Source organism: Brevundimonas sp. AVps5 (genome assembly GCF_058681515.1).
On the sequence record NZ_CM178740.1, the window covers coordinates 3,083,857 to 3,139,778 of the forward strand.

Here is a 55,922-nt window from a genome sequence, read left to right on the forward strand (position 1 = left end):
CGCGTGCGGCAAGGCCCCCCGCTGTCAGCGCGACTATCAGAATCGCATCTCCGGCCCGATGTTCGACCGCATCGACCTGACGGTGGAGACCCCGCCCGTGACCGCCGCCGACATGGCCCTGCCCTCGCCCGCCGAGGGCACGGCCGAGGCCGCCGCCCGCGTCGCCGTCGCCCGCGCCATGCAGGAGGAGCGGGTGCGGGAGGCGGGGCTCGATCCGCTGCAGGCGCTCAACGCCCGTTCGTCCGGCGACGTTCTGGAACGGTTCGCCACCCCGGACGAGGCGGGACGCGCCCTGCTGATGCGGGCCGGGGAGGCGGGCGGTCTGACCGCGCGCGGCTGGACCCGGACCCTGCGTCTGGCCCGAACCATCGCCGATCTCGAAGGCTCGACCGGCGTCCTGCGCCGTCATATCGCCGAGGCCCTGATCTATCGCCGCACGACCGTCGGCGCCCAGGACCATTTCGAACGCCGGCAGGACACGCGAACCAGCCTGCCTGCGTGGTGAAAAGGTTAACACCTCATCCGGCAGACTGACGTCCGTGACCCCTTTGGACCCAGGTGGCGGCGGGCATGACACGGCGGATGAAGACGACCGGCGACAGTGAAACCGGACAGGCCGAACGCGCGGGCGGCGCCGATCCCTTCCTGCGGCTGATGAGCCACGAGATGCGGACGCCCCTGAACGGCGTCATCGGCATGATCGGCCTGCTGACCCGCACCCGGTTGGACGGCGCCCAGCGCGCCTATGCCGAGGCCGCGCGCGACTCCGCCGAACATCTGCTGGGCCTGGTCAACGACCTGCTCGACTACGCCCGGCTCGAGGCCGGCAAGCTGGAGATCGATCCGGCCCCGGTCGAACTCGAAGGCCTGGTGCGGGGCGTCGCAGAACTGCTGAGCCCCCGCGCCCACGACAAGGGTCTGGAGATCGTCTGGTCGGTCTCGGCCGACGCCCCTGACATCCTCGCCGATGAAGGTCGCCTGCGCCAGGTCCTGTTCAACCTCGCCGGCAACGCCGTGAAGTTTACGGACACGGGCGGCGTCTGCATCGCTGTCGACCGCGTCGGCGGCCCCGACGACCGTCCGCTCCTGGCCTTCGTCATCGACGACACCGGCCCCGGCGTCCCGGTCGAGGCGCGCGCCCGCATCTTCGAGGAGTTCGGTCACGCCGACGCCTCCGACGCCACCCGTTACGGCGGCGCGGGGCTCGGCCTCGCCGTAGTCCAGAAACTGGCTGCGGCCATGAACGGGACCGTCCGGGTCGAGGATCGCCCCGGGCCCAAGGGCGCGCGCGGCTCCCGCTTCGTCTTCGAGGCCGCCTTCGACGCGACGCCTGACGCCGCACCGAGGACCCGCCCCCTGACCGATCGGGCCTTCGCCGTCCGCAGCCCCGATCCCTTCGTCCGCGACGCGGCAGAGGCCCAGATCATCGCGTCCGGCGGCTCGTTGTGGCCCGTCGGCGGCCTCGCCTGCGTCACGCTCGTCGATCATGCCGGAGCCGCCGTGGCCGGTCTGACCCTGGCCCCCCTGCCCGAGGGCGGGCGCAGCGTCGTCCTGCTGAAGCCGTCCGAGCGCGAATTGATCGCCCGGTACAAGTCGGCCGGCTTCCACGGCTATCTGATCAAGCCGCTGCGGCGCGCCTCCCTGGTCGAACGGGTTCTGGCCGCTGCGACCGCGGGCGAGGTCCAGGGCGCGCCGCGCGGACTGCCGCCCGAGGACGACCGCGTCCTGCCCGTCCGCTTCGCCGGAACCCGTATCCTGCTGGTCGAGGACAATCCGGTCGGCGCCCTGCTGGCCCGGACCCTGCTGCGCCGCGAGGGTTGCGTGGTCGAGACCGCCGCGACCGGCGACGAAGCCATCGCGGCCATGAAGCGGGCCCGCTACGACCTCGTCTTCATGGACATGCGCATGCCGGGCATGGACGGACCGGCCGCGACGCGCGTCATCCGCGCCGGCGGCGACCGCACCCCCATCGTCGCCCTGACCGCCAACGCCTTCGCCGAGGACCGCCAGGCCTGCCTCGAGGCCGGCATGAACGACCATCTGGTCAAGCCGCTGGAACCCGAGGCCCTGCGCTCCGCCCTGGCCCGCTGGACGGCAGGCGACTTCCGCGCCAAGGTCGCCGTCGCATAGGGCGAACCGGCGATCAGATCGGGGACCCTTCGAGACAGAGGCTCCTCCCCATGACCGCTCCCGCCGCGCCGCCCACCGCTCCGACAGAGGTCGACCTTAAACCCAAGGGCCTTGCCGTCCTGAAGGTCGCCTTCCGCGAGCGGCGCACCCTGGCCATGCTGCTGCTCGGCTTCTCGGCCGGCCTGCCGTTCGCCATGTTGATCGGCACATTGAACGCCTGGCTGACCGAGGAGGAGATCCCGGTCGCCACCATCGGCATCCTCTCCTGGATCGGCCTGTTCGGCGCCTTCCGCTTCCTCTGGTCCCCGGCCGTCAGCTGGACCCCGCCTGTCATCGGCAAGATGTTCGGGCGCCGTCGCAGCTGGCTCCTGTGCCTGCAGGTCGTCATCGCCATCGCCCTGGGCCTCGTCGCCCTGTCGCATCCGGGCGCGGGTGTTCTGGGACCGCTGGCGCTCGGCGCGGCGCTCGGGGCCTTCGCCTTCGCCACCCAGGACATCGTCATCGACGCCTGGCGGATCGAGGTGGCCGACGAGAAGGCGCCGATCGACCTGCTCTCGACCATCTATCAACTGGGCTACCGCACGGCCGCCCTGGCCGGGGGCGCCGGATCGCTGCTGCTGGCGACCGCCATCGGCTGGCCCGGCGTCTTCTTCATCGCGGCCCTGCTGATGGGTCTGGGCATCATCGGCACCTTGATCGCGCCGGAACCGGCCCCGACCTCCCAGGCGGCTGTCGCCAGGGAGCGGCGCGGTTCGCCGCACCTGCGACTGTTCGTTCTCGTGGCGACGCTGGCGGCCTGGGGCTGGGCCGCGTGGATGTTGATCAGTTTCATGGTGACCGCCCTGACGACCTCACCGGCGCCGAGTGCAGGTGAGTTCACCGCCGCCTGGGGACCGTGGATCGTCGCGGCGACGGTCGTCCTGCCTGCCGCTCTCGCTGGTCTGATCGTGTGGAAGGGGCGGGTCGCCACCGCCGCCGAAAGCGCGGCGACGCCCAAACTGGCCGACACCTTCTATGACGCCATCCTCGCCCCCCTGGTCGAGCTGATGGGACGTCTGGGCTGGGGGGCGATCGTCGTGCTGGGGCTGATCCTGACCTATCGGATCACCGACGGCGTCTGGGGTCCGTTCGCCTTCCCCTTCTATATGGGGGACACGGGTGGGGCGCTGGGCCACACCAAGGCCGAGGTGGCGCTCGCGTCGAAGACCTTCGGCGTCATCATGACCATCGTCGGCATCGCGCTGGGCGGCTGGGCCCTGCTGGTCATCGGCCGGATGTGGAGCCTGCTGCTGGGCGCAATCCTGTCGGCGGCGACCAACCTCCTGATGATGGATCTGGCCCTCGGGGCCCCCAATCTAGGGCCTTTCATGTCGGTGACCGGCCTCTATTCGGTGTTCGGTTCGATCGGGGTGGGCGAGCCCCTGTCGCGCCTGATGCTGGCCATCGCGGGCGAGAACATCGCCGGCGGCTTCGCGGGCGCGGCCTTCGTCGCCTATCTGTCGGCCCTGTCGAACCGGACCTTCGGCGCGGTCCAGTTCGCCGTCTTCATCTCGCTGGCCCTGCTGATCGGCACCCTCGGGCGCGGCGCGCTCGGCGAGCTGATCGACGCCCAGGGCTATGCGCCGATGTTCGTCATCGCCGCCTGGATGGGGGTGATCGCCATCGTCTTCGTCGTGATCGAATGGGTCCGCCTGGGGTTCGAGGCCCGCAAGCTGGCCCGGACCGGAGCCCCGGCGGTCTGATCAGACCGTCGGCGGCACCGCCGTCATCGACCGTTCCACCGTCGCGCTCGGGTGCGGCGTGGCGTCCTCGTCCTCGGGCTCGAACTCGACGCTGACGCCCTCCTCGTAGGCGGCGAAGGTGGCGGCGGTGATGATCTCGGACACCTGGGCCCCCAGGGACACGATCTGCACGGACTTCTCCAGACCGACCAGCAGGGGGCCGATCACGGTCGCCCCGCCCAGGGCCTGGACCAGCTGGGTCGAGATGGCGGCCGAATGCAGGGCCGGCATGACCAGCACATTGGCCTCGCGGCTCAGGCGCATGAACGGATAGTTGGTGCGCAGGGCCGGATCGAGCGCCAGCTCCGGCGGAATCTCGCCCTCGTATTCGAAGTCGACGCCCTTCTGGTCGAGGATCCGGATGGCCTCGCGCACCTTCTCGCCGCGCTCTCCGGGCGGGTTGCCGAAGGTGGAGTAGCTGAGGAAGGCCACGCGCGGCGTGCGACCCAGTTTCTTCACCGTCGCGGCGGCCTGGATGGCGATGTCGGCCAGTTCCTCCGCCGAGGGCAGTTCGTGGATCGAGGTGTCGGCGACGAAGATGGTGCGGCCCTTGGCCAGGACGATCGACAGGCCGATCAGGCTGTCTCCCTCGACGTCCAGCACACGCCGGACCTCCTTCAGCACCATGTTGAAATTGCGGGTCGTGCCCGTGACCATGGCGTCGGCCTGACCGCGCGCCAGCATGACGGCCGCGAAATAGTTGCGGTCCTGGTTGATCATCCGCTGGACGTCGCGGCGCAGGTAGCCGCGCCGCTGCAGCTTGTCGTACAGGAAGTCGGTGTATTCGAGGTTCCGCTCGGACACCCGGGCGTTGACGATCTCGATGCCCATGGCGTCGAAGTCGAGCCCGGCTTCGGCGGCGTTCTTGCGGATCAGATCCTCGCGGCCCAGCAGGATCGGCGTGCCCAGCTCGGCCTGTTTGAAGGCCCAGGCGGCGCGGATGACGGTCGATTCCTCGCCCTCGGCGAACACCACCCGCTTGTTCGGCGCGGCGCGCACGGCGGACGAGATCTTCTGCATCAGGGCGGCTGACGGATCGACCCGTTCGCGGAGCTGGGCACGATAGGCATCCATGTCGTCGATACGCACGCGGGCGACGCCGGTGTCCATCGCCGCCTGGGCCACGAAGGGCGGGATGTACCAGATCAGGCGCGGATCGAAAGGCGACGGAATGATGTAGTCTGGCCCGAACTTCAGCTTGCGGCCGCGATAAGCCACGGCGACCTCGTCCGGCACGTCCTCGCGGGCCAGCTGGGCCAGGGCGTGGGCGCAGGCGATCTTCATCTCGTGGTTTACGCGCCGGGCCCGCACGTCCAGCGCCCCCCGGAAGATATAGGGAAAGCCCAGCACGTTGTTGACCTGGTTCACATAGTCGGACCGGCCGGTGGCGATGATGGCGTCGGAGCGCACAGACAGAACGTCTTCGGGCGTGATCTCCGGGTCCGGATTGGCCATGGCGAAGATGATCGGATTGGGGGCCATGGAGGCCACCATCTCCTTGGTGATTGCGCCCTTGGCCGACAGACCCAGAACCACATCGGCCCCGACCATGGCCTCGGCCAGGGTCCGCAGGTGGGTATCGGTGGCGTGGGCGGCCTTCCACTGGTCCATGCCGTTCGGGCGGCCCTTGTAGACCACGCCGTCGCGGTCGCAGATGACGGTGTTTTCTGGCCGAACACCGACCGCCTTCATCAAGCCGATGGACGACAGACCGGCGGCCCCGGCACCTGCCAGCACAACCTTGATCTCGTCCATCTTCTTGCCGGTGATGTGGACAGCGTTGATCAGGCCGGCGGTCGAGATGATCGCCGTGCCGTGCTGGTCGTCGTGGAAGACGGGGATGTCCAGCAGATCCTGCAGCTCGCTCTCGATGACGAAACATTCCGGAGACTTGATGTCCTCCAGGTTGATGCCGCCCCAGGTGTCGCCGATGTTCTTGACGACGGTGATGAACTCGTCGGGATCGGTGGTCTTGACCTCGACGTCGAAGCTGTCGACGTCGGCGAAGCGTTTGAACAGGACGGCCTTGCCCTCCATCACCGGCTTGGACGCCATGTGACCGAGGTTGCCGAGGCCCAGGATGGCTGTGCCGTTCGAGATCACGGCAACCAGATTGCCCTTGGATGTATAGTCGTAGGCCTTGTCCGGGTCGGCGGCGATAGCCAGCACCGGCACAGCGACGCCCGGCGAATAGGCCAGGGACAGGTCGCGCTGGGTCGCCATGGGCTTGATCGGCGCCATGGAGATCTTGCCCGGATGCGGCAGCCGGTGGAAATCGAGGGCTTCTTCGTCGGAGAAGGTCTGTTTGTCGGTCTGATCGGGCATTTGGGTCTCTGACGGTGCGGGCCTGCCCGGTCTAGCGGCGCCCTTCCGTCGGGACAACCGCCGACGCCCGACGGGCGAGGATCAGATGTCCAGAGTTCCCGTGCGCTCGACCTCGACCGGGCCGGTCATGAAGACGTGACCGGTGGCCCCATTCTCATCGGGGGCCCAGTCGATCACCAGTTCGCCGCCGTCGACGACGACCGTGGCCTTCCGGCCGGTCAGCCCGCGTCGGGCGCAGGCGACCAGGGCCGCGCAGGCGCCGGTCCCGCAGGCCCGGGTCAGGCCGGCACCCCGCTCGAACACCCTCAAACGGATGCGGTCGGGGGCCAGGACATGGGCGAACCCGACATTGACCCCCTCCGGGAACAGCGGGTGATATTCGATCAGCGACCCGGTGCCGATGACGAAGCCGTCGTCCTGGCGGTCGGTAAAGAAGACGACGTGTGGATTGCCCATGGAGACGGCGCCGGGCGTGTGCACCACCGGGTCATCAATGGGGCCGACCTGCAGTTCGATGCCGCGGGTGTCCATCTCCTCGGCCAGCGGGATCTCCCGCCAGTCCAGCCGGGGCGGGCCCATGTCGACGGTGATCCGGTCGACCCCGGCCCGCCGCGCGATCGTCGGACCGCCCAGGGTGTCGATGGTCACCTGATCCGCGCCGTTGGCCTGCATCAGCATCCAGCCGACGCAGCGCAGGGCGTTGCCGCAGGTCTCGACCGACCCGCCGTCGGCGTTCCACACCCGCATGAAGGCGTCGGCAGTCTCTGAAGGCTCTATGGCGATCAGCTGGTCGAAGCCCTCGCCGGTCTTGCGGTCGCCGAGGGCGCGCACGGCCTCTGGGCCCGGCGTGAAGGGCCGGTCCAGCGCGTTGACGACGACGAAGTCGTTGCCGGCACCGTTCATCTTGACGAAGGGTCTGGAGGTCGCGCCGGTCATGGCCGTCATATAGTCACGTGGGGCGGCGGCTCCAAAGTGGCAGTCACACAAAGCCTAAGGCCCCGACACCGGCCGACCCATACGCATGTGACAAAACGGTAAGGTTCGCCGCCTTGCCGCCGGGCCCCTCGCGACTAAGGTGCCCAGTCCTGTTTTCCGGAGCGCCCCCGCATGCGTCGTTCGCTGAGCCTCACGGCCGTTCTTCTTGCCTCCTCCATTCTTGGAACCTCCGCCCTGGCCCAGACCGCGCACACCCCGCCCAACCCGCCGCTCGTGGAGGGCGGGTTCGCCACGTCCGACGCGACCGACCCCTATCTGTGGCTTGAAGAGGTCGAGGGCGAACGCGCCATGGCCTGGGTGAATGAGCACAACACCCGTTCGCTCGGCGTGCTCCAGGGCGACCCCCGCTATGAAGGCCTGCACGAACAGGCCCTGGCCCTGGTCCAGGCCCGCGACCGCATCCCGGCCCCCGGCTTCACCCACGACGGCCATATCGACAATTTCTGGCAGGACGCGACCCATGTGCGCGGCATCTGGCGGCGCACGACGGTCGAGTCCTATCGCACCGATGCGCCGGAGTGGGAGACCATCCTCGACCTCGACGCCCTGTCCACGGCCGAGGGCAAGAACTGGGTCTACAAGGGCTCGTCCTGCCTGCCGCCGCAAGAGCGTCTGTGCCTGATTTCCCTGTCCGACGGCGGCAAGGACGCCGTCGTGGTGCGCGAGTTCGACTCCGTGTCCCGCACCTTCGTCGACGGCGGTTTCGAACTGCCGGAATCCAAGGGCGGCGCGTCCTGGATCGACGCTGACACGCTTCTGGTCTCGCGCGACTTCGGTCCGGGCACCCTGACCTCCTCGGGCTATCCGATGATCGTCAAGCGGTTGAAGCGCGGCCAGTCGATCGACCAGGCCGAGACCGTCTTTACCGGCCAGCCGTCGGACGTCTCCGTCAGCGGCGGCGCGCTTCGTGACGCCGACGGCGCGATCAAGGCGATCCTGATCAACCGCGGCGTCAGCTTCTACGAGGCCGAGACCCATCTGCTGAACGCAGACGGGACGACGACCCGACTGCAGCTGCCGGCCAAGTCCGACATCGACGCCCTGGTCCAGGGCCAGTTGGTCGTGACGATCAAACAGGACTGGACTGCGCCGTCCGGGCAAGCGTTCGAGACCGGCGACGTCATCGCCTGGACCCTCGACGCCTGGCTGGCCGATCAGGCCGCGCCTGCCCGGCTGATCATCCGCCCAAACGCCCGTGAGTCGGTCGAATCCGTCACCGCCACCCGCAACAGGCTGGTCGTCGCCCTGTACGAGAACGTGCGCGGCGCGGCCTATGTCTATACGCCCAACCCGTCAGGCGAATGGGCGCGCACCCGGCTGGACCTGCCCGCCAACTCGACGGTCGGTCTGGGGTCGGCCTCGGAACAGGACGACCGCATCTTCGTCAGCGTCGCCGGCTACCTGTCGCCCTCGACCCTGTCGCTGGTCGACGCGGCCACTGGGCAGATGGCCCAGGTCAAGTCGATCCCGGCCAAGTTCGACGCCTCGGGCATGACCGTGGAACAGTTCGAAGCCCGCTCGGCCGACGGCACCATGATCCCCTATTTCGTGGTGCATAAGACCGACATGCCGCTGGACGGCACGAACGCCACGCTTCTCTACGGCTACGGCGGCTTCCAGTCGTCGATGCTGCCCGGCTATTCGCCCACGGTCGGCAAACTCTGGCTGGAGCGCGGCGGCGTCTATGTCGTCGCCAACACGCGCGGCGGCGGTGAGTTCGGCCCCAACTGGCACGAGGCCGCCCTGCAGCAAAACCGCCAGCGCGCCCATGAGGACTTCCAGGCCGTCGCCCTCGACCTGATCGCGCGTGACATCACCTCCCGGCCCCACCTCGGCGTCATGGGCGGGTCCCAGGGCGGCCTGTTCATGGGGGCGATGCTGACCCAGCGTCCGGACCTGATCAACGCGGCGGTCATCCAGGTGCCGCTGTTCGACATGTTCCGTTTCCACCGCCTGCTCGCCGGCGCCTCGTGGCGGGCGGAATACGGCGACCCGGACATTCCGGAACAGCGGGCCTGGATCGGCGAATATTCGCCCTACCAGAACCTGCGCGCGGGCCAGCCCTACCCCGAGGTCTTCATCCATACCTCGACCAAGGACGACCGCGTCCACCCGGGCCACGCCCGCAAGGCGGCGGCCCGTCTCGAGGAACTGGGCTATCCGGTCCTGTTCTACGAGAACACCGACGGCGGCCACGCGGCCGGCGCCAACCTGCGCGAAACGGCCCGCCGCATCGCGCTGGAATACACCTATCTGACCCGCCGCCTCATGGACGGGCCGGCCCAGGAATAGGGTTTCTTCCGCTCATCCCCGCGGAAGCGGGGACCCAGTGCTTTCGCAAGGCATCGGCGGCTGGGACTGAGTTCTTCCTCCCATGGGGCGGCGCCGATCGCCCACAGGACTGGGTCCCCGCTTCCGCGGGGATGAGCGGAGAGTGACATGCGTATCCAATCCCTGATGGCGGCCACCGCCCTGATGGTCTTCGCCGCACCCGCGATGGCCCAGACCGCGCCGCCGCCGCACTTCCCCGCCGACCTGTCGCCGGCCGGGGTGCGCGCCGCCGACGATCATCTGGCGCTGGAGGAGGTCGAGGGGACCGAGGCCATGGCCTTCGTCCGCGCCGCCAACGAGCGCTCGCTGGCCGCCCTGACCGGCGACCGCCGCTACGAGACCTTCCGCGCCGAGGCCTTCGACATCCTGTCCTCCACCGCCCGCATCCCGGGACCGGGCTTCCTGGGCGACGGCATCGGCAATTTCTGGCAGGACGCGACCAATCCCAAGGGCCTGTGGCGCCGCACCACGCTGGACAGCTATCGCACCGACAGCCCCGGGTGGGAGACCCTGATCGATGTCGACGCCCTGTCCCGCGCCGAGGGTGTGGACTGGGTCTGGAAGGGCGCACGCTGTCTGGCCCCCGACGAGACCCGCTGCCTGGTCTCCCTGTCCGAAGGCGGCAAGGACGCCGTCGTCGTCCGCGAGTTCGACACCCGCGCCAAACGGTGGATCGAGGACGGATTCATCCTGCCGGAGGGCAAGCACCGGCTGGAATGGTCCGACATCGACACCCTTCTGGTCGCTTCGGACTTCGGACCCGGCACCCTGACCGAGAGCGGCTATCCCTTCATCGTCAAGCGGTTGAAGCGCGGCCAAACCCTCGCCGACGGGATCGAAATCTATCGCGGCGACATCTCCGACGGCGGCTACGGCGTCAGCCCCTCGGTCTATCGGAACGGCGCAGGCGAGGTTCAGGCGATCCTGATCAGCCGCCCGCTCGATACCTATCGGTCCGAGACCTGGCGTCTGAACGGCGGCGTCGCCATCCGCCTGAACCTGCCGGAGCGGGTCGCCATCCACGGGGTCCAGAACAACCGGTTGATCGTCGGTCTCGACGAAGCCTGGGATCGCGGCGGCTTCCCCGCGGCCGAGGGGACCTTGTTGTCCCTGTCGCTCGACAACCTCGCCCAGCCCACCATGCCGCCGCCGTCGCCGGACAGCGACCCGGAGACGATCTTCAAACCGACCGCTCGCCAGTCGGTGCAGGACGTGGCCGTTCTCGATGACGACATCGTCGTCGGCATCGCCGACAACGTCGTCGGCACGCTGCGCCGCTTCGCCTTCGGTCAGGGCGGCCGGGCGGCCTGGAGTTCGGCCCCCATCGCCGCCCCCGCCAACAGCGCCGTCGGTATCGGTGACGTATCGCGCGGCTCGGGGCGGATGTTCGTCTCGACCCAGGGCTTCCTGACACCCCCGACCCTCAGCCTGCTGGCGGCCGACGCAGAAGAACTGACACCGCTCAAGGCCGGGCCGGCCCTGTTCGACGCCTCCACCCATGTGGTCGAACAGTTCGAGGCGACCTCCTCGGACGGGACGAAGATCCCCTGGTTCCTCATCCGTCCGAAGGACGCCCCGATGGACGGCTCCACCCCGACCATCATGTTCGGCTACGGCGGCTTCCAGGTCTCCTTCCCGCCCGCCTACAAGCCGGAGCTGGGCAAGCTGTGGCTCGAGAACGGCGGCGCCTACGTGGTCGCCAACATCCGGGGCGGCGGCGAGTTCGGCCCGGCCTGGCACCAGGCCGCCCTGCGTGAACACCGCCAGCTGGCCTTCGATGACTTCGCCGCCGTGGCCCGCGACCTGGAGACGCGCGGCGTGACCTCGGCCCGTCGCCTCGGCATCTACGGCCGGTCGAACGGCGGCGTCCTGACCTCGGTCTCGATCACCCAGCATCCGGAGCTCTACAACGCCGCCGTGATCGAAAGCCCCCTGATCGACATGCTGCGCTATCAGGACCTCCCGGCCGGCGCGTCCTGGATCGGCGAATACGGCGACCCGCGCATCCCGGGCGACGCCGCCTTCATCTCGCAGTACTCGGCCTATCAGCAGCTGCGGCCCGAGACGGACTATCCGCGTCTCTACATCACCACCAACACGCGCGACGACCGCGTCCACCCCGGCCATGCGCGCAAATTCGCCGCCCGCCTGGCCGACCAGGGCCACGACCACCTCTATTACGAGGAGACCTCGGGCGGGCATTCCAACGACGCCGACCCGGTGGCCAACGCGCGGCGCTGGGCGAGGCACTACGTCTACCTCAGTCAGCAGTTGATGGATTAGCGATCCTCCCCCATCGGGGGAGGGGGACCGCGAAGCGGTGGAGGGGGCCCAGGCCAGACACGGTGTGTGCGGCTGGCCCCCTCCGTCACGGCGCGAAGCCGCGCCGCGCCACCTCCCCCGGCGGGGGAGGAATGAGGTTCACGCGAAAATGAGGCGCGCGCCGTCGCCGACCCCGCTAGGACTCCCACCCATGAAGGCAAGGAGCATCATCGTCGCGGGCATCGCCGCCCTGGGGCTTCTGGGCGCGGTCGGTTCGACCGCCCAGCCGGCCGGCGCGCGGTCCGTTCGCCGCGATGCCCCGCCTCCCGAGCCGGTGGTGGTCGAGCTGTTCACCGCCCAGGGCTGTTCGGGCTGTCCCGCCGCCAACCAGGTGGTTGAGGGCCTGGCCGAGGAGCCGGGTGTCATCGCCCTGACCTACGCCGTCGACTACTGGGACTACCTCGGCTGGCCCGATACCTTCGCCAGGCCCGAGTTCGCCCAGCGCCAGCGCGCCTATCAGACCGCCATGCGTCTGCGGAACGTCTATACCCCCCAGGTCGTCATCGACGGACGCCGTCAGGTCTCCGGCGCCGAGGGGCCGGCGGTCCAGGACGCCGTCGACGAGGAGGCCGCCCGCCGTGTCTTCCCGCCCCAGGTCCAGTTCCGCGAGAGCGGTGACCAGGTCGGGGTCGGCTCCGGTCGGGCACCTCCGGGCGGGGCCGACGTCTGGGCCGTCGCCTACCGGCCCGGAACCCAGACCGTGACCGTGGCCGGCGGCGACAACCGGGGCCGCGCCGTGCGTCACGTCAATGTGGTCCAGAGCCTGACCCGGCTCGGCGAATGGACCGGCCGTCCGATCCTGCTCGACCTGCCTGAGGCCGCCGATCCCCAGGACAAGGTGGTGGTGATGGTCCAGTCCCGCGGAGACCGCCGCATTCTCAGCGCCGCAGCACGTTGACGCGCCTCATGGTTTGGAACGCCCAAACCCTTGGCGCCCCTATCAGTTTCGGTCACTGTCCGCAGAGACTTGATCGTCGCTAATGGCGATCCGCCGCCATCCCATGGCGGCGCTATCGGGGGAGTAAAGATGGTTGAGCGCGCGGGTCGGGTCGTCGGGGGACAGGCCCCCATCGCCGCCGCGTTCGCCATCGCCGTCTCGGTCCTAGGCCTGACGGCGGTGCCGGCCGGATCCCAGGTCCAATGGCCGCCTTCCGCCCCCGACCCCGATCTTGAAGCCCGCGCCATCACCCAGATGGTGACCGCCGCCGAGGTCGCCGCCTGGGCCCGCGGGCGCCGCGACGCATCGGCCATGATCGTCGCCGCCCGCATCCTGGGGGACATCCCCACCCGCCGCGAGAACGGCGACGAGCCCTTTCTGACCCATCTGGTCCTGCTGGAGGAGGCCGAGACCTTCGCCGGGGGCGACCGGTTCCTGCTGGACCAGATTTCGCGTGTCAGGTCTCCGGAGAAGGGGGTCCGCGCCTCGCCGTTCGGCGCCGGCCCCATCGTCGTCGTGCGTCGCCTGCGCGCTCGCGAGACCTACAGCTTCACCATCGAGGCGCGGCGCAACGAGGTTCTGCGCGTGGCCGCCATCGGCGACGGCGATACCAATATCGATCTCATCTTGAGGGACCAGAACGGCACCGTCATCTGCTCCGACGGTTCGCGCGACCATTATCCGGTCTGCACCGTCGCTCGCCCCCAGGCCGGCCCGATCCGTATCGAGATCGTCAACCGCGGCGAGGTCTGGTCGCGGGTGCAGATCCTGACGAACTAGGCCCCCGCCTTCACCGCGAAGCTCCACGCGGCCCTGGCCAGCGGGGTCACCTGTTTCGCCGTCTCGATCGCATGCGCCGAGGAGGCCGTGCCGTCGCGCACCCGTCCGGCGATGCCCTGACAGATCGCCGCCAGCCGGAACAGGTTGTAGGCCATCAGCCAGTCGATGTTCTGCGGCGCGCCCAGACCGCTGCGCGCTGTATAGCGTTCGATCGTCTCCTCGATCGTGGGAATGCCGAGCGAAGGCAGGTCCAGCCCGCCCAGGCCGTTCCGCACCGTCGGCGGCAGGACCCAGCCGATCAGCAGATAGGAGAGATCCGCCATCGGATCGCCGAGCGTCGACAGTTCCCAGTCCAGGACGGCCCGGACCTCGGGCGCGTCCGGGGCCATCATCAGATTGTCGAGACGGAAGTCTCCGTGGACAATCCGGGCCGGCCCCTCGGGCGGCAGCCCCTGCGGGAGCCAGTCGATCAACCGGTCCATCTCCGGGATCGGATCAATCTCGGAGGCGCGATACTGTTTGGTCCAGCGTCCGACCTGACGCGCGAAATAGTTTCCCGGCTTGCCGTAGTCGGCCAGTCCGATCCCGGCCGGATCGAATCTGTGCAGGTCGGCCAGGGCGTCGGTCTGGGCCTCGAAGATGGCGCGGCGCTCGGCGGGCTCCATGCCGGGCAGTTTCAGGTCCCACAGGACCCGCCCCTCGACCTTGCTCATGACGTAGAACATCGAGCCGATCACAGCCTCGTCCGTGCACAGGGCGTAGGGTCGCGCGACCGGGTAGCCCTGCCTGTAAAGAGCGGACGTCACGGCGAACTCGCGGTCCACGGCATGGGCCGAGGGCAACAGAACCCCCGGCGGCTTTCGACGCAGCACATAGGCCGCGCCCGGCGTGGTCAGTTCATAGGTCGGGTTCGATTGGCCGCCCTTGAACTGGCGGATCGTCAGCGGCCCGGCATAGCCCTCGACCCTGGCGGTCATCCAGGCGTCCAGCGCGGCCTCGTCGAGCCGGTAGCGGGGATCGACCTCCCGTGTTCCGGAAAAGGCGGCCTGGGGATCTGTGGCGATATCAGTCATTGCGCGGCGACAATGGCGGCCTTGATCGCGCGATGCCAGCCCCCCAGCAAGGCTTCGCGCTGCTCGGCCGACATGCGCGGTGTCCACACAGCCGGAGCCTCCCCGTTCCTCGGCTCCAGGTCCTCGATCAGCCCCACGCCGAGCGCCGCCAGCCGCGCGGCCCCCAGCGCCGTCATCTCCTGGAAGGCGGGCCGTTCGACCGTGACCTCGCAGATGTCGGCGACGAACTGCATGGCGAAGGCATTGGCCGTCACCCCGCCGTCGACCTTCAGCACGCTGAACGGCGGCGCCCCGTCCCTGGCCAGGGCGTCCAGCAGGTCGCGCGTCTGATAGGCCAGGGCCTCCAGCGCCGCCCGCACGAAATGGGCGGGCCTGGTATCCCGGGTCAGGCCGATCACCGCGCCCCGCGCATCCGGCTCCCACCAGGGCGCGCCGAGGCCCGTGAACCCCGGCACCAGATAGACCCCACCATTGTCCTTCAGCCCCTGCGCCACGGCCTCGGACTGGCGGCTGTCCGGGATCATCCCGACCCCGTCTCTCAGCCACTGGATCGCTGAACCCGCCGAGAAGATTGACCCCTCCAGCGCCCAGGCGACGGTGTCTCCGACCTGATAGCCGAGTGTGCCCAGCAGACGGCTCGACGACGCCACCGGTTCGGCCCCGACATTGGCCACCAGGAAGGCACCGGTACCATAGGTGATCTTGGCGTCGCCGGGCTTCAGCGCCCCGTGCCCGACCAGGGCCGCCTGCTGATCGCCCGCCGAGCCCGTGATCGGCAGGGTATGCCCGAACAGCGCCGCATCACTCTCCCCTGCCCGGTCCGCGCAGCCGACGATGCGGGGCAGGGCGACCTTGGGAACCTTGAACAGGTCACACAGGTCGTCGCGCCATTCCCGCGTCTTCAGGTCCATCAGGGAGGTGCGGCTGGCATTGGTCGCATCGGTGACGTGGCTGGCGCCGTTCGTCAGCTTCCACACCAGCCACGAGTCGACCGTCCCCAGCTTCACCTCGCCCCTGGCCGCCCGTTCCCTTGCGCCGGGCACGGCGTCCAGCAGCCAGGCGAACTTCGTCGCGGAGAAATAGGGATCGAGGATCAGCCCGGTCGTCGCCTGCACCATGGCCTCATGCCCCTCGGCCGCCATCCGCGCGGAGACGTCGGCGGTCCGCCGGTCCTGCCAGACGATGGCCCTGTGCAGCGGCTCCCCGGTCGCGGCGTCCCACAGCACCGAGGTCTCCCTCTGGTTGGTGATGCCGATGGCGGCGAACCGGCCGACGCCGCCGGCCTTCCTGATCACCTCGCGACAGGTCTGCAGCGTGGCGGACCAGATCTCGGCCGCGTCATGCTCGACCCAGCCGGAGTGGGGGAAATGCTGCTCCAGCGCAATCTGGCTGACCGCCACCGGATGTAGCCCCCTGTCCTCCCGCAGTTCGAAGGCGATGGCCCGGGTCGAGGTCGTGCCCTGGTCGATGGCGAGGATACAGGTCGTCATGGCTTGAAGCGTTTCCATCTTTTCGCCACCTTACGCGGACGAACGGGATCGGGTTAAGTGGGTCCCATGTCCGACCGCACCGCTTCCTATGAAGGCGTCCTCGACGCCGCCCGCCAGATCGCCCCGGCGGCGGTCCGCACCCCCCTGATTGAAAACCCGGCGCTCAACGAACGGATGGGCGGCCGCGTCCTGCTGAAGGCCGAGACGATGCAGGTCGCCGGGGCGTTCAAGTTCCGGGGCGCCTACAACCGGATCAGCCGTTTCAGCCCCGCCGAGCTGGCCGCCGGCGTCGTCGCCTTCTCGTCGGGCAACCATGCCCAGGGCGTGGCGGCGGCGGCCAGGCTCATGGGGACCAGAGCGGTCATCGTGATGCCGGCCGATAGCCCGGCCATCAAGATCGCCGGTGTGAAGTCGTTCGGCGGTGAGGTCCGCCTCTATGACCGCTGGAAAGAAAGCCGCGAGGAGATCGGTGCCCAGGTGGCGAAGGAGCGCGGCTCCGTCCTCGTCCCTCCGTTTGACGATCCGGATGTGATCGAAGGTCAGGGCACGACGGCTCTGGAGCTGCTGGACCAGGCCGACGGCCCGGTCGACCAGCTGCTGTGCTGCTGCTCCGGCGGCGGACTGATGGCCGGCATCAATCTGGTCATGGAGGCCCGCAGTCCGCAGACCAGGACCTGGGCCGTCGAGCCGGAGGCCTATGACGACACCGCCCGCTCCCTCGCTGCCGGCGAACGGATGAGCCACCCGCAGGGCCCGCCCTCGATCTGCGACTCGCTCCAGACCCCGATCCCCGGCGTCCTGACCTTCCCGATCAACCAGCGCGTCCTCTCGGGCGCTCTCGCGATCAGTGATCTGGAGGCGGCGGAGGCCGTCGCCTACGCCTTCCGTACCCTGAAACTGGTGGTCGAGCCCGGCGGGGCCGCGGCCCTGGCCGCCGTCCTTGCCGGCAAGATCGAGACGAAGGGGCGCACCACCGCCGTCATCCTGTCCGGGGGCAATATCGACCCCGGCCTGTTCGCCGACATCATCGAAGGCCGGTTCCAACCGGCCATAGCCAGCACTTCACAATCGGGAGCCACCGCATGACCAGGACCTCAGACCTTCAGTCGCTCATCGGGACCGAGATCGGCGTCTCGGATTGGATTCTGGTCGATCAGGCCCGGATCGACGCCTTCGCCGAGATCACCGAGGACCGCCAGTTCATCCACATCGATCCGGTGGCGGCGAAACAGACCCCGTTCGGCGGCACGATCGCCCACGGCTTCCTGACCCTCAGCCTCGCCTCGGCCATGTCCTATGACGCTGTGGAAAAGCTGGAAGGCGTGGTGATGGGCGTCAACTACGGCTTCGACAAACTGCGCTTCCTCGCCCCGGTCCCCGCCGGATCCAACGTCCGCGGCCGTTTCAAACTGCTCTCGGCCGAGGACAAGGGCGGCGGCCGCTGGCTGTTGAAGCACGAACTGACCGTCGAGATCGAAGGCGCGGAAAAGCCCGCCCTGATCGCCGAGTGGCTCAGCATGCAGATGGTCGGCGGCTAGGCGAAACCCGCCAGCCGTTCGTCCAGTTTCGCCCGCACCGCCGGCCATTCTTCCGCCAGGATGGAGAAGATCACCGAGCTGCGCACCCGGCCGGTCCAGGTGATCTTGTCGTTGCGCATCACCCCTTCGCGCACGGCGCCCAGTTTCGCCATCGCCGCCTGGCTGCGCAGGTTGATCTGGTCGACCTGGAAGGAGACGCGAGCCGCCCCGCAGGCGAAGGCGTGCTCCAGCAACAGCCGCTTCGTCGCCGGGTTCACCACACCGCCACGCGACGACGGCTGGTAGTAGGTGGTGCCGATCTCGACCGCGCGATTGGCCGGGTCGATGTTGATGAAGGTCGACAGGCCGACGACCTCGGCTTCGTGGATCACGGCGAACGGAACCCGCCTCTCCTTCGCCTGCTGCTCCCGCATCGCCTGCCAACCGCTGTCGAATTGGTCGCCGCCCAGCGAGGTGTAGTAGAAATTGGGCCACAGCTCCGGATCGGCGTCGCACGCCAGCCTCAGCGGTTCCTTGTGCCGGTCCTCGAATGGCTCCAGCCGGACGAAGTCGTTCTCGAGGACCGCCGGCTGAAGCTTCATTCCCCCAGACATCTCAGCGCCACTTCCAGGTTCCGCATCCCGTCCTCGCCGGTCACCGCAGGCGTCTCGCCGGTGCGGATGGCGTGGGCGAAGGCTTCCAGCTCCTTCTTCAGCGGCTCGTTGGGCCAGCTCATCACGCCGCGCGTGGAGTAACTGCCGTCCGGCTGCTGGCCGAAATATTCGGTGACCTGACGCGTCATCAGGTCGGCGACGACGAATTTCGACTGGGTCGCGACCTGCAGGGTGCGCGTCTTGTAGGGGGTGACCCAGTTGGTCGTGATGTGGGCGATCACGCCATTCTCCAGCCGGAACTGGAGCAACGCCGTGTCCTCGCGGTCGGCGCGGGTGCGGGACAGCTGTGGCTGGACCTCGGCGATCTCCGAGCCGGTCAGATGGCGGATGATGTCGATGTCGTGCACGGCCAGGTCGATAACCACTCCGACCTCGCCCATGCGCGGCGGGAAGGGACCCACGCGGGTGATCTGGATGGAGATGACGTCCTCGCCCTCGATGGCGCGTTTGACCGCCTCCACCGCCGGGTTGAACCGCTCGACCTGACCGACCATCAGCACACGGTTGTTGGCCTTGGCGGCGTCGATCATCCGCTGGGCGTCGGCCACGGTCGCGGCGATCGGCTTTTCGACCAGCACATGGACCCCGGCTTCCAGCAGGGCGACGCCGAGGTCGGCGTGGTGATGGTTCGGGGTGGCGATGACGGCGGCATCCAGCCCGCCCGCGACGAACTCGGCGGCGGTCGTGACCGGTTGGGCACCATAGGCGGCGGCGACGCCCTCGGCGACCACGGCGTCGGGATCGAACACCAGGGCCAGGTCGATGTCGCGCATCTCCGACAGGACGCGGGCATGGTTTCGTCCCATGACGCCGGCACCGGCGACGCCGGTCCGGATCGGTGCGAGCAGGTGGGTCGGGTTCATGGCGATCAGCCCCTGTAGGATGCGACGGCGGCGACGATCCGGTCCTGGGTCGCCTCGTCCAGATCGGAGTGCATCGGCAGGCTGATGACCGCCTTCATCTTGGCCTCGGTCACCGGCAGCCCCTGCGGTCCGCGCGGGTGCATGTCATAGGCCGGCTGCAGGTGCAGCGGGATCGGATAATAGACCGCCGACGGCACGCCCTGGTCGCGCAGGTGTGCCGCCAGACCGTCCCGGTCCGGATGCTCGATCGTGTACTGGGCCCAGTTGGAGACATTGCCGTCGGGCAGATACGGCACGGCCGCGACGTGCGGGGCCAGCAGTTCATTGTAGCGGGCGGCGATCCGCGTGCGCCACTCGATCTCCTGGGGGAAGACCTTCAGCTTCTCGATCAGGACAGCGGCCTGCACCGTGTCCAGACGCGAGTTCATCCCGACCCGCATGTTCAGATATTTGGTGTCGTGCTCGAACGTCCGACCCACCAGATCCTTGGCCACCGCCTTGCCGTGCACGCGGTAGCTGTCGATCTCCTCGGCCAGATCATCCTCGTCGGTCAGAACCGCCCCGCCGTCGCCATAGCAACCCAGGGGCTTGGCCGGGAAGAAGCTGGTCGTCGTCACATCGGCCCATTTCAGGGGATGGTCTCCGTCGATGGTGCAGCCGAACCCCTGGGCCGAATCCGCGATCAGCTTCAGACCGTATTTGTCGCAGATGGCCTTGATGGCCGGATAGTCGGCGGGCTGGCCGAACAGGTCGACGGCGATCACTACGCGGGGCCTCAGCCTGCCCTCGGCGATGGTGGCCTCGATGGCCGCCTCCAGGTGGCCGGGGTCGATGTTGTAGGTGCGGGGGTCGATGTCGATAAAGACGGGCGTCGCGCCCAGCCACGGCACGACCTCGGCGGTGGCGCAGAAGGTGAAGCTGGGGACGAACACCGCATCCCCGGGCCTAAGGCCCCAGGCCATCAGCGGCAGGGCCAGGGCCTCGGTGCCGTTGGCGCAGCCCAGGGCATGTTTCGCGCCGCCGAACGCCGCCAGCGCCGTCTCGAACTCGCGCACCGGCGGGCCCATGACATAGGCCCCGCTCTCGACGACGGCCATCATGGCGGCCTCGATCTTGCCGCCCAGACGGCGGCGCTGGGCCTGCAGGTCGATGAAGGCGATGCTCATGGGGGAACCTCTCTCGAAACGGGTCGGCGCATTTCCCGGATCAGGGGGCGGCCTTCGAAGATGGCCGCCGTCTAACCCGCCCGACGCTGCAACGCCAAACACAAGGGGGTCACTTCGCGTTGCGCCTTGCAACGGACGCTCCTATCCAGTGTCCCTTCGAACCGGGAGTCGACCGACTTGAACACCGCTCCGCCGACCCATCCCGCCGTCTTCCTTGATCGCGACGGCGTCCTGATCACCGACAGCGGCTATCCGCATCTGGAAGAGCATCTGGTCCTGATCCCCGGCGCGGCGGAGGCCGTCCGCCGGCTGAACGCGCTCGGCTATCTGGTCGTCATTGTTACCAACCAGTCGGGCGTGGCTCGGGGTCTGTTCAGCGTTGAGCAGATGGAGGCGTTCAACACCCTGCTCGTCCGCCGGTTGATGGCGAGAGGCGCCCGTATCGCCGCTGTCTACGCCTGCCCCTTCCACAACGAGGCCGAGGACCCCCGGTGGTTCCACCCGGATCATCCGGACCGCAAGCCCAATCCCGGCATGATCCTGCGCGCCATCGCCGACCACGACATCGATCCGGCCCGCTCCTTCCTGATCGGCGACCGTCAATCCGATCTGGAGGCCGCGCGCCGCGCCGGCATGCCGGGCTTCCTGTTCGAGGGCGGCGACCTGGATCATTTCGTCCGCGACCTTCTCGGCGGCTGAACGAAATTCGCTGGCCTGTTCACCGGGCGATGAAATAGTCTGACCGGAACGCGGGGGCGTTCTGTTTTGGGAGTGCGCCGTCATGGCTGAACAGCCTCTGTATTCCGAGCGTCGCTGGACCTCGTCCGACGGGCTCAGCCTGTTCGCGCGGGACTATCCGGGTGCGGATGGTCCCGCGAAACTGCCGGTCATCGCCATCCACGGCCTGACGCGCAACTCGGCTGATTTCGACGCCATCGCTCCCCTGATCGCGCGCGGCGGCCGCCGGGTCCTGGCGCTGGATGTGCGCGGGCGGGGCCGGTCGGATCGCGCCACCGACCCCATGACCTACCTGCCGCCGGTCTATGCGAAGGATGTGCTCGGCCTGCTGGAGGTCGCCGGGATCGAGCGCGCCGTCTTCCTCGGCACCTCCATGGGCGGGCTGATCACCATGGCGATCTCGGCGCTCAAGAGCCGCGTCGTCGCCGGCGCCATCCTCAACGACATCGGCCCCCAGGTCTCGCCCGAGGGCCTCGCCCGCATCGCCGCCTATTCCGGCCAGCCGGTCGACACCCCGACCTGGGCCGCCGCCGCCGCCTATGCGAAGCGGATCAACGAAGTTTCCCTGCCGCACTATACGGACGCCGACTGGGACGTCTTCGCCCGGCGCACCTTCCGGGACGGCACCGAGGGCTCGCCCGTCCTTGACTACGACCCCGACATCGCCGTCCCGATCCGCGCCGGCGGGGCCAGGGCCCTGGCCCCAAACCTGTGGCCCTTCTTCCGCCGACTGGCCCGCAAACGCCCGACCCTGTTGATCCGGGGCGGAAACTCCGACCTGCTGGGCGCCGACATCGCTGCGAAGATGCAGAAGGCCGCGCCGGACATGCGCTACGCCGAGATCCCCGACATCGGCCACGCCCCCATGCTCGACGAGCCGGAGTCAAAGGCCGCGATCTTCGAATTCCTCCGGGACGTGCCCTGACAACCCTCGCCCGTTGGGAGAGGGCTTGAGCGCACGACGGCTTGCCGTCGTCCTGGCGCGAAAGGGTGAGGGCCGTGCGTCACCGGTCAGACCCGACCCTCATCCGTCTCGCTTCGCTCGCCACCTTCTCCCACCGGGAGAAGGAAAAAGGTCACGCCTTCCGCACGAACTCCGTACGCAGGACCAGGCCGCGCACCTTGTCGACATTGGCCTCGATCTCGTCGGTGTCACCGGTCAGGCGGATGTTCTTGACCAGGGTCCCGCGCTTCAGCGTCACCCCGCCCGATCCCTTGACCTTCAGGTCCTTGATCAGGGTCACGCTGTCGCCGTCCGACAGGATGTTGCCGTTGGAGTCCCTGGTCGGATCGTCGGTCATCTGCAGTCGGCTTTCGGCGGTGGAGGTGGGCAGGGGGTGAAGAGTGCTGGTGCCAGTGAGCCAGTGCATCAACCGCACCCGTGCTCGCTCACCAGCACTAGCACTGTTCACCCCACCCGACCCCACCCACGTCCTCACGGAACATTCGCGTCCAACTCATCCAGCCACACCCGCGCATTCCCGTCCGACGGCGCCCGCCAGTCGCCGCGCGGCGACAGCGACCCGCCCGTCACCACCTTGGGCCCGTTCGGCAGGGCCGAGCGCTTGAACTGGCTGGTCTGGAAGAAGCGCACGAGGAATTTCCGCAGCCAGCACTTGATGGTCGCCAGATCGTACGCCACCCGATCCGCCTCCGGATGATGCGCCGGCCAGTGCCCGCGCGCCGCGTCGCCCCAGGCCTGATGGGCCAGATAGGCGACCTTCGAAGGGCTCATGCCGAAGCGGGTGATATGGAACAGGAAGAAGTCGTTCAGCGCATAGGGGCCGACCGTCTCCTCGGTCGACTGGATCTTTCCGTCCGCTCCCGCCGGAACCAGCTCGGGCGAAATCTCCGTGTCCAGAATGGCGTGCAGAACGTTCGCGGCCGATGCCATGTCGTCCCGCTGCGCGACCCAGCGGATCAGGTGCCGGATCAGGGTCTTCGCCACCCCGCCGTTGACGTTGTAGTGGCTCATATGGTCGCCGACCCCATAGGTGGCCCAGCCCAGGGCCAGCTCCGACAGGTCGCCGGTCCCCAGGACGAAGGCCCGGTTCCGGTTCGCCAGCCGGAACAGATAGTCGGTCCTCAGACCCGCCTGCACATTCTCGAAGGTGATGTCGTGAACCGGTTGTCCGTCCGCATACGGATGTTTGATGTCCTTCAGCATCCGCTCGGCCGCCGGGCGGATGTCGATCTCCTCGCCCGTGACCCCCAAAGCGGTCATCAGGGCCCAGGCGTTCGACTTCGTCCCGTCCGAGGTCGCGAACCCGGGCATGGTGAAGCCCAGAATGTTCGTCCTCGGCAGCGTTAGCCGGTCGAACGCACTGCAGGCCACCAGCAGGGCCTGGGTCGAATCCAGACCGCCCGAGACCCCTATGCACAGCCGCCCGGCGCCCGTCGCCGTCATCCGCCGCATCAACCCCTGGACCTGGATGTTGAAGGCCTCGAAACAGTCCTGGTCCAGACGGGCGGGATCGTCGGGCACGAACGGGAAGCGGTCGAGGGGGCGGATCAGCCCGCCCGTGTCCCGCTCTTCGGCGGCCTCGAACGGGATCACCGTCGCCGCCTCGCCCTCAATCCGCGCGCAGTCGGCGAAGGTGCCGTTGCGCAGCCGGTCCATGCCGATCCGCTCGACGTCGATATCGGCCACGGTCAGATGCGGCGTCATCGCGAACCGCTCACCCTCGGCCAGTTTCGCGCCGAGCTCGTGGATGGTCGCCTGCCCGTCCCAGGCCAGGTCGGTGGTGCTCTCGCCCCATCCCGAGGCGGCGAAAACATAGGCCGACAGGGTCCGGGCCGACTGGCTGGCGCACAGCACGGCCCGCTCGTCGGCCTTGCCGATGACGATGTTGGACGCCGACAGGTTGAGAAGGATCCGTGCCCCGGCCAGCGCCGCCCGCGTCGACGGCGGCAACGGGGCCCAGAAGTCCTCGCAGATCTCGACCGCGAACACGAAGCCGGGCCGGTTGGTCGCCTCGAAGATCAGGCCGGGTGCGAAATCCAGGCGCTCGCCGCCCAGGGTGACCGCGTCCTCGCCTCGCGACGCCGCCGGCGCGAACCAGCGTTTCTCGTAATACTCCCGATAGTTCGGCAGATAGGTCTTGGGCACGACCCCCAGGACCGTCCCGCCGCCCAGGACGACCGCGCAGTTGAACAGGGCGTCGCCATTGCGGATCGGCGCCCCGACCACGGCGACCAGCCCGGCCTCATCGGCGGCCTCGGCGATGACACCGACCTGCCGCTCCACCTCGTCCAGCAGCGCGGCCTGCATGTGCAGGTCGTCGATGGCATAGCCGCTCAGCGACAGCTCCGGGAACACGATCAGGTCCACGCCCTGTTCGCCCGCCTGTTTGATCAGGGCGACGTGCTCTTCCACGTTCGCCTTCGGATCGGCGATGTGAACCACCGGGGTCGCTGCCGCGACCCGGACGAAGCCGTGGGTGCGAGACGAATGGAAGGGGTGGATCTTGGCCAAGGCACGGTCCTCGATGAGTTATGCTCATATAGAGCCAAAGGCCCAGGGTCCCAAGCTACTCCCTTCTCCCCTTGCGGGAGAAGGTGGCAGCCGAAGGCTGACGGATGAGGGGTCACGCAGGACACTGGAGTGGGGGCTGGCAAAGCTGACTTCGATGTCAGCGAAACCCCTCATCCGACATCGCTGCGCTCGGCCACCTTCTCCCGCAAGGGGAGAAGGAACGGGAACACGTGACGCGGCCTCACTCCCCCGCTAAAGCCCTCCCATGAACGATACGCCCAAGAAGGGCTGGTTCCAGCGCCTCAGCCAGGGACTGGCCCGCTCCAGCCAGCAGATGACCGAGACGGTCGTCGGCGCCTTCGTAAAGGAGCCTCTGTCCGAGGCCGCCCTCGAGGGTCTCGAGGAACACCTGCTGGAAAGCGACCTCGGCCCCGCCGCCACCGACCGTATCGTCGCCCGCTTCCGCGACCTGCGCTTCGGTGCCAACCCCTCCGAGCGCGAGGTCAGGGAGGCCCTGGCCGAGGCGGTCGCCGCCGAACTCCTGCCGCGTCAGGCGAGCTTCGACCCGCTCGGGCCCGACGGCGTCGGCGGCGGGATCAAACCGTTCGTCGTCCTGTTCGTGGGCGTCAACGGCTCGGGCAAGACCACCACGCTCGGCAAGATCGCCGCCGATCTGACGGGCAAGGGCGCCCGGGTGATGATCGTCGCCGGCGACACCTTCCGCGCCGCCGCCCGCGAACAGCTCAAGGTCTGGGCCGAGAGGGCCGGCGCCGATTTCGAGAGCCGCCGCGACGGCGCCGACCCCGCCGGTCTCGCCTTCGACGCCTATACGAAGGCACGGGCCGAGGGGTTCGATGTGGTCCTGATCGACACCGCCGGCCGGCTGCAGAACAAGTCCGCCCTGATGGACGAACTCCTGAAGATCGTTCGGGTGCTGAAGAAGATCGATCCGGACGCCCCACACGAGACCCTGCTGGTCCTCGACGCCACCGTGGGCCGCAACGCCCTGGCCCAGGAACAGATCTTCGGCCGCACCGCCTTCGTCTCCGGCCTGGTCATGACCAAGCTGGACGGTACGGCGCGCGGCGGGGTTCTGGTCCCCGTGGCCCAGGCGTCGGACGCCCCCATCAAGCTGATCGGGGTGGGCGAGGGGATCGACGACCTGCAACCCTTCGATGCCCGCGCCTTCTCCCGTTCGCTCGTCGGCCTCGAGGACTAGACCATGACTGAGCAGAGCGCAGCCCCGCACAAGAAGCCGCCGACCTGGATCCGTCAGGTCGTCGATTTCGGGGCGCTCGCCGCCTTCGCCGCGACCTTCATCTTTTTCCGCGCACGCGGTCTGCCGGGCGACGAGGCCCTGGTCCACGCGACCTGGGGTCTGGTGGCCGGTTCGGTCGTCGCCGTGGCCGTCGGCCTGATGGTCGAGAAACGTCTGGCCCTGATGCCGCTGCTGGTCGGTGGTTTCGCCCTCGTCTTCGGCGTCCTGACCCTGGTCTTCAACGACGACCTGTTCGTGAAGCTGAAGGTGACGGTGCTCAACGCCTCGCTCGCCGTGGCCCTTCTGGGCGGTCTCTGGCTGGGCAAACAGCCGCTGAAGGCGCTGCTGGGCACGGTCATCCCGGTCAATGACTCGGCCTGGCGCATCCTGACATTCCGCTACGGCCTGTATTTCGCCGCCGTGGCCCTGACCAATGAGGCGATCCGGTCCGAGGCCCTGGTCGGCTGGGCCGCCGCCCGGCTGGGTTACGCCCACATCGATCCGGCCGACGTCTGGGTCAGTTTCCGCGGTGTTCTCTGGATCGCCTCGTCCGTCTTCGGCCTGTCGCAGGTGCCGCTGATCATGAAGAACCTGATCTCGGACGACCCTGTCGATACGTCCGCGCCGGCTCGACCGGACACTGCACCCTGAGTTCGACCCGACCTGCGCTCAGGTCGTGAGCGACCGCGTCGCGAACATAGCGTCCGAAAGATAACAGCCTGGCCCGGCCGGGCCAGGCTGTCGTTAAACCGTAAAGCCTGACTGATAATCCTCCGCATACGGCAAGGGGATACGGTATGGTCAAATCCGGCAAACAGGCGCGACGGTCCGGCACGCTCGCCGAATCGCCCAGCCATCTGATGCACCGCGCCCTCCAGCTGGCGCTCGACATCTATTCCGAGGAAGCCGGTGACGGCGGTCCGACCCAGCGTCAGTTCGCGGTCATGGAGGCCGTCTCCGTCAAGGAGGGCCTGACCCAGACGGAACTCGTCCGGGCCACGGGCATCGACCGTTCGACCCTGGCCGACCTCGTCGCCCGTATGACCACCAAGGGGCTGCTGTCGCGCGAACGTTCGACGCTGGACGCCCGCGCCAAGGCCGTACGCCTCTCGGCCGAGGGCCAGGCCCTGCTGGATCAGGCCCGTCCCCGCGTCGAGGCCGCCGACAAGCGGATCATGGGCCTGCTGCCCAAGGGCAAGCGCGACGGCTTCCTCGAAATGCTGGCCGAGATCGCCGCTGCCGCCGACGCGGCTCCCGATGTCGAAAAGGCCGAGGCCAAGGCCCTGAAGAAGGCCGCCAAGGAAGCCCGCAAGGCCGAGAAAGCCGCCGGGAAAGCCGTAAAACCGAAGAAGGCTCCCAAGCCGCCCAAGGTCAAGAAGGCCAGGGTGGTCGAACCGGTCGCCGAATAGACTTCAGTTCGGGTCGCCCGCCGCGCCCGCCGGGCTCAGCTTCCAGCGGATCTTGGTCTCGGCGTCGGTGCGCGCCGAGCCGCGCACCACGACCTGCAGCGACCGCCGCGTCAGACCCTCGTCGACGTGCACCGACGGTTCGATGGCCACGTCCGGACCATCGGTCCGGAACCACCAGCCCCGGCCGGAGTGTCCGCGCAGCAGGATCGACCGGCGATCGCGCGCCAGCGAGGCCTGCACCCCCGGCTCGAGGTGGAAACGTACGGCATAGGGGGCAGCGATGACCCGGACCACATCGCGGGTCCCGGCGGCGGGATGCAGCCGCTCCTCGGCCCTGAGTTCGTCCAGCCTCTGGTCCAGATAGAGCCGGCGCTGGTGCATCAGACCGAAGGGCTGGGCCCAGGCGTCGTGTTCGACCTCCAGCCAGACCGCCCCGTCGCCGTCCCGGCGCTCCGACGTCACATGATAGGGCCGCCCGTACAGACGCGCGCCAAGAAGCTCGCCCTTCCAACCGCCCAGGGGCTCGGCAAAGGACTGTTCGCCCAGGGTCAGGGTCGAATGGCCGGGCGTCAGTCTCAGGCCCTGGCGGTCGGCGGCGCGGGGCGTCCAGCCGCAGCCGGTGACGATCCGGTCCTTGCCGCAGACGATCTCGAGCGCCAGCGGCTGGGCGCAGGCCGCCTCGGACCAGGCGCCTCTCCCCGGCGATCCCGCGTCGGTCATGATGGTCAGCAGCGGCGAGCGGATACGGGCCAGGCCCCCGACCGAGCCCACGGCCCCGGCCGTCGCCTCGGCGTGTTCGTCATGGGCGCGCGCGGCCGCGACCCTTGCCGGACTGGACGGCCCCCCGCCCTGGAAGCCCGCCAGCCGCCCGTCGGGCAGGACCTGTAGCCGCATCGCGGTGGTCAGGCGGATGATTGCCCCGCCCATGGCCTCGGGCGCCGGCTCCGATAGCTGAGACAGGGCGTCATCCAGGGTCAGCAGGTCGAGCAACAGCTCCATCCCGGCCTCGGGCGACCGCGAGGCATGGCCCCCGTCGCCCCCGACCGTGATCCTCAGCGCCGCCGGCAACCGGCCAAGCGCCGCGCGTCGCAGGCTCGCGCCTGCCGGTCCCGCCAGCACGCAGCCGGCCACGGCTGCGGCGACCAGCCGCTCGGCCTTGCCGGCCAGTCCCCCCGGCGGTCGCAACAGCTGGCGCGCCTGACGCCCCACGGTATCGGCCAGCCTCAGCCGGTCGGCCTCTGACGCCACCGCGCCCATTTTTTTCGCGGCGCAGGCCAGGTTGCAGACCCGCCGCGCCAGGATCTGCGGCTCCCAGGCGAAGGGCGACCAGCGCGAGAAGGTGTCAGCCCAGGCCAGGGTCAGCCGCAGCGCCTCGCGTGCGCCCCGCTCGCCCTGCAGCATCAGGCCGGGCATCCAGGCGAAGGCGTGCAGGTCGACGGCGAAGGCCTTCGACGGGCTCGGCCGGTTCCACGGATCGGCCGGAGCCTCGGCCTCCAGGTTCGATCCGGCCAGGGGGAAGCGTCCGCCCAGAACGGCCTTGCCCAGATTGATGTCGGCGGGGCGGAAATCGCGTGGCGTGGCGGCGAAGCCCGTCGCCTTGCTGAGCCCCAGCGTCATCGTATAGCCGGGCAGGCCATAGAGCTCGATCCACATCTGGCGGGTCAGCATCCGCCCCGCGACGGCGGGCCAGAGGGCCGGTCCGGTCGCAACGCCGCTGGAGCGGACCGGCGTCCGCACGGGCGCCCCGCGCAGGCCCGGGATGGCACCGCCCTCGCCGACGTTTGCCGTGGACGGACTGCGGCCGGCGAAGGGCCCGATCGGATTCACCTAGGCAGCCTTGATGGCGGCGATATTGGCCGCATAGGCGTCCGGCCCGCCCTTGAACACGGCGGTCCCGGCGACCAGGGCATCGGCCCCGGCGGCGACGCAGGCCCCGGCATTGGCCGCCGTCACCCCGCCGTCGATCTGCAGGTGGGCCTTCGATCCGGCGGCATCGAGGATGGCCCGCGTCCGCTCGATCTTCTTCAGGGTCGTGGGAATGAAGGACTGGCCCCCGAAGCCCGGATTGACCGACATCAGCAGGACCAGGTCCACCAGATCGACCACCTCTTCCAGAATGGACAGGGGTGTGCCGGGGTTCAGCACCACCCCCGCCTTCGCGCCCAGCTGCCGGATCCGGCCCAGGGTCCGGTGCAGATGCGGCCCGCTCTCGGGATGGACGGTCAGGATGTCGGCGCCCGCCTCGCGATAGGCGTCCAGCCACGGATCGACCGGCGCGACCATCAGATGCACGTCGAACGGCAGGGTCGTGTGCGGCCTCAGCGCCTTCACCACATCCGGGCCGAGGGTGATGTTGGGCACGAAATGGCCGTCCATCACATCGACATGGATCCAGTCCGCGCCGGCGGCCTCCAGCGCCCGCACCTCCTCGCCCAATTTGGCGAAGTCCGAGGCCAGGATGGACGGGCAGATCAGGGGCGTGTTCGGCATGGTCCGGGGATAAGGCGGGATGGCGTCACGGGCAAGGCGTGGGAGCCAAAAGGCCCCTCACGTCGACCCCGTCATTCAACGGGAGGTCACCATGCGGGTCGGTTCCGGATGAACGTTTTCCACCCTGGGCGACCCTGAGAGGGTCCGCTTTCGGGCGACCGATCGAAAGTCCGCTTTCCACCTGGCACGCTCTGACCGATCCCGACCCTTTGTGGATGTTCGACACACAAACTTCGCGGGTCCGAAATTGGCTCAAGGCGGCGGTTGGGAACGTCCGCTTCAGGCAAGTATCCACTCGATCTGAGGCACCTGCACCGCCCGGGGCCGGCTGAAACCGGACGGGGAGGGGTAACTTCCGCTCTGCCGACCTGAGTTGTCAGTTCCCGAGCGACACTTGCGATATCTGAAAAACTGTATATCTTGCATTACAAGATGTCGCAGAAACAATACCCTGAACCCGGTCCCGAAGCGGTCCAGCGGACCCAGATGCTGAAGGGCCTGGCTGAGCTGGCGCTGCTGAGCCTGTTAGCCGAAGAGGCCTGTTACGGGCTCGAAATCCTGGAGCGCCTCCGTAGCGACGCTGGTCTTCAACTTGCCGAAGGGGCCGTCTACCCCCTGCTCCACAGGCTCGAGAAGTCGGGCTGGACCGCGGCCGAGTGGCGGCTCGACCCGCAGAACGGCCGTCCCAGGAAATACTACGCGATCACCGATGCCGGGCGCGAGGAACTGCGGGCCCAGCGCGCCAGCTGGTCAGAGATGTCTTCGCGGCTGACCCATTTTCTTGAAAGGAGAGTCCGGCCATGACCGATCAGGTCGAGCTTGAACGCTGGCTGAGCCGTCTTGGCTGGGCGCTGGGCCATCTGCCGGTGCGCGAGCGCGACGACATCGTCCGCGAGACCCGGTCCCACATCGAGGACCGGGTGGCTTCGGGTGGATCCGTTCAGCAGGTCCTGAGCGATTTCGGTCCGGCCGAACGCCATGCCCGCCGTTTCGTCGACGAGATCGAGGCCTATGGGGCCCTGGGATCCCAGCGCGTCGGCGACCTCGCCCGATTCGTGGCCAATCGCGCACACCGAAGTGTCGGCGCCGCCATCGCCCTGCTGGCCCTGATCCTGCTGGCCATCCTTGCGGGCGTCACCGTCCTTGTGGTGGCGCTGAAGATCCTCGACCCCGTCCATGCGGGTCTTTGGACCGGCCCCGGGACAGCGTTCATCGGAGTCATCGATGACCCGGCCTCAGCCCGCGAGCGTCTTGGGCCCTGGCTTTTTCCGGCGGCCGGCGTGGTTCTGGCGCTGATCTTCATTACGGGCAGACTGCTTCTGTCTTCGGTCGTCCCGCAGCTGACGGCGCGGCGGGATCGGCCCCCGACAGGATCGGGGTGACTCCTCCCGATCCGGCGCGGCCACCTCCTTGACCCCGGACGTCTCGGCACCTGTCTTGTCCCGGTCGCGGCGGTAACACCCTTCAGGACCGGCCGGGCAACGGGTTCACTCCCTCATGTGTCGTTTGGGGCACCTGCCGCGAGCAGCATGGTTCGCGGCAGGGTCGGCCGCGCAATGCCTCTTCCGAACCCCTCGGCGGCCTGCGCCGCCTGTCTTCGCGGAGCAGCCTCATGCCTGAATCATCATCTCCGGCCGCCGCCCCCCATGCGGCTCTCGCTATGCGCTGGCGATCGATCGCACTTTTCACAGGACTGGCCCTGGCCCTGTCCTGGACCATGCAGATCGTCGCCGTTCAGCTCTGGGGCCTGGACAGTCCGCCGACCTTCACCATCCTCGTGGCCGTCATGTGGTCGCCCAGCCTGATCACCCTGGCCTTCATCGTCTTCAACCCTGCCGCGCGTGCAGGCCTGCTCTGGAAAGTCGGCCGTGTCGCCTATCTGCCCATGGGCGTCTTCGTGCCGACCATCATCGCCTTCGTGATCCTCGCGATTCTGGTCGGCAGCGGGATGGCAACGTCGGGATGGTTCGCCTTTGAAGTGCGAGGAGTCACCATAGGCGGGGGCCCATGGGTTCTGGGCGAGGGTTTCCAGGCATGGCCACTCTATCTGGGCAATGTCGCCGCGACGGCCGTTGTCTTCTCCGTGATAAACCTCGTGAGCGCAACCGGCGAGGAGTTCGCCTGGCGCGGCTTCCTGCAGGGACATCTGATCCGCCGTATCGGCGTGACCCGGGGCATCCTGCTCCTTGCCGCCATCTGGTGGGCCTGGCACGTGCCCATGCTGCTCGCCGGCTACAACTATCCCGACTATCCGATCCTTGGGACCTTCGTCCTGTTTCCGCTGCAGACCCTCGGCCTGTCCTTCTTCTTCGGCTGGCTGACCATCCGGTCCGGCAGTTTCTGGCCGGCCGCCCTTGGGCACGCGGCCTTGAATTCCATCCAGGAGGGCATCATCAGTGATCTGCAGCTCGAGGTGCCGAGACTCTATCTCGACATCCTGCGCATCGCCCTCGGTCTCGCCGTCGCACTGGTCTGCTGGCTCAGCCTGCGGCGTGATCCAGCGGCGTCTGGCGGTGGTTTCAGTCAGCGAACTGGCGGTGCCGCCTCGCAGAATGGGGCTTAGGCACAAAGCGGTCAGGGTGGGAATGACGGACTCCCCCCCTGGTCAGACATCGACCCTGTCCGCTTACGCCGCCTCGCCGACCATCGACCGGGCGACGGCCTCCGCCACCTTGATCCCGTCGACGGCGGCCGAGAGGATGCCGCCCGCATAGCCCGCGCCTTCGCCGGCCGGGAACAGGCCGCGCACGGTCAGGCTCTGGAAGTCGGCGCCGCGCGTCATGCGGATGGGGGAGGAGCTGCGGGTCTCGACGCCCGTCAGAACCGCCTGGGCGTCGTCGTAGCGGGCGATCTTGCGGCCGAAGACGGGCAGGGCCTCGCGCATGGCGGCGATCACATAGTCGGGCATCAGCGGCGCCAGATCGGTCGGCCGCACCCCCGGCTTGTAGCTGGGCACGACCTCGCCCAGGTCGGTCGAGGCGCGCCCCGCCAGGAAGTCGCCGACCAGCTGGCCGGGCGCGAAATAGTCGCCGCCACCGGCCGCATAGGCGGCAGTCTCCAGCTCGCGTTGCAGTTCGATGCCCGCCAGCGGGTGGTCGCTCCCGTAATCCTCCGGCGAGATACCGACCACGAAGCCGGAATTGGCGTTCCGCTCGTTGCGCGAATACTGGCTCATGCCGTTGGTCACGACGCGGCCGGGCTCGCTGGTCGCCGCCACCACCGTGCCGCCGGGGCACATGCAGAAACTGTAGACGGTGCGGCCGTTGCTGCAGTGGTGCGACAGCGTATAGGCCGCCGCGCCCAGATCGGGGTGTCCGGCGCAGGGGCCGAACATCGCCCGGTCGATCCACGACTGCGGATGCTCGATGCGGAAGCCGATCGAGAACGGCTTGGCCTCGATATCGACGCCCCGCTCATAGAGGGTCTGGAAGGTGTCGCGCGACGAGTGGCCGATGGCGAAGACGACATGGTCGGCCTCCAGCGTCTCGCCGGTGTGCAGGCGCACGCCCCGGATGGTGCCCTTTTCCAGCTCGATATCGGTGACCCGGTGCTCGAACCGGTATTCCCCGCCCAGGGCCTCGATCTTCTCGCGCATGGACTCGACCATGGTCACCAGGCGGAAGGTGCCGATGTGCGGGTGGGCGTCAGTCAGGATCTCCTCCGGCGCCCCGGCCGCGACAAACTCATGCAGCACCTTGCGGGCCAGGAAGCGTGGATCCTTGATCTGGCTGTAGAGCTTGCCGTCGGAGAAGGTCCCCGCGCCGCCCTCACCATATTGCACATTGGATTCCGGGTGCAGCTTGCCCGTGCGCCACAGCGCCCAGGTGTCCTTGGTCCGCTCCCGCACCACCTTGCCGCGGTCGAGAATGATCGGCCTGAAGCCCATCTCGGCCAGGATCAGCCCGACGAACAGACCGCAAGGCCCCGCCCCGATCACGACCGGCCTCAGGCGCTGTTCCTTCGGCGCGACCGCGACATGCCGATAGGCGACGTCCGGCGTGGGCTGAACGTGCGGGTCGTTGGCGAACCGGGCCAGCACCGCCGCCTCGTTCTTCACCTCGACGTCGAGGATATAGACCTTCAGGATCGCCGACTTCTTGCGCGCGTCATGCGCCCGCTTCCAGACCGACCAGGAGATCAGGTCGTGCGCCGGCACGCCCAGACGCGCGGCGATCGCGGCGGGCAAGGCCTCCGGCGCGTGGTCGAGGGGCAGTTTGAGTTCTGACAGGCGCAACATCGGCGGCCTTGTAGCCGCTCGCGCCGCCGAGCGCATGAGGAAGATCCGCGTCACCTTCGCGGCGAAAACACAAAGCCCGCTCCCCGACCGAGGCCGACCCGGGCAACGGTCGCTCCCGGCGCGGCTGTCCAATGTCTGTATTCCGACATTGGGCCAATGACGGGACCCGACCCTGAACAGGCCGTCGCCTTACGTGACCGCCGCCTGAAACGCCTTCAATCTCCAGCCTCACCTGATCCGCAGACCGACCGCTTCGCCTGTTCCGGGCCGAGGCCCATCGGACGTGGGCGGCTGCGACCGCCGCAGCCCCCGATCGGACCGGGGAGCCGGAGCTAGGGCCGGGGGCTGGTGCGGCTCGGGCGATCTAACCTGTCCGTTCCGATCTGACGTCGTCGAAGCGTCCTGGCATTTCTTGCACACACAAATCCACGAAGGCGCGCACCTTCGCAGGCACAAAGGATGATGCCAGATAGACGGCGTGAAATTCGACGGGCGGAATTATCCAGTCGTGCAGAAGGAGTTGCAGCGTGCCTGCAGCGACCGCTTCGCGCACCGAAAAAAGCGGCAGCACTGCAACTCCCGCTCCGGCCAGCACAGCGGCGCGCATGGAGGTGACTCCGTCCAGCCGAAGCGCGGCATCAAAACTCAGCGTCTCGGTCTTGCAGCCGTTTGTGAACGGGACGGAGTTGTCGATCAGGAAATGTGAACCAAGCAGCCCCACCCACGGCCAGGCTTCAAGGTCGCCCGGTTTCTCCGGCATGCCCAGTTTCTTCACCAGCGCAGGTGCTGCGACCAGTACCCGCGGATTTTCCAGCAGACGTTTGGCGACGAGCCTGTCGTCGGTGATGGCGCCGACCAGCACGCCGCAATCAAATCCTTCCTCGACGAATTTCACCGGGCGATTTGTGACGTGCATTTCCGCGGTCAGTTGCGGGCATTGTTCGCGCAGCCGAGCCAGCAACGGGGCAACATGGTACTGGCCCATGTCAATCGTTGTCACAACGCGTAGATGCCCGCGCGGCGCGGCATGTTCACCGTTCGCGCGCAGCGTGACGGCTTGAACGTGGTCGAGGATCTCCCGCGCATCCACGAGCAGGCGTTGGCCCGCCGCCGTTAGACTCATGCTGCGGGTGTCACGCTGCACAAGCGGGGCGTCGAGGAGGGACTCGAGCTGCTGGAGTTGCCGGCTCAACGTCGGCTGGGTGGTGTGCATCGAGCGCGCCGCTGCCGAAATACTACCGGCCTCAGCAATTCGCACGAAGGTTCGTAGCAGGTTGAGGTCGTCGAGCGAGGCCATACGCGCAGAGTATAGCAGACATTCGCATGAGCCGTCTTCTAAGAACACTGGTGCGTGGATCTAATAGACCGGTGAACATATTCAACACCGGCCCGGTTGGAGCCCCCATGACCCGTACTGCCCTTTTTCTCTGCCTCGGTGCTGCACTGGCCGCCACCCCGACCGTGGCCCAGCAGACTTCGGGGGTGCCGCCCCTGCCTGCGACCCTCGCCGCCGCGATGGAGGGCAAGACCGTCCCGGCCGTCGGCGTGCTGGTCATCCGCAACGGCGAGGTCGTCGATCAGGCGGTGGCCGGGATTGACGCGCTGGGGTCGGAGTCGCCGGCGACCATCGACGACCTCTGGAACCTGGGGTCCGACAGCAAGGCGATGACGGTCACGATGATCGCCCGACTGGTGGAACGGGGCGTGCTGAGCTGGGAAGCCCCCTTGTCGGAGATGCTGCCCGACCTGGCAGCGGAGATGCGACCGGAATATCGCGACGTGACTCTGGTCGACCTGATGTCGCATCGGGCGGGCCTGCCCGAGAACCATAGCGACGAAGCCTATTTCCGGACCTTCTTCACCGATACCCGGCCGCTTCAGGAACAACGTTTGGCCTATCTGCGCCTGGCAGTCGCAGATGCGCCGGTCGGCCCGACCCGAGGCGAGCCCAGCTATTCCAACACCGGCTTGATTCTGGCGGGTGCCATTGCCGAACAGGCGACCGGAAAATCCTATGAGACGCTGATGCAGGAGGAGGTTTTCGGCCCTCTGGGCATGACCACCGCTGTCTTCAACCAAATCCCCGACGCCGGCGAGACGACCGGCCACATCGATGGGCGGATGTCTGTCGCCGCAGACGGGAACCCACAGATGATCCTGCCCGCAGGCGGCGTGCGCATGACCCTGGCCGACTGGGCGAGGTTCTGTATCGACCAGATGGCCGGCGAAGCGGGCCGCGGCAAGCTGCTCAAGCCTGAAACCTATCGGCTGATGCACACGCCGCGCGGCGACAGCATCGTGGCCATGGGTTGGGGCGTCCCGCCGCAGATCTCCGGCCGGGCCGGTCCCGCCCTCACCCACGGCGGCTCCGACGGCAACTGGTTCGCTTTCGTGGCCCTGTTCCCCGGCAGTGAGAACGGCGTGCTCGCTGTGGCCAACGCCGCTGAAACGATGGGCGGCGAGGCGGCCGTCAAGGCCGCAGCCCGCGCCGTCATCCAGACCCTCGCCCCGGCTGTTCCGCCCGCACCGTGACCGGTCTGCGCTGACGGTGCTGTCATCTCTGGATGGTCGGTGCGGTCAGCCAGGCCCAAAAAGGTCTCCGTCACAGTTGGAATCGCCGGAACTCGAGACAAGACAACGAACTCAACTTCACAAAACCCAACAATCACGACGTCTTCTACTCATCATCAGGAGCCTGCTCATGTTTTCCTTCAAAAAGAATCTCGGAAACGCCGACCGCGTTCTCCGTGCAATCGCCGCTGTCGCATTGTTTGTCGCCGCCTTCATCGCCCCCGTGCCTCTGATAGCTACGGTCGGATTCGCTCTCACTGGTGTCTACATGATCGGTACGACTTTGGTCGGAACCTGCCTCGGCTACAAGTTGATCGGTGTGTCGACTTGCCCGGTCAAGCAACGGGGCTAGCTGACGTCGAGCGATTCCTGGAAATATCGGGCGGCCCAGCCGGAATCAGACCGAGGAGGGACAAATGATCGGCTTCAACACCTATCGACGCATCTCTTTGGCCAGCGCCTGGTATGACCTGGTCGTCACAGCAGTCTTTGCCACACCGTGGACGCTGGTCCTGCTCTACGCACTGTTCGCAACGATCCACAGGGCCCTTGGCCTGGGTCCGATGCTGACACTGCCGCCCGAAGGTGTCCTTTATGCAAACTTTTTCGGCTCGGTCGTCATTGTCTGGGCAGTCTTGCGCCTGCGGTCCGGCTTGGTCTGGTTGGCCCGCTACGACGCGGTCGCCCGGTTGATGTTCAGCGCGGCGATGATCCATGCGCTGATAAACGGGGCCAGCCCGCTGCTGTCGGGCTTTCTCATCATCGAGCTGACGTTTGGCATCCTTCAGCTTCTGCCATTTGAAAAAACTTCGCCTCAAATCCCGGCGTAGGTCTGCGCCACGTGTAATTCGTATTCCCTGGAAAACGCAGTCATGTCCGAACAAACCCGCTCGGCCGCTTGGGGAATCGCGCTTCTGCGGGTCGCCCTCGGCATCATGTTTCTTGCTCACAGCCTGCTCCTGAAGCTGATGACTTTCGGGCTTTCTGGAACGGCTGCGTTCTTTCACTCGGTTGGCTTGCCGGAATGGCTCGCTTATCTGACCTTCGCAGTCGAAGTGGTCGGTGGACTTATGCTGGTCATGGGCATTCATGCTCGACCGGCGGCTGCGGCGCTGGCACCGTTCATGCTCGGAGCGCTCGTGACTGTCCATTGGACCAATGGCTGGGTATTCACCGCGCCGGGAGGTGGCTGGGAATATCCCGCCTACCTGCTCGTCCTTTGCATCGCGCAGGTGTTGCTGGGCGACGGCGCGCTGGCTCTGGCACCATCACGCAATCTCGGCCCGGCTCCAAAAGGCCCTCTTGTTGATGGAGCGAGGCCATATGAGTTGCACCCGGCAGTCAGCTACGACGGCTGAGCGTCGTACGCGGCAGAGGTCTCGGCTGAACAGGCGGGTCACTCGCGGTTCAGTCGCCAAACCCGCGGAGTGACCGCTCCCCATCCGTCTCGGACAGTTCGAAAACCCGCTCAGTCCTTCGTGGGACTGACCGCGTTCGCATCGCCATAGGTCAGGGCCAGGAAGACGTCCTCCAGGTCGGGATCCTCGGTGGTGATGTCCGAGATCGTGATCCCGGCGGCGCGCACGGCGGCCAGCACATGCTCGACCGACGATTGACCCTTTTTGTAGCTGATCGAGAAGGCACCGTTGGCCCGCGCCACCACGTCGAACCCGGCCACGGTCGGCACACCGTCAAGCGGATGCTCGGGCGTCACCACGACGTTCCGCGTATCCAGCCGGCGCAACAGCTGCGGCGTAGGTTCGCAGGCCACGACCTCGCCCCGGTTCATGATCGCGATGGTGTCACACAGCTCCTGCGCCTCCTCCAGATAGTGGGTGGTCAGCAGGATGGTCACCCCCTCGGCGTTGATGCGGCGGACGTATTCCCACAGCTGGCGCCGCAGCTCGACGTCCACCCCCGCCGTGGGTTCGTCGAGGATCAGGATCGGCGGATTGTGCACCAGGGCCTTGGCCACCATCAGCCGTCGCTTCATCCCGCCCGACAGAGCCCGCACATAGGCGTCGGCCTTGTCCGACAGACCCAGCGCCGCCAGCAGTTCGTCCGACCGCCGCTCCGCCTTTGGCACGCCATAGAATCCGGCCTGGACCTCCAGCGCCTCCCGGGGGGTGAAGAAGACGTCGGCCACGATCTCCTGCGGCACGACGCCGAGGGCCGCGCGCGCGTCCCGCGGCCGCTCGTCGATGTCCCGGCCCCAGATGGCCGCCGTCCCGCCGGTCTTGTTGACGATGCCCGCCAGGATGTTGATCAGGGTCGACTTGCCCGCCCCGTTCGGGCCCAGCAGGCCGAACATCGACCCCCGCGGAATGACCAGATCGACCACGCGCAGGGCCGTCTTCGGCGGCGACTTCTTCGAGCCGGCATAGGTCTTTTCCAGCCCGTGCACCTCGATGGCGTTGACGGGCAGGGCTTCGGTCTCGGTCATCGGATTCTTTCGGCGCGCGTCCATGGACGCGCTTGGGGGCTTTCGGCGCGGGGGCAGGCCGTCTAACTAGGCGTCACGCCCTCTCGCGCCAAGACCACGGACCGATCAATGCCGCCGCGCCATCCCGATCAACTCGTCCTCCCGCCCGAGGAGATCACGGTCTCCACCAAACGCGTGGCCTGCGACGGCGGCGGGGTTCTGGGGCATCCCCTGGTCTATCTCGACATGGGGGGCGAGGATTTCGTCGAGTGCGGCTACTGCGACCGCCGCTTCGTCCTCTCGGCCGACCACCACGCCGGAAGCGACTACCACGACCCCGCCGCCCGGCCGCCCGAGGCGCACTGAGGCGGTTCAAACCTAAGTTTATAGCCCCCCAGCCAGCCGGTGATGTCGACTCTGAGGTCGGAAAGACCGGGGCGGAAGTCAGGTTGTGACTCAAAGGGGCGGTTCGAAGAGTTCGCTCTCGGCGCCGGGACGACGCCGCGCGAACCTCATTCAGCCCATCGTGATCGTCGCGGGATATCCAGCGGCAAGCCTGGTCGCATTCATCTTCTGAGCGGGGCGAGACGGGGTTGTCACTCCAATACAATTTCAGCCGCTGACCCCGACCCTAAACTCGGCTCCATTTGGGCTCACAGAGCTCGGGGCGACGCTATTTCGGGTGCGGGGAGGTAATGGCCCATCCCGAGACTCGATCGTTCCTCACGGGTTGAACGAGGACGAGTCCCTCAAGTCACGAACGAGGTTGATCAACGCTTCCGAGTTCGCGAAGTCGTGTGATTTTTCCGGGATGACAGCGCTGATATGGACCGCTGTCTGCGGCCTGGAAGGATGTTTGCACACATAGCCCTTGAGGATGGCGGAGGCGGTCGCGGCTGGCATGCCCTCTTGGTCGCGAGAGATGCCCGCATATCCAAGGCATTCGACCCCTTCGATCCGCGTCGGGTCGAACCGGAGATTGACCATGCTGAGCGCCGTTAGCTTCGTCTCTGCTGTGGACTCTGCGAACGCGACGAAATCTGCGGAGCGCGGCAGCGAGGGTGTCCGAAGGAAATGGATCTCGGCCGACATCTCTTCGCCGGACGCCTGGGGCTGGAAGGCATTGAGCTCCATGTTGGTGGCGGCCCAAGCGGCAGCCAAGACTAGGCCGGCCGCGAAAACGGGTCGTTGCCAAGCTCCCTTCAACACCGATCTTCTGCCCGGCCGGTTGCGTCCCGAACCAGAGTCCGACGACCTGTTCATGAAAAGCTGCGCCACGCCAGCAGCCGTAGTGGACGGCCCCGCGAGCTCCGGCACCATGTACGCAGTAGATAGGTCCTGGCGGCGGGCCACGCGAAAATGCCTGAGCACGGCGGAGACGTGAGCCCGAACCGTGAAGGGAGAAATCCGGAGCGAGCGGGCGATTTCCTTGTTCGTCTGCCCGACGAGCAGCAGTTCCAGTACTTCGCGCTGGCGGGAGGTCAATTCGTCCGGCCGAACGCTTATGTGGCCCATCGCCGGTGGCCGTGTGCGATCCGTCGCTTGCATACGTCACCCGCGAATTGAAGTTGCGCCGCTCAGGCCGAGCTCTGGCTGTTCGACCAAGGCCGCCGACACAGCGCCAGCCGTCTTCCATCTCACCCAGCAGCCAATCCTCGCGCCAGCGTTTATGGAACGGCCGACGAACAGTAAGGAGAAGGTGAAATAGGGCAGATCGACGTCGCTGTCCGACAAGGTCTGAAAGACGGACATGACCTCTTGGGACCTTCTCACAACGATCGCCAGAATGAGAAGTGACCTAGGTCACAGGCCCCTCCGGACGCGCAGGCCACGTCAGGAGGGAAATCGGCGGCCTCGCCAATCTCGCTTGCCTTGGCGACCCCCCCCCGTGGTCGGCTAGTGAGGCGTCCTGCGTGGGAATCGCCCATCGCTGCACTAGGTCACCATACGTCTTGGTCTTCGACGGGATCAGCGGGCAAGCAATATCAACTGCAACACTCAGCCGGAGACAGCCAATGCTCGCCCCTCTCTTTTTGATCGTCGCGCTACTCGCTTCCGATCCGACGATCAACGAGTCGCAAGAAACTCTGGTTCAAGCATCGGTCGCGGACTTGAAGCGGCTCAATCCGAGCTTGGTCACGGCGTTCCGGAACGTCCGTCTGACCGTTGACGAGGATTTGGACGGCACCAGACGGAACCTGGTTTGCGGCGAGTTCCGGCCGGTAGCACCCCGACGGGGCGTTGAATGGGATGTGTTTGGATCGCGCGAGACGATGAGCGGTCGGGAGCATCTGGTTGGCGCTATGGCCAAGGTCTGGTGCGAGAACGCGGATCTGGTCTGGGTCTCCGGGCAGGACTTGTCGGCAAGATACACGGCCGAAGTGATCGGTACCCGCTAAACCGCAAGTCGGTTTCTCGCACCGGCTGACGGAACCGTTCGTTGAGGACGCGGCACGCCGAAAGCGACTACCTCGACCCCGCCGCCCGGCCGCCCGAGGCGCACTGACCGCTGCGGGGCCGTAGCCGTCAGCTTCCGTCTGAAGATTGTCGTTCTCAGAGTGATTTCCGGCTGATATGCCGGTCGACGGAGGACAGGCCATGATGATCCGCACTCTGATGCTCGCGTCGGTCCTGATGCTTGGGGCCTGCACACAACCGGCCGCTCCGGAAGACGCCCGGGACACGGCTCCGGGCGCCGATCCATCGACGGTGCCCGCGTCCGATCCGGACTCGCCCGGCAACGAACTGCCGGTCGCCGCAGAACTCCTGGCCGGCGCGCCCCTGTCCGGTCGCTGGGAAGATGTCGGCGACGGCGCCACCGTGGGCGTGCTGTTCACCTCCCCGGACTACGCCGATACGCTCGCGATCGGCTGCAACACCGGCTCGGGCGAGGCCTATATCAACTGGACCATCCAGAACCCTGCCGAGGACGGAGAGGTCCGCCTCTACACCGAAGCGAAGACCGAGACCTTCAGCGCCACCGGCTCGAACGCAGGGGCCGCCATGCGCGCCATTGACGTCACCGGCACCGACCCGCGGCTCGCCGTCCTGAAGACGACCCAGGCGAAGTTCGGCGTCCAGGCCTCGGGCGAGGCCATCGTCGTGCCGTGGGATCCGTCGATCGCCCGGGTGCTGAACGAATGCGCGGGCTGACCGGTCAACCCAGGCCCTCGCAGGCCTGTCCCGCCGCCCAGCCTGACGACCACGCCCACTGGAAATTATAGCCGCCCAGCCAGCCGGTGACGTCCACCACCTCGCCGATGAAATAGAGGCCGGGCACGGACTTCGCGGCCATCGTCTGCTGGTCCAGCGCGTCCGTCGCCACCCCGCCCAGGGTGACCTCGGCGGTGCGATAGCCCTCCGACCCCACCGGCTTGACGGTCCAGGCGTTCACGGCCGCATCCAGCCGCGCCAGCACCTTGTCCCCGACCTCGGCCAGCTTGCCGCCGGCGCCCTCGCGCGCGGTCAGGACCTCGGCCAGCCGCCGCGGCACGATATGGCCCAGCGCCGTGTGCACCGCCTGTTTGCCTCCGTTCTCGGCCTTGGCCGCCTTCAGCCGCGCCAGCACGTCGACGCCCGGCGCCATCCTCACCGTGATCGCCTCCCCCTCGCGCCAGTAGGAGCTGATCTGCAGGATCGCCGGCCCCGACAGCCCCCTGTGCGTAAACAGCATGGCTTCATTGAACGTGGGCCTACCGCCCTTTGGGCTACTTGAGGCCGGGTTGGCCGTAACGGACACATCCACCGCCACCCCCGCCAGCGGTGTCGTCTGCTCCAGCAGCCCCGCCTCGAACGTCAGCGGCACCAGGGCCGGCCGCGTCTCGGTCACCCGCAGGCCGAACTGCCGCGCGAGGTCATAGCCCCAGCCCGTCGCCCCCATCTTGGGGATCGACTTGCCGCCCGAGGCCACCACCAGCGACGCACACCGCACAGCCCCCCCGTCCGACAGGACCAGGGCAAACCCGTCCCCCTCGCGCGCCACCGAGGCCACGCCGAGCCCCAGCCTCAGCACCACCCCCGCCTCCCGCATCGCCCCGGTCAGCATCCCCACGATCTGTTTCGCGCTGTCGTCGCAGAACAGCTGGCCCAGGGTCTTCTCGTGCCAGGCGATCCCCGCCCGATCCACCCGCGCCACAAAGTCCGCCACCGTGAACCGCCCGAGCGCCGACGCCGCGAACCGCGGGTTCTCCCCCAGGAAGTTCGCCACCGTCGTCCCGGTGTTGGTGAAGTTGCACCGCCCCCCGCCACTGATGCGGATCTTCTCCCCCGGCGCCCGCGCGTGATCGAGGACCAGCACCCGCCGCCCCCGCCGCCCGGACTCGGCCGCACACATCATCCCGGCCGCGCCCGCGCCGACCACCACCACATCGAAGGACTCTGATCTCATCGGTGCCGTCTAGCACGCCAGGGGTCGGGGATCAGGGTGTCCAGCGCCGCCGAGGTCCTCAGCAGTTCGCGGATATCGTCCATCCGCCCCTTCAGCGCCGCCGCCAGCACCAGCCGGGCGACCGCCTCCCGATGCACCCGCGCGTCGTTCCGGTCGATGCGAAAGCCCAGCTCCGGCCGCGCCGGCGCCGACCCCCACTGCGGCCCGCGCGGCCGCCACACCGCCCCCGCCAGATCGCATTTCCGCATCCCATAGCGTTTCGCCGCCGCCGCGATCGTCGACGGATGTACCTGATAGTCAAAGGCCAGCGCCTCGTCCGCCTCCCCGGCGTTCCTCCGGTCCAGCAGCTCCCGCCAGCGTCCGGGCGTCATCCCGCTGCGGCTCTGGGCAAAGACATGGTCCTCCGCCCATCCCTGCGCCGGCCGCCTGCGCCGATCGACGGCCACAGGATCCCCGCCCTTCATCCGCCCACGCTTGCGCGCCTGCCAGCCGATGGTCCCCAAGGTGATCCCGTACCATCCCGCCAGCACGGCGCGCTTCACCCCCGCCCGGTCCATCTCGAACAGCGCCTGCCACTGTTCCTCGCTCAGCTTGCTCGGCTTCCCCATGCCCCACAGTCTGCGCCCACCCCACCCCAGGGCGCACAAAAAGCCCCTGATTAGAGCCGACCCTTGAAATCACACGTCGATTCCGCCGATCCGTTGATGGCTCAAAAAAGATCGCAGGCGCCCGAAACCGCCAGTCGGCTCTCACTGCCTACTGCCTACTGCCTACTGCCTCACTCCTGTGCACAAACCCGAACAAACCCGGAACATCCCCTTGCCTCCACCCCCTCGGAGGTGTTGAACCACCCCCGGGTCGGCCACCCATTCCCGAGGCATATCCAGATGACATCCCCCACCCCCGACCCCCGCCCCGCCGCCCCCGATCTGGAGCGGCTCCTGGCCCCCCTGCGCGGTCTCGACCTGACCAGCGCCGACGGCCGCTGCGGCATCCGCAGCCTCCTGGCCGAGATCGAGCGCCTGTCCCCCGGCGTCATCCTGCAACAGGCGGCGGGCATCCAGCTCCGGCGTCTGGGCTGCACCACCCTCGCCGACCACCGCGACCGTGGGTAGGCTGCCCCGGGGCCGCGAGACCCTCATGGTCCTGCGCCAGTCCCATTTCCGGGAGGAGGCGGGCGGCGGCCCCCTGCATGCGATGGTCCCGTGGGACGACGGCCTCAACGGCCGCGAGGCCTTCCTCAACCCCGGCCACTCCCCCCCGTTCGAGGGTCCCGGCGCCGGGTTCCGCCTGATCCGCCACAAGAAGGGGGCCTATAGTTTCATCGAGCGGGACGCGGACAAGGGCGGGGCGGTGTGGCGGGGGGAGGGGTGAGCGGGGGCCGGGGGCCGCTGTGGCGACAAGAGCCGCCTGGCTGAGATCGAGCGCGTCTCGCCTTCTTCGCCGGGGTCCACGTCCGCGACCACAGCTGCGTGCGCAAGATGAAGACGGGGCCAGAGACCTGCGACCTCTATGCCTTCCTGACGACCGAGCCGAACGCCGAGGTCGGCGCCGTCCACCCCAAGGCCATGCCGGTCATCCCGACGACCGGGGAAGAGTGCGAGACCTGGATGCGGGCGGACTGGGCCGAGGCCAGGGCCCTGCAGCGGCCGTTGGTCGACGGGGCACTGGTGGAGGCTAACCGCGAACGGTGAAGATCCGCTGATCCTCGGCTTCCCCGGGCCCGGCCTCCATAGTCCTTTGTCATCTCGGCGACCTCGCGCTTGGCTAGCGAGACGCCACCAAGCTTACGGCCGCGCCGGGGCGAGCTTCACCACGTGCGCGCCTGATTTGATTTCCGTGATTGTTATTCAGGCGGTTCGGCGCGGAGCGCTTAGGCGTCGTCTTCGTCAAGCAGTTCGATGACGTCGTGAACGTGCATCACCCGGTAGGCTACCGGCCTGCCCTGTGAGTACTCAACGTTCACGTCGACGACGAAGCCCTTCCAGAACACGCTGTCTCGCTCGATGATCTCATGACGGATACGCTGCTCTGCTAAGTCACTAGCGTAGATGACCGAAAGCCCCTTTGGGCTGATGGACTCGACAACCGCCTGTTCAATAGCTTTCTTGCCGATCTTTGATCGCTTGGTGTCGGCTCGAGTGAAGCGAAGCAGGACGCGTTTGTGGTCCGCGTCGGTTGTCTTTTCCATCTCGTGGCGCTGCGCCTGAGCGTTGTCGATAGCGATGGAGGCCTCGCTTGAAGTTATGGCGTGAAACGCCGTGACCCGCTCGGCTCCGTTTTCCATAACAATCGCCGAGAGCTCCAGCTTAGACCCGGGCACTGAGGCAGTTGCCGCAAGCTGCTGCATCACCGTCAGCAGTTCGGCTTTAGTCGGCGCTGGCAGTCGTTCGCCGCGTCGCTTTCCTAGCTTCTTCAGCGTACCGCCATACCGCTCGGCGAACTCATGCGCTGTGTTGGCCATGGAGAGGCCGCCAATAACGCTCGCGACGAAAAGGCCGCCCTTCACAATCCAAGGCACAAGGTCGGCTTCAATGCAGCCAACCCTGACCTCGCGGACGAAGAGCTTGGAGCCGCCTGCCTCGGCCGGATGCTCTTTGGCCATGTACCTGTCGTACTGGGTAGAAATGGCCAGGAAAGCAGCGACAAATTCGCTGATTTCGACCGGCTCGTCGATGTCCAACTTCAAGCGGATGAATGGCTGTCCCGACTCCATGGCTTGACCGTAGGTGCGCCATTCAGGGTTGTCGATAGAAGCCATGTCGGCCCACTAACGGACGCTTACGTCAAAGTTGGACGTAGGAAACGAACCGGTCCCGCGCTTGGTGAGAGCCGTAGCCGGTTTTTGGGGAACCCTATAAACCGAAGCCATAGGCTCGATGCAGCAGGTGGCTGGTTATCATGCGTGCCGCCCGCACATTGATGGCCTAAGCGGGATTCCTCGATGTTTGCGGCGAACCGGTGCGCTAGTTCACAATCGACGCCGCGCGAGGACCAATCTATTGTCGATTCTCCTAGACAGAGAATTTATCGCCCTCGTTTCCCATAGAAGGACATCGAAAATCGATGACGGCTACTGGCGCTACAGGCGCGTCTACCCTCGTGCTAATACGTCATGGCCAAAGCCAATTTAATGCCGAAGGCAGATACACAGGTTGGGCTGATCCGACGCTCACTGCGCAAGGAAAGTTGGAAGCAATTCGGGCTGGCCGAAACCTAATGGATCTCGGCATCATACCCGACACGATAGTTAGTTCTGATTTGCGCAGAGCAGCGACAACGGCGGCTGTTATAGCTTCCACGTTTGGGATTCCCGCCGCCAGGCACACGACCTGCTTCGGTCTGCGTGAACGGAATTTCGGCTCCCTGACGGGAACGATCAAAGGCAGTAGTTTAGACCAGGATAGGCTAGAGCTGGATCATACAGCCGAATCTGAGACAGCTTTTCGAAAGCGGATTGAGAAAGTCGTTGAGGATCGCCTCCGTCCACTTTTGGATGCGGGCCAGAAGGTTTTGGCGGTCTCGCACAGCCACGTAATGCGCGAAATTGCTCGACAGCTGGGCTTTTCGGACCAAGGCCGTCCAGACAACGGTCACGCGTGGATAATCTGCGGAGAGAAATCCTACGCACTACCAAACGGCTCGCACTTTTCTTGTTTTTATCCTCCGATTGAATAGCGGCCTGCATTAAGTTGCCAGAAAATATCACACCGAAGACGACACCAAAAAGGCAACGGAAGTTTCCGCTGATTCCCCGCGTTCGTGAGCCGCGCGGCAGCAGTAAAGCAGGCTCAGCACACCATAATTACGATTTCATCGCGCCTTCAATGGACGCTATAGTCGGCGAAAGCCTAGCTCTTCAGCTTGTTAAATCATCAGCCTTTCGAAGGCTTGAAGGAGTACGTTTTCTTGGCGGAATAGATTATCTTCTAGTCCGCGGGCCAAATGGTTCTGATGGAAACGTCCGATACACACGATACCAACACAGTATCGGCGTCGCTGGGCTTGCATTAATATACTCCAACGAAAAACAGCTCTCACAGAGTGACCGCAACCTTGTTCTAGCAGCAGCTCTACTACACGACATTGGTCATTGCGCTCTATCGCATACTCTAGAGCCGGTGTTCGAAGAGAATTTTGGGCTTAATCATCACGCGGTTACAGAACAAATAGTCTTGGGGAAACTACCCATCGGCCACGAAGTGGCTTCCATACTTCGGAAGCACGATGTGGATCCCCACGCTGTCGTTCACTTGATGTCCGGAGCTAATGAATCGTTCGACGGTTTCTTCAGTGGCCCAATAAATTTCGACACGATTGAAGGAATTCTACGCTCTTGGGCCTATGTTCAATATGAGCGCCGTTTTCCCTCACCCGATATGGTAGTGCGAGCAGCGATACGTAGAAAAGATACAAGAGATGAGCAGCAGATCGACGATTTTTGGAAATACAAGGATCGCGTTTACAAGTATCTCATACGATCTCCTCAGGGCGTGGTTGCTGATTATTTATGTCAAGAGGCATTCCGGCGGGACCTAAGTTCGGTTGGCCCTGATGATTATCTGACTACAGAGAAAGCGTTATTTGCAAAGTGCAAAAATCTATCTGAGCTTCTTGTATCAAACATCAACTGGACGGCGCTATCTAGGCAGCTGGAGGCGCCTATCGCCTACCAAGCCAGGCATTTCTTCATCGACTATCGGGGTGACTTTTTTGGTTGCCAAGACCGCGCTCGCTACAAGCAAAGCAAGGTTTCTATGCATATAGAGGCCATCAAGGAAACTCATTGGGACGGAAAACCGGGGGACTTGTTTAATGAACACAGCATTTGAGCGTTCGACGATATACTCTGACGGCAAACTTCAGAATCTTCGGGCAACTATTGCACCGTTGATTCCAACAGATAGCATCGCAATCACGGTCGGCTCGTATGCGCGTCGAGAAGCTTCCGATCAGTCTGACCTAGACCATTTCGTAGTTGTGCCCGACGATGGGGCTCCACACAGTTGGATTCAGAATTTTCATGACGCGATAACATCTGAGGTCAAGAAGGCTCCTGCTTTTGGAGGAGCATTCGACGCCGTCGTGACTCGAGATTCTCTGCTCACAAACATAGGCGGAGGAGAGGATAGCAATAATACAATAACTAGGCGTATGCTATTCCTATTGGAAGGAGAATGGCTCAGCAACGAGCCGGGCTTTGTTAGTCTGCGACGGGAAATGCTGGAACGATACGTTCAGGAAAGCCTACCCGATCAAAAACTAACACTGTTTTTACTAAATGACATTATCCGATATTGGCGTACCATTACGGTAGACTTTGAACATAAGACCAACGAGAGCGCAAAGCCAAAACCTTGGGCTGTCCGGAAGCTCAAGTTGACGTTTTCCCGAAAACTACTCTACGCTGGCGGCTTGTTCAGCGTAGGGATGACGTCAGATTTAACACCGAGCATGAAACGTGAAACTCTAGAAGCGCTGCTGAGCCTTCCCGCGCTTGATAGACTGGACGTCATCTGCGGTAAGACACTTACACAGCCAATTCGTGATAGTTACGATAAATTCCTATGTGCTTTAGAGCGAGACGAGGTCAGAACTTATTTGGACGGCTTAAGTCGTGAATCGGCGCAATTGGACGAAATGTACAGAGATCTCAATAACGAGGCCCAGCGCTATACGCGTGCCCTTTTGTCAGCGTTTGAAACAACTTTCCATACGACGCACCCGATACGTCGCGCGGTGATTTTCTAGGAATCTTTCGAGCAAGTGGCGATTGCGTTCCTAGTGCGCCTCGTCCCAGTTCTTCGCCGCCCTCGCCTCCACCACCAGCGGCACGGAGAGCGCCACGGCGGGCTCCGCCGCCCCCTCCATGACCCGGCGGATGACGGGGATGGCCGTCTCCGCCAACGCATCCGGGCATTCGAAGACCAGTTCGTCGTGGACCTGGAGCAGCATCTTCACCTCACCGAGTCCGGCCGCGTCCAGCGCCGCCGGCATGCGGATCATGGCGCGGCGGATGATGTCGGCGGCGGCGCCCTGGATCGGGGCGTTGATGGCGGCGCGCTCGCCGAACTGGCGTTCGGCGCCCGATCTGGAATGGATGGCCGGGATGTGGATGCGGCGGCCGAAGACGGTGGAGACGAACCCCGCCTGGCGGACCTCGGCTTTGGTCTTGTCCATATAGGTGCGGATGCCGGGGAAGCGCTCGAAATAGGTCTTGATATAGGCGCCGGCCTCGCCCTGGTCGATGTTCAGCTGGGCGGCCAGGCCGAAGGCCGAGATGCCGTAGACGATGCCGAAATTGATGGCCTTGGCGCGGCGGCGGGTCTCGGGGTCCATCTGGTCGACGGGGACGCCGAACATCTCCGACGCCGTGGCCGTGTGGATGTCGATCCCGGCCTTGAAGGCGCGTTTCAGCTCGGGGATGTCGCCGATATGGGCCAGCAGCCGCAGCTCGATCTGGGAATAGTCGGCGCTGATCAGGACATGGTTGTCGCGGGCGATGAAGGCCTGACGGATCTGGCGGCCCGTCTCGGTGCGGATCGGGATGTTCTGCAGATTGGGGTCGGAGGAGGCGAGGCGGCCGGTGGTGGCGGCGGCCAGCTGGTAGCTGGTGTGGACCCGGTCGGTGGCCTCATCCATCGCCGCGACAAGCGCGTCCGTATAGGTGCCCTTGAGCTTGGACAGCTGGCGCCAGTCGAGGATGGCGCGGGGCAGGGGGTGGGCCCCCTTGCCGGTATCCTGGGCCAGGGTTTCGAGGGTGGCGGCGCCGGTCTCCCACTGGCCCGAGGCGGTCTTCTTGCCGCCGGGCAGGTTGAGCTCGCCGAACAGCAGCTCGCCGATCTGTTTGGGGCTCGAGATCGCGAAGGGGCGGCCGGCGATCTCGTGGGCCTGGGTCTCCAGCTCGGCCATGCGCAGGCCGAACTCCGACGACAGGCGGCGCAGGCGGGCGGGGTCGACGCGGATGCCCTCCAGCTCCATGTCGGCGAGGACGGCGGGCAGGGGGCGTTCCAGGGTCTCATAGACGGTCGCCAGTCCCTCGGCCGCCAGCCGGGGCTTGAGCAGACGCCAGAGACGCAGGGTCACATCGGCGTCCTCGGCGGCATAGGCGGTGGCCGGTTTCAGCTCGACGTGTTTGAAGGATTTCTGGGATTTGCCGGTCCCCGCCACGCTCTTGAACGGGATCGGGTCATGCCCCAGATGCAGCCTCGACAGCTCATCCATCCCATGCCCATGCAGCCCGCCCTCCAGGACGTAGCTGATCAGCATGGTGTCATCGGTCGGTGCCACCCGGATCCCGTTCCGGGCCATGACCGCCAGGTCATACTTCCCGTTCTGCACGACCTTGAGGACGGCGGAGTCCTCCAAAATTATTTTTATCCGGGCTAAAACCGTCGCCTTGTCGAGCTGCCGGATCGGCTCCCGGGTCTCCACCGCATCCCCGAAATCCAGCCCCCCGCCCCCCGCCACCGGCTCGTGCTCATGGGCCAAAGGCACATAGCAGGCGTCGTTCGGCCCGATCGCCAGGCTGACCCCGCACAGCCCCGCATGCGTCGCCGACAGGGCGTCGGTCTCGGTATCGAACCCGACCACCCCCGCCTCGCTCGCCCGCGCCAGGAAGGCGTCCAGCGCCTCCAGCGTCTGGATACAGAGGTAGGCCCCGGTGTCGACCGCCCGTTTCTCGACCCCCTCCGGAATGGCCTGGGGCGCATAGCGGGGCGAGATGACCGGCGCCGTCAGGGGTGCCGGCCGGGCGGGCGCGAAGGCAGAGCCGCCGTGCCCCTCCAGCCTGCCGTCGCCGACCCGACGCAGCAGCGACCGGAACTCCATCGTCTCAAGAAAGTCGGCCAGCATCGCCGGATCGGGATCGCGGACCCTGAAGTCCTCGATCGGCTCGGGCGCCGGGGCGTCGCAGGCGAGGCGGACCAGCCGGCGGCTGAGCAGGATCTGGTCGCGGAAATTGATCAGGGTCTCGCGCCGCTTGGGCTGTTTGATCTCCCCGGCCCGCTCCAGAAGCGTGTCGAGATCGCCGTATTCGTCCAGCAACTGGGCGGCGGTCTTGGGCCCGATCCCCGGCGCGCCCGGCACGTTGTCGACGCTGTCGCCGATCAGGGCCTGCAGGTCGATCATCTTGTCCGGGGTGACGCCGAACTTCTCCATCACCGCCTCCTCGGCCAGACGGCGGTCCTTCATCGGGTCCCACATGACCACCGAGGGACCGATCAGCTGCATCAGGTCCTTGTCGGACGAGACGATGACGCACTCGCCCCCCGCGTCACGCACCTTGCAGGCATAGGTCGCGATCAGGTCGTCGGCCTCGTACCCCGGCAGTTCGACGCAATGGACCCCGAACGCCGCCGTCGCCTCGCGCACCAGTGGGAACTGCGGAATCAGGTCCTCCGGCGGGGCCGAACGGTTGGCCTTGTACTGGTCATAGAGGTCGTTCCGGAACGTCTTTTCTGAATGGTCGAAGATGGCCGCCAGGTGGGTGGGCCCATCGGCGCCCTTCATGTCCTTCAACAGCTTCCACAGCATGTTGCAGTAGCCCTGCACCGCCCCGACCGGCAGGCCGTCGGACTTGCGGGTCAGGGGCGGCAGGGCGTGGTAGGCGCGAAAGATGTAGGCCGAGGCATCGATCAGCCACAGCCGGACCGGTGGCCCGTCCTGGGTCACAGGTCGATCGGTCTGCGGGGCGAGGTCGGCATCGGACATGATGCGAACATAGGCGGCGCGACCCGGCCCGTCACGGTGGGAAACCATTGGAGGCTTGAGTCTTGACCGTCGCGGCGGAATGGCGTCGGGTTACCGCAGCGTCGGCATGGCGGGGAGCGTCTCATGAAGGTCAAGGGGATCGTTTCGGTGGCGCTGGCCTATCCGGCCGCCGCCGCTGCGGGCGCAGCCTTGGTGGCGGTGGGGTTCGGCCTCCTGGCCCTGACGATGGGTTTCTCGTCCGGCATTGCCGAGCTGGCGGCAGGCTGGTGGGTGCTGCCGATAGCCTGGGTCTACGCGTTCGCGGTGTTTCTGGTCGGACTGTTTTTCGTCGGAACCCCGGTCTGGCTCCTGATGGCCGGGCTGAAACGGAACACGCGGCGCGACGCCACGCTGGCCGGAGCGATCCTTTCGGCCCTCGCCGCCTTTCTGATCATGCAGCGGTTCAGCGGCGAAACCGCCATGAGCTGGCTCCCGTTGGCCTATGCCGCCGCCCTCGTCATCCCCGGCGCCGCGGCCGGCTGGACCCTCCACCGCATCGCCTACGGGCGTTGAGCCGCTACCAGGTTCCGACGTTCGGCATCGACAGCCAGGGCTCTGTCGGGGCCAGCGGCTCGCCTTCCTGCAACAGTTCGATCGAGATGCCGTCGGGCGATCGTACAAACGCCATCCGGCCGTCCCGGGGCGGGCGGTTGATGACCACGCCCGAGTCCATCAGATGCTGGCAGGTCCCATGGATATCATCGACCTTGTAGGCGAGATGACCGAAATTCCGGCCGCCGGTGTAGGTCTCGGGATCCCAGTTCCAGGTCAACTCGACCTCGGGCGCCCGCTCGGCGGCCGAGCGGTCCCTGTCCTTCGGCGCGGCCAGGAAGACGAGGGTGAACCGGCCCTTCTCGTTCTCGATCCGGCGCACCTCCTCCAGCCCGAGCTGGATGGTCCAGAAATGCAGGGAGTCGTCCAGGTCGGAGACCCGGACCATGGTGTGCAGATAGCGCATGAGAGGCCCTCAAGCCGCGATGGGCGGAGGCCTGGCTTCTAGTCGGAAATCGTCAGCTTCCAAAGGCCGGAAAACCGCACTAAGCGTGGTCTCTCAACGTCCGTGCGCGAATTGTCGCAGGACGTACCGTCGGCCAGGGGGCGGCGGACAGTCAGGGACAAACATCGCTCCATGGGATCGATCACTCGCGCCAACGCAGCGCGCAGCGCCGGCAAGGGCACCGCCGCCAAACCGAACACCACCAAGGGCCAGCAGGTCGGCGACGTCAGCCTCGGCGAACGGCTCAAGTACGGTTTCGACAATTCCATGGCCGGCGGACCGGTCGCCCTGGTCGGCTGGCTGAGCCTGGTGACCCTCGTGGTGATCCTCTTTGCCGCGACCATCCTGGCGATCAGCCGGATGGGCCCGGACGGTGGATTCAACTTCTTCGAGGCGGCCTGGCAGTCGCTGATGCGGACGATGGACGCCGGCACGATGGGCGGCGATAGCGGCTGGCCGTTCAGGTTCCTGACCCTGTTCGTGACCCTGATGGGCATCCTGGTCTTTTCGGCCCTGATCTCCATCATCTCGGCCGGTCTGGACGCCAAGATCGACGAGGCCCGCAAGGGTCGCTCGCGGGTCCTGGAGAGCGACCACACCATCATCCTGAACTGGTCGGCGTCGATCTTCGACATCATCTCCGAACTGGTCATCGCCAACGAGAGCCGCAAGAATCCGCGCATCGTCATCATGGCCAACAAGGACAAGGTCGAGATGGAGGACGAGATCGCCGACAAGGTCTCCGATCTCAAGAACACCCGGATCATCTGCCGCTCGGGCGATCCGACCGACCTGTTCGACCTCTCGATCGTGAACCCCCAGGCCTGCCGCTCGATCATCGTCGTGTCGCCGGAAGGCGTCGACGATCCCGACAGCCAGGTCATCAAGTCCGTTCTGGCCCTGACCAACGATCCGAAGCGTCGGGAGGCCCGCTATCTGATCGCCGCGGAACTGCGTGACGCGAAGAATGCCGAGGTCGCCCGGATCGTCGGCGGCGACGAGGTCCAGCTGGTTCTCGCCGACGACCTGATCTCGCGCATCGTGGTCCAGTCCAGCCGCCAGGCCGGCCTCTCGGCGGTCTACTCCGAACTGCTCGATTTCGACGGCTGCGAAATCTACACGACCGAGCTCGAGGAGCTGACGGGCGTGACCTATGGCGAGGCGATCATGGGCTATGAGGACTCGGCCCTGATCGGTATCCGCTATCCCGACGGCGGGGTGCGGATGAATCCGCCGATGGACGAAGTCATCGTCGCCGGATCGCGCGCGATCATCATCGCCGAGGACGACGCCTCGATCAAAATGACGCCTCTGCCCGACGACGCTGTCGACGCCTCGGCGATCCGCAAGCCCAAGGCCGTGCGCCGCAAGGCCGAGCGCACCCTGATCATCGGCTGGAACCGTCGTGGTCCGATGATCGCCTACGAGCTGTCAAAATACGTCCGCCCCGGGTCGATCCTGACCGTCGCCGGCGACACCCCCGGCTTTGCCGAGGAGATCGCCTCAATGCCGCTGGGCTCGACCAATATGAAGGTCACGGCAAAGACGATCGACACCAGCCATTCGGCCTCGATCGAGGCTCTGGACCCGGTCAGCTACGACTCCATCATGGTGCTGGGCTATTCCGACACCATGGAGGCCCAGTCGGCCGATACGCGCACCCTGATCACCCTGCTGCATCTGCGGAAGCTGTCGGAGCGGCTTGGCACCCACATCAGCGTGGTCTCGGAGATGATCGACATCCGCAACCGCGAACTGGCCGAGGTCACCCGCGCCGATGACTTCGTGGTGTCCAACAAACTGATCAGCCTGATGCTGGCCCAGGCCTCCGAGAACGAATACCTGTCCTCGATCTTCGACGACCTGCTGGATGAGGACGGTTCGGAAATCTACATGCGCCCGGTCGGCGACTATGCGGACCTGTCCGGACCGCTGACCTTCTACACCATCGCCGAAGCCGCCCGTCAGCGCGGTGAGACCGCCATCGGCTATTGTCGCAAACGCGAGTCAGGGGACGGCGACGGCCGCAACATGGGCGGGGTGGTGGTCAATCCGTCCAAGTCCGAGGCGCTGGACTACCTGCCCGAAGACCGCGTCATCGTCCTGTCGGAAAACTGATCGCAGCGATTGTGGCGGGGCCGCGACACCCCGCTTGGCGTATTGAGACAGAGGCTCCATCTGTGAGTTACACCTGTCGCCGAGGAGACCGCCGTTTCCCCTTTTGATGTGCCCCAACGATAGCGCCCGGATGCAGACCCTGGATCGCAACGGCGTCCAGTTCGACATGGGCCCCAGCTGTCGCGGGGTCTGGCCGCGACCGCGACGAGCTCGAAAAGCTGATGGAGAGCGCCGTCGCCGACGGCCTGGCGTCTGCGCCCCCGGCCCAGGCCTTTGCGCCGCCGCCCCCGCAGAGCCAGCCGTGGGGCCAGGCCCCGCAGCAACCGCAGTATCGCGAACAGCCGCGCTATCGCGTCGACGACGATCACCGCTACAAAAAGAAAAAGCGCGACAGCATCTTCGACATCTTCGACTGAGGCCTGGCGTCTCCTCCCTGCCGCGCAGCGACGGGGAGGTGGATCCGTAGCGAAGCGGAGGAGACGGAGGGGTTCTTGCCGCCACTCAGAACCCCTCCGTCAGCTCGCGAAGAGGCTCGCAGCCACGTCCCCACGCCTGCGGCACAGGGAGGAGACAGGTCGATTCAAGCCGCCAGCCCTGCCGCCTTCATCAAGCCCTTCAGCGGCGCGATGCTTTCCGGCGCGGCCGTCAGCGCGGCCCGGGCTTCCGGCGCACGGAAGATCTTGA

53 protein-coding genes and 1 pseudogene (2 of these 54 only partly in view) are annotated in these 55,922 nt (G+C 66.6%); 33 read left to right on the forward strand and 21 right to left on the reverse strand.

Annotated elements, in window-relative coordinates; genetic code table 11:
* The 3 genes from ACW18A_RS15660 to ACW18A_RS15670 all read left to right on the forward strand — a co-directional run.
* Window positions 1–505, forward strand: the final stretch of a protein-coding gene (locus tag ACW18A_RS15660; protein ID WP_492022633.1) for a YifB family Mg chelatase-like AAA ATPase. It extends 1,073 nt beyond the left edge of the window; the window shows 505 of its 1,578 coding nt (coding positions 1,074–1,578); its start codon lies off the left edge, out of view; it ends in the stop codon at window positions 503–505.
* A 77-nt stretch (window positions 506–582) separates the two neighbouring features.
* On the forward strand, window positions 583–2,130 hold the full coding sequence (locus tag ACW18A_RS15665) for a response regulator (RefSeq protein WP_492022634.1): 1,548 nt from the start codon (window positions 583–585) through the stop codon (window positions 2,128–2,130).
* A gap of 50 nt (window positions 2,131–2,180) precedes the next feature.
* The gene (locus tag ACW18A_RS15670) at window positions 2,181–3,872 is read left to right on the forward strand and encodes an AmpG family muropeptide MFS transporter (protein WP_492022635.1); all 1,692 of its coding nucleotides are present in this window, start codon (window positions 2,181–2,183) and stop codon (window positions 3,870–3,872) included.
* Here ACW18A_RS15670 and ACW18A_RS15675 read toward each other — a convergent pair whose 3' ends face one another.
* Both ACW18A_RS15675 and dapF read right to left on the reverse strand, forming a co-directional pair.
* Window positions 3,873–6,236: an NADP-dependent malic enzyme gene (locus tag ACW18A_RS15675; protein ID WP_492022636.1), complete on the reverse strand. Its 2,364-nt coding sequence runs from the start codon at window positions 6,234–6,236 to the stop codon at window positions 3,873–3,875.
* An 81-nt stretch (window positions 6,237–6,317) separates the two neighbouring features.
* On the reverse strand, window positions 6,318–7,172 hold the full coding sequence (gene dapF, locus ACW18A_RS15680; RefSeq protein ID WP_492022637.1) for a diaminopimelate epimerase: 855 nt from the start codon (window positions 7,170–7,172) through the stop codon (window positions 6,318–6,320).
* A 171-nt stretch (window positions 7,173–7,343) separates the two neighbouring features.
* On the opposite strand from dapF, the gene ACW18A_RS15685 reads away from it, so the two are divergent.
* The 4 genes from ACW18A_RS15685 (at window position 7,344) to ACW18A_RS15700 (ending at window position 13,602) form a co-directional block, all read left to right on the forward strand.
* The gene (locus ACW18A_RS15685) at window positions 7,344–9,524 is read left to right on the forward strand and encodes a prolyl oligopeptidase family serine peptidase (RefSeq protein WP_492022638.1); all 2,181 of its coding nucleotides are present in this window, start codon (window positions 7,344–7,346) and stop codon (window positions 9,522–9,524) included.
* A gap of 147 nt (window positions 9,525–9,671) precedes the next feature.
* On the forward strand, window positions 9,672–11,846 hold the full coding sequence (locus ACW18A_RS15690; protein WP_492022639.1) for a prolyl oligopeptidase family serine peptidase: 2,175 nt from the start codon (window positions 9,672–9,674) through the stop codon (window positions 11,844–11,846).
* A 190-nt stretch (window positions 11,847–12,036) separates the two neighbouring features.
* Window positions 12,037–12,783, forward strand: coding sequence for a DUF1223 domain-containing protein (locus tag ACW18A_RS15695; protein ID WP_492022640.1), 747 nt, complete (start codon window positions 12,037–12,039; stop codon window positions 12,781–12,783).
* Window positions 12,784–12,912: 129 nt separating this feature from the next.
* Window positions 12,913–13,602 carry a hypothetical protein gene (locus tag ACW18A_RS15700; protein ID WP_492022641.1) on the forward strand — a complete coding sequence of 230 codons (690 nt, stop codon included), beginning with the start codon at window positions 12,913–12,915 and terminating at the stop codon, window positions 13,600–13,602.
* Here the strand turns inward: ACW18A_RS15700 and ACW18A_RS15705 are convergent.
* Window positions 13,599–14,675 (reverse strand): phosphotransferase family protein, encoded by a 1,077-nt coding sequence (locus tag ACW18A_RS15705; protein WP_492022642.1) that lies wholly within the window; start codon window positions 14,673–14,675, stop codon window positions 13,599–13,601. The two genes, ACW18A_RS15700 and ACW18A_RS15705, sit on opposite strands and share 4 nt — an antisense overlap.
* Entirely contained in the window at window positions 14,672–16,183 is a 1,512-nt protein-coding gene (gene glpK / locus ACW18A_RS15710; protein WP_492022643.1) for a glycerol kinase GlpK, read from the reverse strand. The genes ACW18A_RS15705 and glpK overlap by 4 nt, the downstream gene beginning before the upstream one ends.
* Window positions 16,184–16,231: 48 nt before the next feature.
* On the opposite strand from glpK, the gene ACW18A_RS15715 reads away from it, so the two are divergent.
* Window positions 16,232–17,251 carry a threonine ammonia-lyase gene (locus ACW18A_RS15715; protein WP_492022644.1) on the forward strand — a complete coding sequence of 340 codons (1,020 nt, stop codon included), beginning with the start codon at window positions 16,232–16,234 and terminating at the stop codon, window positions 17,249–17,251.
* Window positions 17,248–17,703: a MaoC family dehydratase gene (locus ACW18A_RS15720; RefSeq protein ID WP_492022645.1), complete on the forward strand. Its 456-nt coding sequence runs from the start codon at window positions 17,248–17,250 to the stop codon at window positions 17,701–17,703. The genes ACW18A_RS15715 and ACW18A_RS15720 overlap by 4 nt, the downstream gene beginning before the upstream one ends.
* Here ACW18A_RS15720 and ACW18A_RS15725 read toward each other — a convergent pair.
* The 3 genes from ACW18A_RS15725 to ACW18A_RS15735 are packed head-to-tail and all read right to left on the reverse strand — an operon-like array spanning window position 17,700 to window position 20,385.
* On the reverse strand, window positions 17,700–18,284 hold the full coding sequence (locus tag ACW18A_RS15725; protein WP_492022646.1) for a GNAT family N-acetyltransferase: 585 nt from the start codon (window positions 18,282–18,284) through the stop codon (window positions 17,700–17,702). The two genes, ACW18A_RS15720 and ACW18A_RS15725, sit on opposite strands and share 4 nt — an antisense overlap.
* Window positions 18,281–19,219 (reverse strand): Gfo/Idh/MocA family protein, encoded by a 939-nt coding sequence (locus tag ACW18A_RS15730; RefSeq protein ID WP_492022647.1) that lies wholly within the window; start codon window positions 19,217–19,219, stop codon window positions 18,281–18,283. The genes ACW18A_RS15725 and ACW18A_RS15730 overlap by 4 nt, the downstream gene beginning before the upstream one ends.
* 5 nt (window positions 19,220–19,224) lie before the next feature.
* Window positions 19,225–20,385, reverse strand: coding sequence for a DegT/DnrJ/EryC1/StrS family aminotransferase (locus ACW18A_RS15735; protein WP_492022648.1), 1,161 nt, complete (start codon window positions 20,383–20,385; stop codon window positions 19,225–19,227).
* A gap of 177 nt (window positions 20,386–20,562) precedes the next feature.
* On the opposite strand from ACW18A_RS15735, the gene ACW18A_RS15740 reads away from it, so the two are divergent.
* On the forward strand, window positions 20,563–21,084 hold the full coding sequence (locus ACW18A_RS15740) for a D-glycero-alpha-D-manno-heptose-1,7-bisphosphate 7-phosphatase (RefSeq protein WP_492022649.1): 522 nt from the start codon (window positions 20,563–20,565) through the stop codon (window positions 21,082–21,084).
* Between the two features lie 82 nt (window positions 21,085–21,166).
* The gene (locus tag ACW18A_RS15745) at window positions 21,167–22,048 is read left to right on the forward strand and encodes an alpha/beta fold hydrolase (protein ID WP_492022650.1); all 882 of its coding nucleotides are present in this window, start codon (window positions 21,167–21,169) and stop codon (window positions 22,046–22,048) included.
* Window positions 22,049–22,199: 151 nt separating this feature from the next.
* Here the strand turns inward: ACW18A_RS15745 and ACW18A_RS15750 are convergent, their stop codons facing one another.
* Window positions 22,200–22,424, reverse strand: a complete 225-nt coding sequence (locus tag ACW18A_RS15750; protein WP_492024412.1) for an alkylphosphonate utilization protein — start codon at window positions 22,422–22,424, stop codon at window positions 22,200–22,202.
* Between the two features lie 134 nt (window positions 22,425–22,558).
* Window positions 22,559–24,598 carry an NAD(+) synthase gene (locus ACW18A_RS15755; protein ID WP_492022651.1) on the reverse strand — a complete coding sequence of 680 codons (2,040 nt, stop codon included), beginning with the start codon at window positions 24,596–24,598 and terminating at the stop codon, window positions 22,559–22,561.
* A 265-nt stretch (window positions 24,599–24,863) separates the two neighbouring features.
* Here ACW18A_RS15755 and ftsY point away from each other — a divergent pair, with 265 nt between their 5' ends.
* From ftsY to ACW18A_RS15770, 3 genes are all read left to right on the forward strand, one after another.
* The gene (ftsY, locus tag ACW18A_RS15760) at window positions 24,864–25,817 is read left to right on the forward strand and encodes a signal recognition particle-docking protein FtsY (RefSeq protein WP_492022652.1); all 954 of its coding nucleotides are present in this window, start codon (window positions 24,864–24,866) and stop codon (window positions 25,815–25,817) included.
* Between the two features lie 3 nt (window positions 25,818–25,820).
* The gene (locus ACW18A_RS15765; protein ID WP_492022653.1) at window positions 25,821–26,507 is read left to right on the forward strand and encodes an inner membrane-spanning protein YciB; all 687 of its coding nucleotides are present in this window, start codon (window positions 25,821–25,823) and stop codon (window positions 26,505–26,507) included.
* A gap of 146 nt (window positions 26,508–26,653) precedes the next feature.
* On the forward strand, window positions 26,654–27,265 hold the full coding sequence (locus tag ACW18A_RS15770; RefSeq protein ID WP_492022654.1) for a MarR family winged helix-turn-helix transcriptional regulator: 612 nt from the start codon (window positions 26,654–26,656) through the stop codon (window positions 27,263–27,265).
* A gap of 3 nt (window positions 27,266–27,268) precedes the next feature.
* Here ACW18A_RS15770 and ACW18A_RS15775 read toward each other — a convergent pair whose 3' ends face one another.
* Window positions 27,269–29,092, reverse strand: coding sequence for a heparinase II/III family protein (locus ACW18A_RS15775; protein WP_492022655.1), 1,824 nt, complete (start codon window positions 29,090–29,092; stop codon window positions 27,269–27,271).
* A complete protein-coding gene (rpe, locus tag ACW18A_RS15780) occupies window positions 29,093–29,755 on the reverse strand; it encodes a ribulose-phosphate 3-epimerase (protein WP_492022656.1) in 663 nt (220 codons plus the stop codon).
* 420 nt (window positions 29,756–30,175) lie between these two features.
* Between rpe and ACW18A_RS15785 the strand changes: the two genes are divergently transcribed.
* From ACW18A_RS15785 to ACW18A_RS15795, 3 genes are all read left to right on the forward strand, one after another.
* Window positions 30,176–30,559 carry a PadR family transcriptional regulator gene (locus ACW18A_RS15785; protein WP_492022657.1) on the forward strand — a complete coding sequence of 128 codons (384 nt, stop codon included), beginning with the start codon at window positions 30,176–30,178 and terminating at the stop codon, window positions 30,557–30,559.
* On the forward strand, window positions 30,556–31,137 hold the full coding sequence (locus ACW18A_RS15790; RefSeq protein ID WP_492022658.1) for an HAAS signaling domain-containing protein: 582 nt from the start codon (window positions 30,556–30,558) through the stop codon (window positions 31,135–31,137). Before ACW18A_RS15785 ends, ACW18A_RS15790 begins: the two co-directional genes overlap by 4 nt.
* A 230-nt stretch (window positions 31,138–31,367) precedes the next feature.
* On the forward strand, window positions 31,368–32,318 hold the full coding sequence (locus ACW18A_RS15795; RefSeq protein ID WP_492022659.1) for a CPBP family intramembrane glutamic endopeptidase: 951 nt from the start codon (window positions 31,368–31,370) through the stop codon (window positions 32,316–32,318).
* A gap of 63 nt (window positions 32,319–32,381) precedes the next feature.
* On the opposite strand, the gene ACW18A_RS15800 is transcribed toward ACW18A_RS15795, so the two are convergent.
* Both ACW18A_RS15800 and ACW18A_RS15805 read right to left on the reverse strand, forming a co-directional pair.
* Complete coding sequence (locus tag ACW18A_RS15800) at window positions 32,382–33,992, reverse strand: NAD(P)/FAD-dependent oxidoreductase (RefSeq protein ID WP_492022660.1); 1,611 nt, start codon at window positions 33,990–33,992, stop codon at window positions 32,382–32,384.
* A 364-nt stretch (window positions 33,993–34,356) separates the two neighbouring features.
* On the reverse strand, window positions 34,357–35,289 hold the full coding sequence (locus ACW18A_RS15805; protein ID WP_492022661.1) for a LysR family transcriptional regulator: 933 nt from the start codon (window positions 35,287–35,289) through the stop codon (window positions 34,357–34,359).
* A gap of 107 nt (window positions 35,290–35,396) precedes the next feature.
* Between ACW18A_RS15805 and ACW18A_RS15810 the strand changes: the two genes are divergently transcribed.
* The 4 genes from ACW18A_RS15810 to ACW18A_RS15825 all read left to right on the forward strand — a co-directional run bounded on the left by ACW18A_RS15810 (window position 35,397) and on the right by ACW18A_RS15825 (window position 37,921).
* Entirely contained in the window at window positions 35,397–36,524 is a 1,128-nt protein-coding gene (locus ACW18A_RS15810) for a serine hydrolase domain-containing protein (protein ID WP_492022662.1), read from the forward strand.
* 169 nt (window positions 36,525–36,693) lie between these two features.
* A complete protein-coding gene (locus ACW18A_RS15815; RefSeq protein WP_492022663.1) occupies window positions 36,694–36,915 on the forward strand; it encodes a YgaP family membrane protein in 222 nt (73 codons plus the stop codon).
* Between the two features lie 64 nt (window positions 36,916–36,979).
* Window positions 36,980–37,393 carry a hypothetical protein gene (locus ACW18A_RS15820; protein WP_492022664.1) on the forward strand — a complete coding sequence of 138 codons (414 nt, stop codon included), beginning with the start codon at window positions 36,980–36,982 and terminating at the stop codon, window positions 37,391–37,393.
* A gap of 42 nt (window positions 37,394–37,435) precedes the next feature.
* Complete coding sequence (locus ACW18A_RS15825) at window positions 37,436–37,921, forward strand: DoxX family protein (protein ID WP_492022665.1); 486 nt, start codon at window positions 37,436–37,438, stop codon at window positions 37,919–37,921.
* 110 nt (window positions 37,922–38,031) lie between these two features.
* Here ACW18A_RS15825 and ACW18A_RS15830 read toward each other — a convergent pair whose 3' ends face one another.
* On the reverse strand, window positions 38,032–39,006 hold the full coding sequence (locus ACW18A_RS15830; RefSeq protein ID WP_492022666.1) for an ABC transporter ATP-binding protein: 975 nt from the start codon (window positions 39,004–39,006) through the stop codon (window positions 38,032–38,034).
* A 108-nt stretch (window positions 39,007–39,114) separates the two neighbouring features.
* Here ACW18A_RS15830 and ACW18A_RS15835 point away from each other — a divergent pair, with 108 nt between their 5' ends.
* Window positions 39,115–39,351, forward strand: a complete 237-nt coding sequence (locus ACW18A_RS15835) for a zinc-finger domain-containing protein (RefSeq protein ID WP_492022667.1) — start codon at window positions 39,115–39,117, stop codon at window positions 39,349–39,351.
* 357 nt (window positions 39,352–39,708) lie between these two features.
* Here the strand turns inward: ACW18A_RS15835 and ACW18A_RS15840 are convergent, their stop codons facing one another.
* Complete coding sequence (locus tag ACW18A_RS15840; protein ID WP_492022668.1) at window positions 39,709–40,470, reverse strand: response regulator transcription factor; 762 nt, start codon at window positions 40,468–40,470, stop codon at window positions 39,709–39,711.
* Window positions 40,471–41,000: 530 nt separating this feature from the next.
* Here ACW18A_RS15840 and ACW18A_RS15845 point away from each other — a divergent pair.
* Both ACW18A_RS15845 and ACW18A_RS15850 read left to right on the forward strand, forming a co-directional pair.
* The gene (locus ACW18A_RS15845) at window positions 41,001–41,384 is read left to right on the forward strand and encodes a hypothetical protein (protein WP_492022669.1); all 384 of its coding nucleotides are present in this window, start codon (window positions 41,001–41,003) and stop codon (window positions 41,382–41,384) included.
* A gap of 199 nt (window positions 41,385–41,583) precedes the next feature.
* Window positions 41,584–42,138, forward strand: a complete 555-nt coding sequence (locus tag ACW18A_RS15850) for a hypothetical protein (RefSeq protein ID WP_492022670.1) — start codon at window positions 41,584–41,586, stop codon at window positions 42,136–42,138.
* A gap of 4 nt (window positions 42,139–42,142) precedes the next feature.
* Here ACW18A_RS15850 and ACW18A_RS15855 read toward each other — a convergent pair whose 3' ends face one another.
* Window positions 42,143–43,372: a BaiN/RdsA family NAD(P)/FAD-dependent oxidoreductase gene (locus ACW18A_RS15855; protein WP_492022671.1), complete on the reverse strand. Its 1,230-nt coding sequence runs from the start codon at window positions 43,370–43,372 to the stop codon at window positions 42,143–42,145.
* Entirely contained in the window at window positions 43,369–43,980 is a 612-nt protein-coding gene (locus tag ACW18A_RS15860) for a hypothetical protein (protein WP_492022672.1), read from the reverse strand. The genes ACW18A_RS15855 and ACW18A_RS15860 overlap by 4 nt, the downstream gene beginning before the upstream one ends.
* A gap of 279 nt (window positions 43,981–44,259) precedes the next feature.
* Between ACW18A_RS15860 and ACW18A_RS15865 the strand changes: the two genes are divergently transcribed.
* The 3 genes from ACW18A_RS15865 (at window position 44,260) to ACW18A_RS15875 (ending at window position 45,066) form a co-directional block, all read left to right on the forward strand.
* Entirely contained in the window at window positions 44,260–44,487 is a 228-nt protein-coding gene (locus ACW18A_RS15865; RefSeq protein ID WP_492022673.1) for a hypothetical protein, read from the forward strand.
* Entirely contained in the window at window positions 44,480–44,746 is a 267-nt protein-coding gene (locus ACW18A_RS15870; RefSeq protein WP_492022674.1) for a hypothetical protein, read from the forward strand. Before ACW18A_RS15865 ends, ACW18A_RS15870 begins: the two co-directional genes overlap by 8 nt.
* A gap of 98 nt (window positions 44,747–44,844) precedes the next feature.
* Window positions 44,845–45,066: a hypothetical protein gene (locus tag ACW18A_RS15875; RefSeq protein WP_492022675.1), complete on the forward strand. Its 222-nt coding sequence runs from the start codon at window positions 44,845–44,847 to the stop codon at window positions 45,064–45,066.
* A 179-nt stretch (window positions 45,067–45,245) separates the two neighbouring features.
* On the opposite strand, the gene ACW18A_RS15880 is transcribed toward ACW18A_RS15875, so the two are convergent.
* Window positions 45,246–46,133, reverse strand: coding sequence for a hypothetical protein (locus ACW18A_RS15880; RefSeq protein WP_492022676.1), 888 nt, complete (start codon window positions 46,131–46,133; stop codon window positions 45,246–45,248).
* 398 nt (window positions 46,134–46,531) lie between these two features.
* Here ACW18A_RS15880 and ACW18A_RS15885 point away from each other — a divergent pair.
* The 3 genes and pseudogenes from ACW18A_RS15885 to ACW18A_RS15895 all read left to right on the forward strand — a co-directional run.
* A pseudogene (locus ACW18A_RS15885) lies at window positions 46,532–47,050 on the forward strand (histidine phosphatase family protein); the annotation flags it as partial.
* 14 nt (window positions 47,051–47,064) lie between these two features.
* Window positions 47,065–48,204, forward strand: a complete 1,140-nt coding sequence (locus ACW18A_RS15890; protein WP_492022677.1) for an HD domain-containing protein — start codon at window positions 47,065–47,067, stop codon at window positions 48,202–48,204.
* Complete coding sequence (locus ACW18A_RS15895; protein WP_492022678.1) at window positions 48,188–49,123, forward strand: hypothetical protein; 936 nt, start codon at window positions 48,188–48,190, stop codon at window positions 49,121–49,123. The genes ACW18A_RS15890 and ACW18A_RS15895 overlap by 17 nt, the downstream gene beginning before the upstream one ends.
* Before the next feature lie 30 nt (window positions 49,124–49,153).
* Here ACW18A_RS15895 and polA read toward each other — a convergent pair whose 3' ends face one another.
* Window positions 49,154–52,084 carry a DNA polymerase I gene (gene polA / locus ACW18A_RS15900; RefSeq protein WP_492024413.1) on the reverse strand — a complete coding sequence of 977 codons (2,931 nt, stop codon included), beginning with the start codon at window positions 52,082–52,084 and terminating at the stop codon, window positions 49,154–49,156.
* 123 nt (window positions 52,085–52,207) lie between these two features.
* Here polA and ACW18A_RS15905 point away from each other — a divergent pair, with 123 nt between their 5' ends.
* On the forward strand, window positions 52,208–52,636 hold the full coding sequence (locus ACW18A_RS15905) for a hypothetical protein (protein ID WP_492022679.1): 429 nt from the start codon (window positions 52,208–52,210) through the stop codon (window positions 52,634–52,636).
* A gap of 4 nt (window positions 52,637–52,640) precedes the next feature.
* Here the strand turns inward: ACW18A_RS15905 and ACW18A_RS15910 are convergent, their stop codons facing one another.
* Complete coding sequence (locus ACW18A_RS15910) at window positions 52,641–53,081, reverse strand: VOC family protein (protein WP_492022680.1); 441 nt, start codon at window positions 53,079–53,081, stop codon at window positions 52,641–52,643.
* 171 nt (window positions 53,082–53,252) lie between these two features.
* Here ACW18A_RS15910 and ACW18A_RS15915 point away from each other — a divergent pair, with 171 nt between their 5' ends.
* Both ACW18A_RS15915 and ACW18A_RS15920 read left to right on the forward strand, forming a co-directional pair.
* Window positions 53,253–55,238, forward strand: coding sequence for a CASTOR/POLLUX-related putative ion channel (locus ACW18A_RS15915; RefSeq protein ID WP_492022681.1), 1,986 nt, complete (start codon window positions 53,253–53,255; stop codon window positions 55,236–55,238).
* Between the two features lie 221 nt (window positions 55,239–55,459).
* A complete protein-coding gene (locus ACW18A_RS15920) occupies window positions 55,460–55,654 on the forward strand; it encodes a hypothetical protein (protein WP_492024421.1) in 195 nt (64 codons plus the stop codon).
* Between the two features lie 164 nt (window positions 55,655–55,818).
* Here ACW18A_RS15920 and ACW18A_RS15925 read toward each other — a convergent pair whose 3' ends face one another.
* On the reverse strand, window positions 55,819–55,922 hold the 3' end of the coding sequence (locus ACW18A_RS15925) for a hypothetical protein (RefSeq protein WP_492022682.1). Its footprint extends 1,609 nt past the window's final position; the window shows 104 of its 1,713 coding nt (coding positions 1,610–1,713); its start codon lies beyond the right edge, outside the window — the gene reads right to left on this strand; the stop codon is at window positions 55,819–55,821.

Coding starts and splice junctions, on each gene's coding strand:
- ACW18A_RS15665 (WP_492022634.1), top strand. CDS start 583: ATGAAGACGACCGGCGACAGTGAAACCGGACAGGCCGAACGCGCGGGC.
- ACW18A_RS15670 (WP_492022635.1), top strand. CDS start 2,181: ATGACCGCTCCCGCCGCGCCGCCCACCGCTCCGACAGAGGTCGACCTT.
- ACW18A_RS15675 (WP_492022636.1), bottom strand. CDS start 6,236: ATGCCCGATCAGACCGACAAACAGACCTTCTCCGACGAAGAAGCCCTC.
- dapF (WP_492022637.1), bottom strand. CDS start 7,172: ATGACCGGCGCGACCTCCAGACCCTTCGTCAAGATGAACGGTGCCGGC.
- ACW18A_RS15685 (WP_492022638.1), top strand. CDS start 7,344: ATGCGTCGTTCGCTGAGCCTCACGGCCGTTCTTCTTGCCTCCTCCATT.
- ACW18A_RS15690 (WP_492022639.1), top strand. CDS start 9,672: ATGCGTATCCAATCCCTGATGGCGGCCACCGCCCTGATGGTCTTCGCC.
- ACW18A_RS15695 (WP_492022640.1), top strand. CDS start 12,037: ATGAAGGCAAGGAGCATCATCGTCGCGGGCATCGCCGCCCTGGGGCTT.
- ACW18A_RS15700 (WP_492022641.1), top strand. CDS start 12,913: ATGGTTGAGCGCGCGGGTCGGGTCGTCGGGGGACAGGCCCCCATCGCC.
- ACW18A_RS15705 (WP_492022642.1), bottom strand. CDS start 14,675: ATGACTGATATCGCCACAGATCCCCAGGCCGCCTTTTCCGGAACACGG.
- glpK (WP_492022643.1), bottom strand. CDS start 16,183: ATGGAAACGCTTCAAGCCATGACGACCTGTATCCTCGCCATCGACCAG.
- ACW18A_RS15715 (WP_492022644.1), top strand. CDS start 16,232: ATGTCCGACCGCACCGCTTCCTATGAAGGCGTCCTCGACGCCGCCCGC.
- ACW18A_RS15720 (WP_492022645.1), top strand. CDS start 17,248: ATGACCAGGACCTCAGACCTTCAGTCGCTCATCGGGACCGAGATCGGC.
- ACW18A_RS15725 (WP_492022646.1), bottom strand. CDS start 18,284: ATGAAGCTTCAGCCGGCGGTCCTCGAGAACGACTTCGTCCGGCTGGAG.
- ACW18A_RS15730 (WP_492022647.1), bottom strand. CDS start 19,219: ATGAACCCGACCCACCTGCTCGCACCGATCCGGACCGGCGTCGCCGGT.
- ACW18A_RS15735 (WP_492022648.1), bottom strand. CDS start 20,385: ATGAGCATCGCCTTCATCGACCTGCAGGCCCAGCGCCGCCGTCTGGGC.
- ACW18A_RS15745 (WP_492022650.1), top strand. CDS start 21,167: ATGGCTGAACAGCCTCTGTATTCCGAGCGTCGCTGGACCTCGTCCGAC.
- ACW18A_RS15750 (WP_492024412.1), bottom strand. CDS start 22,424: ATGACCGACGATCCGACCAGGGACTCCAACGGCAACATCCTGTCGGAC.
- ftsY (WP_492022652.1), top strand. CDS start 24,864: ATGAACGATACGCCCAAGAAGGGCTGGTTCCAGCGCCTCAGCCAGGGA.
- ACW18A_RS15765 (WP_492022653.1), top strand. CDS start 25,821: ATGACTGAGCAGAGCGCAGCCCCGCACAAGAAGCCGCCGACCTGGATC.
- ACW18A_RS15770 (WP_492022654.1), top strand. CDS start 26,654: ATGGTCAAATCCGGCAAACAGGCGCGACGGTCCGGCACGCTCGCCGAA.
- rpe (WP_492022656.1), bottom strand. CDS start 29,755: ATGCCGAACACGCCCCTGATCTGCCCGTCCATCCTGGCCTCGGACTTC.
- ACW18A_RS15790 (WP_492022658.1), top strand. CDS start 30,556: ATGACCGATCAGGTCGAGCTTGAACGCTGGCTGAGCCGTCTTGGCTGG.
- ACW18A_RS15795 (WP_492022659.1), top strand. CDS start 31,368: ATGCCTGAATCATCATCTCCGGCCGCCGCCCCCCATGCGGCTCTCGCT.
- ACW18A_RS15800 (WP_492022660.1), bottom strand. CDS start 33,992: ATGTTGCGCCTGTCAGAACTCAAACTGCCCCTCGACCACGCGCCGGAG.
- ACW18A_RS15805 (WP_492022661.1), bottom strand. CDS start 35,289: ATGGCCTCGCTCGACGACCTCAACCTGCTACGAACCTTCGTGCGAATT.
- ACW18A_RS15810 (WP_492022662.1), top strand. CDS start 35,397: ATGACCCGTACTGCCCTTTTTCTCTGCCTCGGTGCTGCACTGGCCGCC.
- ACW18A_RS15815 (WP_492022663.1), top strand. CDS start 36,694: ATGTTTTCCTTCAAAAAGAATCTCGGAAACGCCGACCGCGTTCTCCGT.
- ACW18A_RS15820 (WP_492022664.1), top strand. CDS start 36,980: ATGATCGGCTTCAACACCTATCGACGCATCTCTTTGGCCAGCGCCTGG.
- ACW18A_RS15825 (WP_492022665.1), top strand. CDS start 37,436: ATGTCCGAACAAACCCGCTCGGCCGCTTGGGGAATCGCGCTTCTGCGG.
- ACW18A_RS15830 (WP_492022666.1), bottom strand. CDS start 39,006: ATGACCGAGACCGAAGCCCTGCCCGTCAACGCCATCGAGGTGCACGGG.
- ACW18A_RS15835 (WP_492022667.1), top strand. CDS start 39,115: ATGCCGCCGCGCCATCCCGATCAACTCGTCCTCCCGCCCGAGGAGATC.
- ACW18A_RS15845 (WP_492022669.1), top strand. CDS start 41,001: ATGCTCGCCCCTCTCTTTTTGATCGTCGCGCTACTCGCTTCCGATCCG.
- ACW18A_RS15850 (WP_492022670.1), top strand. CDS start 41,584: ATGATGATCCGCACTCTGATGCTCGCGTCGGTCCTGATGCTTGGGGCC.
- ACW18A_RS15855 (WP_492022671.1), bottom strand. CDS start 43,372: ATGAGATCAGAGTCCTTCGATGTGGTGGTGGTCGGCGCGGGCGCGGCC.
- ACW18A_RS15860 (WP_492022672.1), bottom strand. CDS start 43,980: ATGGGGAAGCCGAGCAAGCTGAGCGAGGAACAGTGGCAGGCGCTGTTC.
- ACW18A_RS15865 (WP_492022673.1), top strand. CDS start 44,260: ATGACATCCCCCACCCCCGACCCCCGCCCCGCCGCCCCCGATCTGGAG.
- ACW18A_RS15880 (WP_492022676.1), bottom strand. CDS start 46,133: ATGGCTTCTATCGACAACCCTGAATGGCGCACCTACGGTCAAGCCATG.
- ACW18A_RS15895 (WP_492022678.1), top strand. CDS start 48,188: ATGAACACAGCATTTGAGCGTTCGACGATATACTCTGACGGCAAACTT.
- polA (WP_492024413.1), bottom strand. CDS start 52,084: ATGTCCGATGCCGACCTCGCCCCGCAGACCGATCGACCTGTGACCCAG.
- ACW18A_RS15905 (WP_492022679.1), top strand. CDS start 52,208: ATGAAGGTCAAGGGGATCGTTTCGGTGGCGCTGGCCTATCCGGCCGCC.
- ACW18A_RS15910 (WP_492022680.1), bottom strand. CDS start 53,081: ATGCGCTATCTGCACACCATGGTCCGGGTCTCCGACCTGGACGACTCC.
- ACW18A_RS15915 (WP_492022681.1), top strand. CDS start 53,253: ATGGGATCGATCACTCGCGCCAACGCAGCGCGCAGCGCCGGCAAGGGC.
- ACW18A_RS15920 (WP_492024421.1), top strand. CDS start 55,460: ATGGAGAGCGCCGTCGCCGACGGCCTGGCGTCTGCGCCCCCGGCCCAG.